Origin of the sequence: Granulicella tundricola MP5ACTX9, assembly GCF_000178975.2 — a bacterium.
Taxonomy (GTDB): domain Bacteria; phylum Acidobacteriota; class Terriglobia; order Terriglobales; family Acidobacteriaceae; genus Edaphobacter; species Edaphobacter tundricola.
The window spans coordinates 173,014-230,684 of the sequence record NC_015065.1; the positions used below are offsets into that span (position 1 = coordinate 173,014).

43 protein-coding genes and 1 pseudogene (2 of these 44 only partly in view) are annotated in these 57,671 nt (G+C 59.9%); 27 read left to right on the forward strand and 17 right to left on the reverse strand.

Features of this window, described 5'->3' with window-relative positions; all coding sequences use genetic code 11:
- Positions 1-63, reverse strand: the beginning of a protein-coding gene (locus tag ACIX9_RS20965; RefSeq protein ID WP_041598094.1) for a hypothetical protein. The gene continues 411 nt to the left of window position 1, outside the view; only the first 63 of its 474 coding nucleotides appear in the window; its start codon is at positions 61-63; its stop codon lies beyond the left edge, outside the window.
- Positions 64-151: 88 nt separating this feature from the next.
- The gene (locus ACIX9_RS20970) at positions 152-2,389 is read right to left on the reverse strand and encodes a beta-glucosidase family protein (RefSeq protein ID WP_013582195.1); all 2,238 of its coding nucleotides are present in this window, start codon (positions 2,387-2,389) and stop codon (positions 152-154) included.
- Positions 2,390-2,559: 170 nt separating this feature from the next.
- Between ACIX9_RS20970 and ACIX9_RS20975 the strand changes: the two genes are divergently transcribed.
- From ACIX9_RS20975 to ACIX9_RS20990, 4 genes are all read left to right on the forward strand, one after another.
- On the forward strand, positions 2,560-3,318 hold the full coding sequence (locus tag ACIX9_RS20975; protein WP_041598095.1) for a hypothetical protein: 759 nt from the start codon (positions 2,560-2,562) through the stop codon (positions 3,316-3,318).
- A 44-nt stretch (positions 3,319-3,362) separates the two neighbouring features.
- A complete protein-coding gene (locus tag ACIX9_RS20980) occupies positions 3,363-3,830 on the forward strand; it encodes a hypothetical protein (protein WP_041598096.1) in 468 nt (155 codons plus the stop codon).
- Between the two features lie 1,093 nt (positions 3,831-4,923).
- Positions 4,924-6,105 carry a trans-sulfuration enzyme family protein gene (locus ACIX9_RS20985; protein ID WP_013582196.1) on the forward strand — a complete coding sequence of 394 codons (1,182 nt, stop codon included), beginning with the start codon at positions 4,924-4,926 and terminating at the stop codon, positions 6,103-6,105.
- Positions 6,102-7,241, forward strand: coding sequence for a trans-sulfuration enzyme family protein (locus ACIX9_RS20990; RefSeq protein ID WP_013582197.1), 1,140 nt, complete (start codon positions 6,102-6,104; stop codon positions 7,239-7,241). Before ACIX9_RS20985 ends, ACIX9_RS20990 begins: the two co-directional genes overlap by 4 nt.
- Positions 7,242-7,260: 19 nt before the next feature.
- On the opposite strand, the gene ACIX9_RS20995 is transcribed toward ACIX9_RS20990, so the two are convergent.
- Positions 7,261-8,058, reverse strand: a complete 798-nt coding sequence (locus tag ACIX9_RS20995) for a hypothetical protein (RefSeq protein WP_013582198.1) — start codon at positions 8,056-8,058, stop codon at positions 7,261-7,263.
- A 199-nt stretch (positions 8,059-8,257) separates the two neighbouring features.
- Between ACIX9_RS20995 and ACIX9_RS21000 the strand changes: the two genes are divergently transcribed.
- The 10 genes from ACIX9_RS21000 (at position 8,258) to ACIX9_RS21045 (ending at position 23,587) form a co-directional block, all read left to right on the forward strand.
- A complete protein-coding gene (locus ACIX9_RS21000; RefSeq protein ID WP_013582199.1) occupies positions 8,258-8,611 on the forward strand; it encodes a DUF190 domain-containing protein in 354 nt (117 codons plus the stop codon).
- Entirely contained in the window at positions 8,611-9,963 is a 1,353-nt protein-coding gene (locus ACIX9_RS21005; RefSeq protein ID WP_013582200.1) for a TolC family protein, read from the forward strand. Before ACIX9_RS21000 ends, ACIX9_RS21005 begins: the two co-directional genes overlap by 1 nt.
- A 41-nt stretch (positions 9,964-10,004) precedes the next feature.
- Positions 10,005-11,207, forward strand: coding sequence for an efflux RND transporter periplasmic adaptor subunit (locus tag ACIX9_RS21010; protein ID WP_232298913.1), 1,203 nt, complete (start codon positions 10,005-10,007; stop codon positions 11,205-11,207).
- Positions 11,208-11,273: 66 nt separating this feature from the next.
- On the forward strand, positions 11,274-14,471 hold the full coding sequence (locus tag ACIX9_RS21015) for an efflux RND transporter permease subunit (protein ID WP_013582202.1): 3,198 nt from the start codon (positions 11,274-11,276) through the stop codon (positions 14,469-14,471).
- A gap of 169 nt (positions 14,472-14,640) precedes the next feature.
- A complete protein-coding gene (locus tag ACIX9_RS21020; protein WP_013582203.1) occupies positions 14,641-15,330 on the forward strand; it encodes a response regulator transcription factor in 690 nt (229 codons plus the stop codon).
- Positions 15,327-16,733 (forward strand): sensor histidine kinase, encoded by a 1,407-nt coding sequence (locus ACIX9_RS21025; protein ID WP_013582204.1) that lies wholly within the window; start codon positions 15,327-15,329, stop codon positions 16,731-16,733. Before ACIX9_RS21020 ends, ACIX9_RS21025 begins: the two co-directional genes overlap by 4 nt.
- Before the next feature lie 83 nt (positions 16,734-16,816).
- Positions 16,817-17,836, forward strand: a complete 1,020-nt coding sequence (locus tag ACIX9_RS21030; RefSeq protein ID WP_013582205.1) for a YncE family protein — start codon at positions 16,817-16,819, stop codon at positions 17,834-17,836.
- Between the two features lie 3 nt (positions 17,837-17,839).
- Positions 17,840-19,174 carry a TolC family protein gene (locus ACIX9_RS21035; RefSeq protein WP_013582206.1) on the forward strand — a complete coding sequence of 445 codons (1,335 nt, stop codon included), beginning with the start codon at positions 17,840-17,842 and terminating at the stop codon, positions 19,172-19,174.
- 4 nt (positions 19,175-19,178) lie between these two features.
- Positions 19,179-20,486 carry an efflux RND transporter periplasmic adaptor subunit gene (locus ACIX9_RS21040; protein ID WP_013582207.1) on the forward strand — a complete coding sequence of 436 codons (1,308 nt, stop codon included), beginning with the start codon at positions 19,179-19,181 and terminating at the stop codon, positions 20,484-20,486.
- Entirely contained in the window at positions 20,483-23,587 is a 3,105-nt protein-coding gene (locus ACIX9_RS21045; RefSeq protein ID WP_013582208.1) for an efflux RND transporter permease subunit, read from the forward strand. The genes ACIX9_RS21040 and ACIX9_RS21045 overlap by 4 nt, the downstream gene beginning before the upstream one ends.
- Positions 23,588-23,769: 182 nt before the next feature.
- On the opposite strand, the gene ACIX9_RS21050 is transcribed toward ACIX9_RS21045, so the two are convergent.
- The 4 genes and pseudogenes from ACIX9_RS21050 to ACIX9_RS25110 all read right to left on the reverse strand — a co-directional run.
- Positions 23,770-25,335: a tetratricopeptide repeat protein gene (locus ACIX9_RS21050; RefSeq protein ID WP_013582209.1), complete on the reverse strand. Its 1,566-nt coding sequence runs from the start codon at positions 25,333-25,335 to the stop codon at positions 23,770-23,772.
- Between the two features lie 30 nt (positions 25,336-25,365).
- On the reverse strand, positions 25,366-25,617 hold the full coding sequence (locus ACIX9_RS26095; protein WP_157478250.1) for a hypothetical protein: 252 nt from the start codon (positions 25,615-25,617) through the stop codon (positions 25,366-25,368).
- A gap of 87 nt (positions 25,618-25,704) precedes the next feature.
- Positions 25,705-26,346 (reverse strand): FMN-binding negative transcriptional regulator, encoded by a 642-nt coding sequence (locus ACIX9_RS21055; RefSeq protein WP_013582210.1) that lies wholly within the window; start codon positions 26,344-26,346, stop codon positions 25,705-25,707.
- A gap of 255 nt (positions 26,347-26,601) precedes the next feature.
- Positions 26,602-26,745, reverse strand: a pseudogene (locus ACIX9_RS25110) (dehydrogenase); the annotation flags it as partial.
- Positions 26,746-27,120: 375 nt separating this feature from the next.
- On the opposite strand from ACIX9_RS25110, the gene ACIX9_RS21060 reads away from it, so the two are divergent.
- From ACIX9_RS21060 to ACIX9_RS21070, 3 genes are all read left to right on the forward strand, one after another.
- Positions 27,121-27,516 carry a DoxX family protein gene (locus tag ACIX9_RS21060; RefSeq protein ID WP_013582212.1) on the forward strand — a complete coding sequence of 132 codons (396 nt, stop codon included), beginning with the start codon at positions 27,121-27,123 and terminating at the stop codon, positions 27,514-27,516.
- A gap of 186 nt (positions 27,517-27,702) precedes the next feature.
- Entirely contained in the window at positions 27,703-28,884 is a 1,182-nt protein-coding gene (gene alaC / locus ACIX9_RS21065; RefSeq protein WP_013582213.1) for an alanine transaminase, read from the forward strand.
- 140 nt (positions 28,885-29,024) lie between these two features.
- Complete coding sequence (locus ACIX9_RS21070) at positions 29,025-29,909, forward strand: helix-turn-helix domain-containing protein (RefSeq protein ID WP_013582214.1); 885 nt, start codon at positions 29,025-29,027, stop codon at positions 29,907-29,909.
- Here ACIX9_RS21070 and ACIX9_RS21075 read toward each other — a convergent pair.
- Together ACIX9_RS21075 and fdhF are read right to left on the reverse strand one after the other, a co-directional pair.
- A complete protein-coding gene (locus ACIX9_RS21075) occupies positions 29,906-30,352 on the reverse strand; it encodes a hypothetical protein (RefSeq protein WP_013582215.1) in 447 nt (148 codons plus the stop codon). The genes ACIX9_RS21070 and ACIX9_RS21075 overlap by 4 nt on opposite strands.
- A 22-nt stretch (positions 30,353-30,374) precedes the next feature.
- Positions 30,375-33,365, reverse strand: a complete 2,991-nt coding sequence (gene fdhF / locus ACIX9_RS21080) for a formate dehydrogenase subunit alpha (protein ID WP_049789476.1) — start codon at positions 33,363-33,365, stop codon at positions 30,375-30,377.
- Between the two features lie 315 nt (positions 33,366-33,680).
- Here fdhF and fdhD point away from each other — a divergent pair, with 315 nt between their 5' ends.
- Genes fdhD through ACIX9_RS21100 form a run of 4 tightly spaced genes read left to right on the forward strand, consistent with a single transcriptional unit; the run spans position 33,681 to position 37,736 of the window.
- Complete coding sequence (fdhD, locus tag ACIX9_RS21085; protein WP_013582217.1) at positions 33,681-34,616, forward strand: formate dehydrogenase accessory sulfurtransferase FdhD; 936 nt, start codon at positions 33,681-33,683, stop codon at positions 34,614-34,616.
- Positions 34,613-34,996, forward strand: coding sequence for a DUF7009 family protein (locus ACIX9_RS21090; protein WP_013582218.1), 384 nt, complete (start codon positions 34,613-34,615; stop codon positions 34,994-34,996). Before fdhD ends, ACIX9_RS21090 begins: the two co-directional genes overlap by 4 nt.
- Positions 34,997-35,025: 29 nt before the next feature.
- Positions 35,026-36,459: an alginate export family protein gene (locus ACIX9_RS21095; protein WP_232298951.1), complete on the forward strand. Its 1,434-nt coding sequence runs from the start codon at positions 35,026-35,028 to the stop codon at positions 36,457-36,459.
- Positions 36,460-36,485: 26 nt separating this feature from the next.
- A complete protein-coding gene (locus ACIX9_RS21100) occupies positions 36,486-37,736 on the forward strand; it encodes a cupin domain-containing protein (protein WP_013582220.1) in 1,251 nt (416 codons plus the stop codon).
- A gap of 59 nt (positions 37,737-37,795) precedes the next feature.
- Here the strand turns inward: ACIX9_RS21100 and ACIX9_RS21105 are convergent, their stop codons facing one another.
- Positions 37,796-38,941: a DNA topoisomerase IB gene (locus ACIX9_RS21105; protein ID WP_013582221.1), complete on the reverse strand. Its 1,146-nt coding sequence runs from the start codon at positions 38,939-38,941 to the stop codon at positions 37,796-37,798.
- A gap of 220 nt (positions 38,942-39,161) precedes the next feature.
- Between ACIX9_RS21105 and ACIX9_RS21110 the strand changes: the two genes are divergently transcribed.
- Positions 39,162-40,373 (forward strand): M28 family peptidase, encoded by a 1,212-nt coding sequence (locus ACIX9_RS21110; RefSeq protein WP_013582222.1) that lies wholly within the window; start codon positions 39,162-39,164, stop codon positions 40,371-40,373.
- A gap of 26 nt (positions 40,374-40,399) precedes the next feature.
- On the opposite strand, the gene xylB is transcribed toward ACIX9_RS21110, so the two are convergent.
- Positions 40,400-41,887, reverse strand: a complete 1,488-nt coding sequence (gene xylB, locus ACIX9_RS21115; protein WP_013582223.1) for a xylulokinase — start codon at positions 41,885-41,887, stop codon at positions 40,400-40,402.
- A 234-nt stretch (positions 41,888-42,121) separates the two neighbouring features.
- Between xylB and ACIX9_RS21120 the strand changes: the two genes are divergently transcribed.
- Positions 42,122-42,505 (forward strand): nuclear transport factor 2 family protein, encoded by a 384-nt coding sequence (locus ACIX9_RS21120; RefSeq protein ID WP_041598142.1) that lies wholly within the window; start codon positions 42,122-42,124, stop codon positions 42,503-42,505.
- Between the two features lie 63 nt (positions 42,506-42,568).
- On the opposite strand, the gene ACIX9_RS21125 is transcribed toward ACIX9_RS21120, so the two are convergent.
- From ACIX9_RS21125 to ACIX9_RS21145, 5 genes are all read right to left on the reverse strand, one after another.
- Entirely contained in the window at positions 42,569-42,901 is a 333-nt protein-coding gene (locus tag ACIX9_RS21125; RefSeq protein ID WP_013582225.1) for a hypothetical protein, read from the reverse strand.
- 121 nt (positions 42,902-43,022) lie between these two features.
- Positions 43,023-43,409, reverse strand: a complete 387-nt coding sequence (locus ACIX9_RS21130) for a DUF1634 domain-containing protein (protein ID WP_013582226.1) — start codon at positions 43,407-43,409, stop codon at positions 43,023-43,025.
- Positions 43,406-44,242 (reverse strand): sulfite exporter TauE/SafE family protein, encoded by an 837-nt coding sequence (locus tag ACIX9_RS21135; protein ID WP_013582227.1) that lies wholly within the window; start codon positions 44,240-44,242, stop codon positions 43,406-43,408. Before ACIX9_RS21135 ends, ACIX9_RS21130 begins: the two co-directional genes overlap by 4 nt.
- A gap of 46 nt (positions 44,243-44,288) precedes the next feature.
- Positions 44,289-45,551: a cupin domain-containing protein gene (locus ACIX9_RS21140; RefSeq protein WP_013582228.1), complete on the reverse strand. Its 1,263-nt coding sequence runs from the start codon at positions 45,549-45,551 to the stop codon at positions 44,289-44,291.
- 123 nt (positions 45,552-45,674) lie between these two features.
- Positions 45,675-46,568, reverse strand: coding sequence for a LysR family transcriptional regulator (locus ACIX9_RS21145; protein ID WP_013582229.1), 894 nt, complete (start codon positions 46,566-46,568; stop codon positions 45,675-45,677).
- Positions 46,569-46,695: 127 nt separating this feature from the next.
- On the opposite strand from ACIX9_RS21145, the gene ACIX9_RS21150 reads away from it, so the two are divergent.
- Positions 46,696-47,946, forward strand: a complete 1,251-nt coding sequence (locus tag ACIX9_RS21150) for an ROK family protein (protein WP_232298953.1) — start codon at positions 46,696-46,698, stop codon at positions 47,944-47,946.
- Between the two features lie 112 nt (positions 47,947-48,058).
- The gene (locus ACIX9_RS21155; RefSeq protein ID WP_013582231.1) at positions 48,059-50,737 is read left to right on the forward strand and encodes a glycoside hydrolase family 3 C-terminal domain-containing protein; all 2,679 of its coding nucleotides are present in this window, start codon (positions 48,059-48,061) and stop codon (positions 50,735-50,737) included.
- A 138-nt stretch (positions 50,738-50,875) separates the two neighbouring features.
- Here the strand turns inward: ACIX9_RS21155 and xylA are convergent, their stop codons facing one another.
- Positions 50,876-52,198, reverse strand: coding sequence for a xylose isomerase (gene xylA / locus ACIX9_RS21160; protein ID WP_049789477.1), 1,323 nt, complete (start codon positions 52,196-52,198; stop codon positions 50,876-50,878).
- A gap of 256 nt (positions 52,199-52,454) precedes the next feature.
- Here xylA and ACIX9_RS21165 point away from each other — a divergent pair, with 256 nt between their 5' ends.
- Together ACIX9_RS21165 and ACIX9_RS21170 are read left to right on the forward strand one after the other, a co-directional pair.
- On the forward strand, positions 52,455-55,847 hold the full coding sequence (locus ACIX9_RS21165; protein ID WP_013582233.1) for a TonB-dependent receptor: 3,393 nt from the start codon (positions 52,455-52,457) through the stop codon (positions 55,845-55,847).
- Between the two features lie 725 nt (positions 55,848-56,572).
- Positions 56,573-57,671 carry the beginning of a M14 family metallopeptidase gene (locus ACIX9_RS21170; protein ID WP_013582234.1) on the forward strand. It continues 1,499 nt past the right edge of the window, so 1,099 of the gene's 2,598 nt are visible here — the first part of the coding sequence; the start codon lies at positions 56,573-56,575; its stop codon lies beyond the right edge, outside the window.

Consider the following 57,671-nt stretch of genomic DNA (forward strand, 5'->3'; position numbering starts at 1 on the left):
AAGGGAAAGCAGGGGCTTGAGGCCACGGCGTGCGTGGTCTCCATTCGGTGCAACAGGGTACATGGTTCGTTCTTCTTTCTTTGCCGGCCGGGGTGCCGGCGGAAAAGCCCAGGCAGGCGAACACCGTTGTGTGCTCACCTGCCCGGGCAAGTTATTTCAGTGAGATCTCCTGTTTCAAGCCAAGATCGCGCGAAGAGGCGCCGACCAGGAGTTGATACGAGCCGGGGAGGAGGCTGAAGGCGTTCTGCTTCTCGTCGAAGATAGACAGCATGCGGCGGTCGACGGTGATCGTGGCCAGCTTGCTTTCACCCGGCGCAAGTGCGAGACGGGACCAGCCGACGAGACGGTGCGGCGGCTCACCGGCTGAGGCGGGAAGAGCCGCGTAAACCTGGGCGATCTCGTCCCCGGCGCGCTTACCGGTATTCTGCACGGTGAAGTGAATCGTCAGGCCAGTTGCGGTGCGTTCGACCGACAGACCGGAGTATGCGTATGTGGTGTATGAGAGGCCGTGGCCGAAGGGGAAGAGGACGTTGGTATGCTCAGCGTCGTACCACTTGTAGCCGACCTTCAACTTTTCGTCGTAGACCATGGGGAAGGTGGGCAGACCGTCGCCCAGCTCCTTCATGACGTCGTGGAGGGTATCGCCCTTGTTGATATGCGGCTCGGACGCTGCGGGTGGGGTGTTGAGCTTCGGGTGCGGCAGGTCTGCCTCAGTGAGAGGGAAGCTGACGGGGAGTTTAGCCGATGGGTTGACCGCGCCGGAGAGGATGCTGGCCAAGGCCTCTGCGCCGCGGATGCCGGGGAACCAGGCTTCAACGATGCCGCCGACCTGGTCATGCCAAGGCATGACGATGGGGCCGCCCGACTCGACGATGGCGATGGTGCGCGGGTTAGCCTTGCCCACCGCGGCGATCAGGGCGTCCTGGTCCGGGCCGAGGTCCAGGGTCTTGAGGTCCAGGGATTCGGCTGACCATTGTGAGCCGAAGACCAGAGCCACGTCCGCGCTATGCGCCAGCGAGGCCGCGGCGGCGATGTCGTCCCCGGAGGCATAGACGACGTGGGCCTTGGGGAACTCGGCCTGGATCGCCTTGAGGGGTGAATCGCGGAACCAGGCTGGGCGGATGAGAGCGTCGAAGACACCGTTGCCCGGAGGCGGCGGAGGCACGGGCGAGCCGCCCGGAGGGTCCACCTGCGCGGAGCCACCGCCGCCAATGATGGCCACATCGGCATGGCTGCCGATGACGGCGATCGTCATTGGCTTTGAGGCGTCCAGTGGGAGGATGCTGTGATCGTTCTTGAGCAGGACGATGCTCTTCTCAGCCAGTGTCTGGGCGACGTTGTTTCCATGATCGGCGTCGACCACTCCCTTTTGCGGTGGATCATCCACAACGCCGCTGGCGAACTCCGCACGGAGGATACGCAGAACGTGGTCGTCCAGCTCCGCCATGGGGACCGTGCCGGCCTGGACCTGCTTCTTCATCTCAGCGCCGTAGAAGAAGTCCTCTGGCTGCTCCATGTCGAGCCCGGCGTGCGAGGCCTTGGCGGTGCTGTGCGTGCCGCCCCAATCAGAGATGACGAAGCCGTCAAAGTGGAAATCACCCTTCAGCACGTCGTGCAGTAAGTAATCGTTTTCACAAGAATAAACGCTGTTGACACGGTTGTACGAACACATCACCGCGCTGGGGTGAGCGATCTCAAGCGCGATCTGGAAGGCGAGCAGGTCGCTCTCGCGCATGGAGCGCTTGTCGATCTCTGCGTTGACGGCGAAGCGGCCGTCCTCCTGGTCGTTGATGGCGTAGTGTTTGATATCGCCGAGGACGTGCTGGTCCTGCTCGCCGCGCATGAGGTTGCCGTCCATGGTGCCGGCCAGGAGCGGGTCCTCCCCGGCATACTCAAAGGTGCGGCCGTCGCGCGGTTCGCGGGTGAGATTCACACCGCCGCCCAGGGTCATGTTGTAGCCCTGTTGGCGAAGTTCAGTGCCGATGAGTGCACCGTAGGCGTAAGCCGACTTGGGTTCCCAACTGCTCGTCGCGGCCAGTACGCTGGGCAGCGCGGTGGCATAACGTCCGTTCGGTGCGCTGCGGGTGACGCCATAGGCTGCATCGGCCATCTCAATGCGCGGGATGCCGAGACGCGGCACTCCCACGTTGCCGCCGGCTCCGCCGTTGCTCAGGGCATCGGCACCGGGCTCAATCGGCATGCCGTAGCCGTGGATGAACGCAATCTTTTCGTCGAGCGTCATCTGCTTGAGCACCAGCGCGGCGCGCTCGCCGGAGCTGAGAGCTTTCTGGTCCCACGCGTGCTGCGGGGCTGCCTGCGCCACTGCAGCAATGGGGAGTGCGAGCGAGATCAGCGCCAATCCCTTGCGTCCGAAGTACTTCAATTTCATACCTGCACCTTTTCATTCCTACAAACGGTATAAGCATGTGCCAACATGGAACCCTTTGCTAGGCAGTATACGGTAGAGGCTCTGTAGCAATTGGTAAGTAGCTTGCAATAAGCCACTTAGGCCGTACGTATAAAATCGTTTGTTACGATAAGAGTGAAAGGGAGGGTCGCATGTGGCCGACGGATGAAGCCGCCCTCGCCTCATCCCTGAGCGATCTTCAGCGCGAAGAGGTGCTGGCGGAGCTCAACAACCTGCTTGCCAGTCCGCTCTTCCGGCAGAGCAAACGCTATCCGGCGTTCCTGCGCTACGTCGTTGAATCGACGCTGCGTGGCGGCGAGGAAGAGCTGAAAGAACGGACGATCGGCACCGAGGTCTTCGGCCGCGTTCCGCACTACGACACCAATCTGGACCCTACCGTCAGGCTGACGGCCGCCGAAGTCCGCAAGCGCCTGGCACAGTATTACCAGCAGCCCGAGCACGCAGCGGAGGTTCACATCCACTTGCGCCCAGGCTCCTACATCCCGGCCTTCACCTGGCCGGCCAAGAACACTGCGGAGATCGTCGCACTGCCCGCGACGCATCCCGCTCCTTTCAATGTGGTCGCTATGCCGTCAATGTTGCCGGCGCAGGAATCCCTGCAGGCACGCCGGAAGTTCGGCCAGCCTTTGCTCTGGTGCATGGCTGCTGTGGCCGTCTCGCTGGCTCTCCTGGGCGGGGTGATGTTCTACAACTACCGCCGCGCGGCGGCCACGGCAAATACCCACGATCTGTGGGCTCCGCTGCTTACAGATGGCAACCGCGTTGCGCTGGTGATTCCAGACCTTTCCAAAGCCGACCTGCTCCCCATGACGAAGAGACTGCGCGCACCACGGTCATCTCGCATCTGCGCGACAATCGTCTGGTTGACTTCACGGACACCGTCACGCTGACTCGTCTGGTTAGTCTGCTGGAGCAGCGGAATAAGCGATACAGCGTGCTGCTGTCCTCGGACGCTAGCTTTCAAGATCTGCAGAGCGGGCCAACCATCCTCATTGGCGCAGTCGACAACCCCTGGACGATGCGCCTACTGCAGCAACTGCCGTATGGAGTCGTTCGCAAGGGTGAGACGATGACCTTCGAAATAGCAGGAAAGCCGCGCACAAATGACACTGGATGGTCGATCGACCTGAATCAGCCGTTTGCTCAGGTGCAGCAGGACTTCGGCATTGTAGCTCGTCAGACGGATACGATGACCGGGCGTCCAGTCATGATCGTTGCGGGGCTGGGCCAGAATGGGACTGCGGCTGGGATACGACTGCTCGCTGATCCCGCGCTGGCAGGTCAGATTACGGCAGCGGCGCCACGATCCTGGTCCGGCCGCAATCTCGAGGTGGTCTTCCGCACGCAGATTATCAACGATCAGTTCGGCCCCCCGGTGGTTGTGGCGGCGGACTACTGGTAGCTCAGTTTTTCCGGCTGTCGTCGAAGCGATGCACATTGACAACCACCCATAGCCACAGAAGATTAGCTTGCTCGAGCGTCTCCATCCCCAAAATCCGTAATTCGGTCGCGGCGGTTCCTCTAGGGACATTTCACGGAGGCCAGGAGCTAACGCGGTCTAAGCTGAGACTTGTCGCCCAAAAAGTGAAATGGGACATACCTGACACATGAGTTAAGACCTCCGCTCCCCTCGCAAGTTCAAGAGATCACTTTCGTCCCGACGTTTTTATGAATCTCAACCCGAGCCAAGTATCTCCGGAAGCAGCGCACTTCCTTGGGCATGCCATATTTCGCCGACTCACTCGCAACCTTCTTTGCTTACTTTTAATCTCTCCTCGGCAACCATCCTGGAGACCGGCTACGCAGGACTCGGCAAACACCTTCACCGCTACCTATGTCTATGGCTCCGCTCCCGCGAGCGCAGTCGCCAGCATCGATAGCGCTGGATTCATTCAGTAGCATGGAGACGATACCGCAACCTCAACCCTCGACCTCAACGTCGGAACCAGAACCAGCAATCTACTGCAGTTCGGTGTCACCGCTCCCTCAACGTACACCGCACTCGACACCGATACAGGGCATTTCACTCTCAATGGAACGACCGTTGTCTACGCCATCAACCACAACAAGTACGTCCTGGTGGATGAAAATCCGTTGACAACCCCCTTCGATGACGATGCACCGACAACAATAAAGAAGAGGACCGTCATGACGTGACCGTACCCCGCAATTGGACTGCTGTCTCGTCCCCTCTTCGTGCCAACGCCTTCAGGAATCAACCGGTCATAAGGTCACAGATCGTACATCTCCGCGTCCCAATCAGCTTTGTTGCAGCGATAGACTGGAATCGGAGAGTATAGAGGCAGCAGCGTAAGACAAGGTGACGATGAACGTTCCACCCCGATTCGCACTAGACCTCATGGCTATGTGTGCCCCGGGCGGCGTAAGGCCAGATTAGAGCAAGATAACCTTTGTTCTCTGAGCAGCCGTCCGGGGCCAAAGCAACTGCCGAAGACGTGTGTCTATTGAAGCCCAGCACTCAGAAGGAGAATCCGGTGTCCGATCGTCCAGCATTTCAGCCCTCTACTCTTGTCATCCACTCCAACCGTGTTTACGAGAGCCAGTCCAACTCCATCCTCTTCCCGATCCACCAGACCGCAACGTACATCCATGAAAGTGTCGGCGTAACCAAAGGCTATGGCTACTCCAGAGGAGCCAACCCAACGGTCAATGCACTCGAGCAATCGATTGCAGCCATAGAAGGGTCGGAATCGGCTCTCTGTTTTCGCTCAGGCATGGCAGCCATCACGACTCTCTGCCTTGCCATGTTGAAGGCGGGCGACCACGTACTCCTGTCAGAGGTCATTTATGGGGGCACTACGAGGCTTTTCGAGCAGGTTCTCGGCAACTTCGCAATCGACTATACGTTTGTCGATACAGCGAATCTGAAAGCAGTAGAGCAGGCAATCAGACCGGAAACCCGACTCATCTTCGCTGAAACTCCAGCCAATCCAACCTTGAGATTATCGGATGTCCACGGACTCGCGGAGCTCGCGCACACGCGTCCAAATATAAAGCTCGCGGTCGACAACACCTTCCTTACACCGCTGCTTCAGAACTGCTTATCCTTGGGCGCAGACATCTCGATGCTTTCAACAACCAAGTATATTGACGGGCATAACGCGACCATCGGAGGATCCCTTGCGACCCATGATGTGGCCCTTACGGAACGTCTCAGGCTTGTTCGCAAAACGCTCGGTACGATCCAAGCGCCCTTCGATGCTTGGTTGACCATTCAAGGAATCAAGACGCTGCCTGCGCGTCTCGCAATGCATTGTGCTCATGCTGGTCAAGTGGCTCAGTGGCTGGAGCGGCATCCGAGAGTCTTGCGCGTGAATTATCCGGGCCTTGAATCGTTTCCACAAAGGGAACTCGCAAAAAAACAGCAGTCCGGCTTTGGCGGAATGTTGTCCTTTGAGCTCAAAGCAACCACGTCCGAGTCGCTGCATTTCATGAAAGCGTTGAAGCTGTGCACGTGTGCAGAAAGCCTCGGCAGCGTAGAAACGCTCATTACCAATCCTGCAACAGCATCGCACTGTGACCTCACTGTCGAGTTGAGAGCGCGGCTTGGAATCTCAGATCAATTGATTCGCTTGTCAGTGGGACTTGAAGCTCCACAGGATTTGATCGCTGATTTTGAGCAGGCATTTGAAGCCATCTTTGGCGGTGCTGAATGAAGTTTGCTACGAAACTCGTTCACTATGACGTGTCTCCTGGAGACCCGTTTCACCCCATGGCGACGCCCATCTATCAAACGGCCACTTTCGAGCAGGATTTCGGCGATAGTTTCGGCCCGTACGACTACTCACGTAGCGGCAATCCAACCAGAAGAGTCCTGGAAGACCAGTTAGCTCGTCTTGAAAATGGTATACGTGCCTTTTGTTTTTCGAGTGGCATGGCCGCCATCGCGACGGTAACGCGTCTTCTGAAGCCGGGGGATGAGATCCTGGCTGATTGGGACCTCTATGGAGGCGCAACACGTTTATTCCAACAACTCAAAGACCATTCCGGCGTTGCCGTTCGGTATGTCGACGCTTCCAATCCGGAGATCCTTGCGAGCCAGATATCCCCCGCAACGCGGCTCGTCTATGTGGAATCGCCGACGAATCCCCTTCTGCGTGTCATCGATCTGCAAGCATCGGCCAGAATCGCGCATGAAAACGGTCTTCATCTGTGTGTGGACAACAGCACGATGTCACCGTACCTACAAAATCCTCTGGAACTCGGGGCTGACATTGTCATCCATTCAGCAACCAAGTTTCTCGGCGGGCACAGTGATGTGACCGGAGGGGCCGTTGTTGTAAAAGATGAAGCACTCGCGGCACAGATTTACTCAGTCCAGAATGCTGAAGGGACCGCCCTCGGTCCCTTCGACTGCTTCCTGCTCCTGCGTGGTCTCAAGACCCTCAAACTCCGTATGGATGCTCAGCAAAGCAGCGCAGGCCAGATCGCTGCGCAGCTGTCTGAGCACCCAAAGGTCAGCCGGGTCTACTATCCCGGGCTGCCGGATCATCCAAGTTCAGCCACACAAAAGCTCCAAGCTCGAGGGGCGGGTTCTGTGATCAGCTTTCAGGCAGGTTCTCCTCAAGCAGCAAAAGCAATTGCGGAGAACCTGCGCCTGTTTGCCATCGCTGTCAGCTTTGGAAGTGTCAATTCCACGATCGGTATCCCCATCAAGATGTCCCATGCAAGCACACCGGTAGACCTGCAATCTTCCAGAGCGATTCCATCCGATCTTATTCGCATGTCGATTGGCATTGAGGATTGCGGTGAACTGATGCAGGACCTTGACGATGTCTTGAAGTTAATCTAGTTCCCGAAATACTCACAAATTACTGGCCATGCAACGAGTCGTTTGACAGCCTGTCAGGAAGAACCTCGAGCAACGCTGTAGTATTCTTCGATATCACAGCAGCGTTTCGGCGAGCCGACAGAGTTACCGTGGACGCATCCTCCGAGCGTCCGCTGCTGACAAGGTTTGTCCCACTGAAGCCGTAAAGCCCGCAGGCATTGGCAGAAAAGATTGCCACCGGTTGCTCCGTTGTGCCGCTGCCACATCCACTGGGGGAATTACCTTGAGATGCAATAAGGTGGGCGACAATATTGCCGTGGCGACTATAGCCAACGACATCCTCGTCCGTATTGATGACCTCGCCTTGATGGGGTTTGAATAACTCCCCTCCTACCTGGGTCAGGGTTCCGTCTTCATCTTCATCACTGGGTTTGGGCTTGCGAGCATCCCATGAGTTGATCGGATCGGCCATCGCCCGTACATAGACATTCAGCGGATACGAAGTTGATGCCGTGCTGATCAAATCGAAGTGAACCGCCAAAGTAGATGCCGTCTGAATCGCGTATGGGGTGCGATTGAAAGCGAAGGCATTTGCGGCAGTTACATGCCCGGTCACCTTTGCACCGGCCGGGATGATCTCGCCATTCGCCCTTTGGATTGGCTGCATGGTTCTCGCCAGAACAATATCCCCCACATGAGCCTTGTTTGCATCGACAGTCTTGCTGAAGGCAATGGGAATGGTGGAAGAGGGGCTAAATGGTCCCTCCGGATACGCTTGCGCAAAAGCCACTGAAGCAGTGGCTACACCTATTCCAAGTACAACGTTAGCAATCCGCATGGTTAGTCTCCCGTTTCTCAACGTATTCAGTTGAGCATTTGGAAGACGGTCGAAATCTTACGTTTTCCTGACATCGTCATGGTTAGTCAGCCACTGAACTGCGGAGTCCTCGCCCAAGCCGACATGTCAGAAAGATGTAAGGTGGCTCACCTCAGTTTCTCGCTAGTGTTGATCTACCGGCTTGATTCAGAGAGGACAGATGCTCAAACCAGGACCAGCACTCAAAGTCTCCGTACACCTGAATGAAGATATCGATTCGCCCGGCGGCTTTCTTCATGATGCCGTCCTGAGTCTTCTTCAGGACCATTTCATCGCGGGTGCAACCGTCTACCGTCCTTACGCGGGTTTCGGATCTCACGGAAGGCTGCACGTCTACGGTGCTGGCTCAGTACGAGGAGAACACCTTCCCGTACTGATCCTTTTCGTAGACGAGGAAGAGCGCGTGCGTGCATTACTGCCACAACTCCTGGAGCTCGTCACGGACGGAATGGTCGAGATGCACTATACGGAAGTCCTGAAGGCGGCCGCCACTCCGGCAAAGGTGGTCTATTGATGTTCGGAACTAGAGCCCGCACCCTCGTCATACAGGTAAGCCTGATGTTCTTCAATGTGTTTCTTCTGTGGGGCCAAGCTCCGGTCCGCTTGCAAGCGAGCCCCCTGGCTCAGGCTACGCTTACCCCCTCCGATGTGGTGCTCACTCTCGCACAGGTAGAAGATCAAGCGATCAAGAACCAGCCGAGAATCCAAGCTGCCCAACTGAGAGCGAAAGCCTACCAGGAACGCATTCGTGAAAGTAGAGCGGGACTTCTACCAGTCCTCGCTTTCAACGCGACAGGTGTTCTTGTCGCAGATACCGGCACCTCGACCGCGGCGGGAAACATCACGACATCCGCCATCTCAAACCGTTTTGCTTATGGTGGCAATCTTACGCAGCTTGTGACTGACTTCGGAAGAACAAGTGCGCTGGTCAGCAGTGCGAAGCGGACTGCGGAAGCTCAGGGCGAGTTCGCCACTCTCACCCGCGCACAAATCCGCCTCAACGTAAGAGATGCCTACTATCAGGTGCTTGGAGCGGAGGCTGTCTTGAAGGCCGCGCATGAGGCCCAGGGCAACCGGGCTCTCATCTCCAGACAGGTTGGCGCACTCGCCCAAAGCCAGCTCCGCTCCACGCTCGATGTGAACTTTGCAGGTGTTCTTGAAAGCGAAGCTGAACTCGCAGTCGTTCAGGCGGAGAGCATCGTCCATCAGCGGCGCGATCAACTAACAACCGCAATGGGCGATCAGCATTCAGTCATCGCAGCACTCGCCGAAGAGCCGCTGCCAGCCGCCCTTCCCCCTGATCCGGAAGGGCTACTAGGCCAGGCACAACAGGATCGCGCTGACCTCAACACTCTTCGGCTCGAACAGAAGGCGGCAGATCAGTTCGCTAAGGCTGAACGGAAACTGAGCTATCCATCCTTGAATGTTCTCGGATCGGCCGGTGAGCTGCCTTTTCACGATCACACGCTGCATGACAGCTACGCCGCTGCAGGATTCAACCTGAACATTCCCATCCTGAATGGCGGTCTCTTCTCGGCCAGGCGAAGTGAGGCGCAGCTCGAAGCCTCTGCGCGAAGCCGTGACGTCGAAGAGACAAAACTTGAAGTAACACAGCAGGTGCGAGACGCCTGGTACCAGGCGAATGAATCATTTCGAAGCCTCGCAGTGACCTCCCGGCTCGTCTCTCAAAGCAGGGAGGCTCTCCATCTCGCGCAGGCACGTTACGACAGTGGTCTGGGCAGCATCGTTGAACTGAATGAGGCGCAGTTGAATGAGTTCTCAGCGGAGATCTCCGCTGCCGGTGCGAAGTATACCTACCTCAGTCGGCGTGCCACGCTCGACTTCGCGACTGGACTGCTCAATTGAATCATCGAAGGGAATATCCTGCCATGCGCCTATCCTCGTATATGCTCGCCGCCTGCTCCTTGGTCGGCTCCGGGCTGCTGTGCTCCTGCCACAGTGCTCCGCCACCGCCGACCGCGACTGACAACCCGGTGGTTCCGGTTGCAGCCGTCAAGACGGAGAACCTGTCCAATGAGATGGTTCTTACCGCGGAGTTCATACCCTATCAAGATGTCGATGTGATGGCCAAGGTCTCCGGATACGTCCGAAGCATCAGGGTGGACATCGGTGATCACGTCAAGCAGGGAGATCTCCTCGCGACCCTCGAGGTACCTGAACTCCAGGATGAGCAAGGAAAAGCAGCAGCCGGTGTATCGGCCGCGCAAGCCAATATCCTTACAGCCCAGGCTGCGGAGCGGCGCGCAAAGGCACAGGCCGATATCGCTCACCTCTCTTATCAGCGAATTCTGGATGTATCGAAGAAAGAGGTCGGACTTGTACCACGGCAGGAAATCGACGTAGCTCAATCGAGAGATTTAGAAGCAGCAGCCCAACTCGCTAGTGCCCAGTCCGCCATTCAAGCCGCCCAGGAGAATCAGACCGTTGCCACCTCGGAGCGTTCCCGGGCCGGCGCGATGCTGCAATACGCCACCATCAGAGCTCCTTTTTCCGGCGTCATCACCAAACGTTATGCAAACACCGGCTCAATGATCCAGGCAGGCATATCGTCTCAGACGCAAGCCATGCCCGTCGTGAGACTCGCACAGAATAGTGTTCTACGCCTCATGTTGCCCGTACCTGTGTCTGCCGTTTCGTTGATCCACAACGGACAGGCAGTTGACGTCAACGTCACCACCCTCGGGAGGAAGTTCCCAGGTACCGTCACTCGGTATGCCGATTCGCTCCAAACCTCCACGCGCACCATGGAGACTGAAGTCGACGTGAAAAATACGGATAACACCTTGGTCCCCGGCATGTATGCCGAAGTTCACCTTCATCTTGCGGACCGTCCAAACGCTCTAAGCGTACCGCTTGATGCGGTCGACGGATTGGGAACCGGGGCACAGCAGGTTTGGATTGTGCGGGATGGTCAGCTTCATCAAGTGAAGGTGACTACTGGTATTCAGACCGCCACCCGCGTAGAGATCGTATCCGGTCTTCAGCTTGGTCAGCAGGTTGTTGTGGGCCGCCACAGCGGTCTAACTGAAGGCGAAAAAGTCGAGCCCCACGTCGCCGCATACGACCAGGAAAGCATCAGCCACAGCTAGGCACCCGCCTAAGCAAAGCGTTGTTCTTGATTCAGATTTACCCACAAACATCGAGGAACACCTGCCATGTCGGGATTTGCGATCCGAAATCCGTATCTGATCATCGTCGTCTGCCTGCTCATCGCCATCCTCGGCACGGTCAGCACGGCAAGCATGCCGGTTGATATGTTTCCCCCCATCGATCTTCCCGTGGTTGCCGTCGCAACGTTCTACTCAGGTATGCCCCCTCAGCAGATCGAGACCAACATCACTTACCATCTCGAGCGGCAATTTACGCTGGCGGGCGGCATCGATCACATGGAATCTCGGTCTCTGCCCGGCGTCAGTCTCATCAAGATCTACTTCCACACCGGTGTAAATCCTGACGCTGCCGCAGCCACCATTTCAACACTCGCCATGGCGGACCTCCATGACATGCCTCCCGGGACATACCCACCGATCGTACTCAAGCAGGATGCATCGAGCATGCCGGTCGCGCTCGTGACGCTTGGCGGTGAAGGGCTAAGCGAAAGCCAGTTGAAAGACACAGCACAAAACTTCGTCAGAAACCAACTGGCGAGCGTCCAGGGTGCTTCTGTCCCACAGCCGTTCGGAGGCAAGTGGCGCCAGATCATGCTGTATGCCGACCCGTACAAGTTGGAGGCGAATCAGCTCAGCCCTATGGATGTCGTCCGCGCGGTCAACGAAGCAAACGTCGTCTTACCTGCGGGTGACGCTGAGATCGGGCGCTTCGATTACAACATCTACACCAATTCCATACTCAAGGGGATGGATGACATCGCCAACGTTCCCCTCAAGATGGAAGGTCAGAATCCCGTACGCATTGGGGACGTAGCAGAGCCAAAGGATTCCTTCAGCAGGCAATACAACGTAGTCCACGTCGATGGAAAACGCGCCGTCTATCTTCCCATCTTCAAGCAGGGCGGCGATTCAAACACAATCTCCATCGTTAATGGTGTCCGCGCGACCCTCAAGAAACTGTACGACGTCCCCGCCTCGTTGAAGACCGCCGTTGTATTTGACCAGTCGAGATTTGTCCGCACCGCCATCGAAACCCTCGTGCACGAAGGTGGCATCGGTCTTTTCCTCACCTGCCTTATGATCCTCGTCTTCCTCGGAAGTGTGCGAGCCACCCTCGCCGTCTTCTTCTCCATCCCCCTTTCTATTCTGGCTACGTTCTTCGTCCTGCATCTCGCTGGCAACTCCCTCAACAGCATGATGCTGGGCGGCCTTGCACTCGCCCTCTCGCGACTGATCGACAACTCGGTCGTCGTACTTGAGAACATCTTCCGTCACCTTGAGGGCGGCGAATCACCCACCGTAGCCGCTCGGAACGGAGGCAGTGAAGTAGCCCTTCCGGTCCTAGCCGGCACCTTGACGACCGTAGTCGTCTTCTTCCCTGTAACCTTGCTCTTCGGCGTCAGCAAGTTCCTCTTTACCGCCTTGGCCTCAGCCGTTGTCGTGTCTCTCTTAGCCTCTTACTTCGTAGCGCTCACCGTCGTCCCTCTCTTTTGTGCCAATTTCATCAAGAGCCCTCATGGAGACGTCCCCGTGGCTCTGGGAGCAGGAGTTGGCAGCCAGCATCCCGTTACCCCGGCGCCTTCATCACATTCCAAAACAGGTCTGGGCGCAAGATTCACCGCTGGCTTCAATAGGGGCTTTGAAGGCCTGCTCGTCCGTTACGAAAGTCTCATGCAGCGTGTATTGGAATGGCCGCGCGCGACTCTTCTCTGGTGCGGTCTCGGCTGCCTTCTCAGCCTGCTGCTATTCCCTCTCATGGGCCTTTCATTCTTCCCCAGGACGGACGCAGGGCAGTTCGTGATCAACTTCAAGGCGCCCTCCGGCACAAATATCAATGCAACGGAGCAGGAGACCAGCCATCTCGAATCGATCATTCGCACCATTGTGCCGAAGCATGACCTCGGCATGATCGTCTCCAATATCGGCGTGGACCCCGGCTTCTCAGCGCTCTTCTCCTCAAATTCAGCGGCGCATACCGCGTTTCTCCAAGTCGCACTCCAGCCCGACCACGCCACCAGCAGCTTCACTTACATCGATCGAGTTAAAGCAGAGATGAAGAAGCAGATGCCGGAGCTGCAGGCATTCTTCTCTTCCGGAAGTCTCGTTGACGGCGTCTTGAACATGGGCTCACCGGCCCCCATCGACGTGCGTGTCACTGGGTCTGACATGACTCAGGACGTAGACATCGCACAAGGCATTGCCAACAAGGTCCGCGAGATCCACGGCGTCGCCGATGTCTACATCCCACAGGATGTCGATTATCCCTCGCTTCGCCTCACGATCGACCGCACGCGTGCAAGCGAGTTGGGCCTCACAGAAAAAGAGGTTGTAAGCAATATCATCACCGCCCTCACCTCAAACACTATGATCGCTCCCAGCATTTGGATCGATCCAAAGAGCGGCAATAACTACTTCCTCACCGTCATGTACAAGGAAGGCCAGGTGAAGTCACTTGATGACCTCCGTGCCATCCCCCTCCATGGAGAGCACATCACGCAGCCCACACGCCTGGACATGGTGGCGAACATTCAACAATTCAACGCTCCCACGGAACTCGATCACACCCAGATTCGTCGAGCAGTGGACGTCTACGTTCGACCTCAGGAAGAAGATCTCAGCCGCATCACGAAGCAAATTGAAAAGATACTCTCGGATTCAAAATTACCCCACGGAGTCGAGGCAAAACTGTCAGGAAGTGTGGAATCGATGAACGCCTCCTTCCGCAGCTTTGCGATTGGCCTGACGCTGTCCGTGCTGCTGCTTTATCTGATCCTCGTTGCCCAGTTCCGCTCATTCCTTGACCCGTTCATCATCCTTCTTGCACTTCCCCCCGGCATCACAGGAGTCATCGTAGCGTTGCTCCTCTGGGGATCCACTCTGAACGTCATGTCCTTAATGGGTGTTGTCATGCTCGCCGGCATCGCACTCTCAAACAGCATCTTGATCGTCGAGTTCGCACACCACCTTCTGAGCGAAGGCATGCAAGTCCGCGAAGCCATCGTCACCTCCTGCCGCGTGCGGCTTCGCCCCATCCTCATGACCTCTCTCGCAACCCTCATCGGACTCCTGCCCATGGCCCTGAAACTCGGAGAGGGCAGCGAGTCGTACGCGCCCCTGGCCCAGGCACTGATCGGTGGCCTAACCTTGTCCGTCGCGTTCACAGTATTCCTGGTGCCGGCCGGCTTCTACCTCGCCTACAAGGATCGCGTAGTCAGTTCGCCCGTCGAGTTTGTTTCTGTGTGAAGATCCGTCGCTTACTTACCGACTTCGATTTGCTCGCCCACATCACGAAGCGTATCGACGAGACCGTCCCGCACGCCGGGCTCCGTCCCTCCAGATCCCTCCTTGGACGACCCGCACTGAGTCGGATTTTCTTCAGCCAGCCTTAAGCAACTTCTGTTTCAATCGACTCATGCGTGTGCTCATCGTTGAGGACGAACTCCGGCTCGCGGAAAACGTCGCTGAAGCCCTGCGCCAGGGTCCTGGCTTCGCAGTCGATCACGCCGAAGATGGCGAAGCCGCAATCCATCTCGCCGCCAACGCCTGTTACGACCTCATCATCCTTGATCTCAACCTCCCCAAAATGGATGGTCCCGCAGTGCTCCATCGCCTTCGCGCCACCGGCGATAAAACCCCCACCCTAATCCTCACCGCGCGCGCAGAGCGCGAGTCCATTGTCGCTCTCCTCAACGCCGGCGCGGACGACTACCTCACCAAGCCCTTTGACCTCGGCGAACTTATCGCCCGCGCCAAAGCCCTCATCCGCCGCTCCACCGGCGTCGCCGCCCCATCCATCCGCCTCGGCGAGCTTGAAGTCGACACCCTCCAGCAGACCGTCTCACGCGCCGGCACCCTCATCCCCCTCTCGCCCATGGAGTACCGCATCCTTGAGTACCTCATCCACCGCCCGCGCATCATCGTCTCCAAACGCCAACTCCTTGAGCACATGTACGACTTCAACTGGGAGCACCATTCCAACGTCATCGAGGCCCATCTCTCCAACCTCCGCCGCAAACTTGACCCTAGCGGCAGCGAGCCCGTCATCGAAACCCTCCGCGGCAGAGGCTACCGCCTCCTCGCAGGCCCACAGGGCATCCGGTGAAAGCCTACTCCCTCACCCGCCGTCTCATCACCGCCATCCTCCTCGTCGAGCTATGTTCCACCCTCATCCTCGTCACAAGCGCCGGTATCTATGAGGGCATCTCCCGCTTCCGAGCCTTCGACATCATGCTCCGTGGCCGCGCGGACTCAATGCTCGGTGCAGTCCAGGATGCAGAAGATCCCCAGGACAACGTCATGCTGGACGGCACCCAGTCCTTCGCTCCGCAGCGCGATATCTACGCCGTCCGCGACGAACTCGGCCGTCTGCTCGGTCACTCTCATAACTGGCCGGACGCAGAGTCTGCCTTCAACTCCTCGCACTCTGGCTTCTCCTCGCTCAAAATTGCCGGCAGGTCCTACCGAGTCATCCGCGTCGAAGGCCTCAGAATGGTGGACCCCGGCGACAAGGGCGGCGGCATCCCCCGCCACGTCGTCATACTCTACGGCGCACGTACTCACCCTCTCTGGGAGAGCATCGAGCACACCATCGCCTTCTATGCCCTGCTCAGCCTGATCCTCCTAGCCACCAGCGGCCTCATCATGCTGCGCCTTCTCCGCCGGGGTCTCTCGCCTCTCACAGACCTCGCCGCCCATGCCGCCCAAGTCTCCGTAGACTCCTGGCACTTCCACCCCTCGGACACCGTCCGAGCCGTCCAGGAGTTAGCCCCCCTGGCCAACGCCCTCGAAACCGTACTCGCCCGGCTCGAACGCTCCTTCGAGCAGCAGCGACACTTCGTTAGCGACGCTGCCCACGAGCTCAAAACCTCCGTCGCCGTGATCAAATCCACCCTCCAGCTCCTCGTGATGAAAAACCGTACCGCAGAGGAATACCGTGAAGGCCTCAAGAGAGCCGAAGCTGACTCCGAGCGCATGGAGCAACTCGTCGCCGCCATGCTCACCCTCGCCGGCCTAGAAGCCACCAACACCCTGAGTACCTCCAGAAGCCACGCAGACCTCACCGAGATCCTCGCGGAGGTAACCCAGCACTTCCAATCCATATCGGAAGCCTCCGGCATCACCATCACCCTCCACGCGCCCACACACGTCACGGTCATCGGAGACCGAGAAAAAATTCGCCTCCTGTGCTCCAATCTCATCCACAATGCCCTCCAGCACAGCCCCCCAGGCGCAGAGATCCGCGCCATCGTCACATCCGCCCCTCAAGCGACCCAGCTCCGCATAGAAGACGACGGAGAAGGCATAGCCTCGGAAGCTCTCCCTCACGTCTTCGAGCGCTTCTACCGCGGCGACGTCTCCCGCAGCCGCAAGACCGGAGGAACCGGCCTGGGACTCGCCATCTCCAAAGCCATCGTCCAGGAACTACACGGCGCAATCGCCATCGAAAGTACGATCGCACAAGGTACCCGCGTTATCGTCGATCTCCCCCACTCCCTCACCGTATAAATCACCTTCAGCTTCAGTTAAGGTGTATCCCTGCAAAATAGCCTCAGCCGGTGGAGGACTCCGCCAGGCAGGAGAACTCTGAAATGAACACCCGTTTCCTCACCCTCTGCGCCTGCGCCGCCACCCTCACCTCGTTTGTGTCATCCCCCGCCCATGCGCAGAAACCCTTCCACATCACGGACCGCTGGGTCGTCGGCGGAGAAGGTGGCTGGGATTACCTCACAGCCGACCCCGCATCTCATCGCCTCTACATCACCCACACCAACCGCGTTGAGGTCCTTGACACTACCACCGGCAAATCCATCGGCGCAGTCACCGGCCTCACCCGCACCCATGGAGTCGTCATCATGCCGGACGGTAAGACCGGCTTCGTCAGTGATGGCGGTGCCAACCAGGTCGTAGCTTTCGACACCAAGACCTTCGCCGCAATCACAAAGATCCCCGCTGGCACCAATCCCGACGGCATCGCCTACGAGCCCACCACTAATACCATCTGGGCCTTCAACGGTCGCAGCAAGGATGCCACCGTCATTGACGTCGCCCAGAAGAAATCCATCGCCACAATCCCCCTTCCCGGCAAGCCCGAGTTCCCCCAGGCCGACGGCAAAGGCACAGTCTTCGTCAACATCGAAGACAAGAACTCCATCGTCCGCCTCGACGCCAAATCCATGAAGGCCACCGCTACCTGGCCCCTCACCGGCTGTGACTCGCCTTCCGGCATGGCCATTGACGCCTCCGGCTCCCGCCTCTTCTCCGTCTGCGACGGCAACAAGATGGCCGTCACCGACGCCACCACCGGCAAATCCCTCGCCACCCCCAAGATCGGCGCAGACCCTGACGCCGCCGGCTACGACCCCAAGTCCAAGCTCGCCTTCTCCTCCAACGGCGAGGGCTCCCTCACCATCGTCGACGCCTCCAAGCCCGGCTACCCCGTCCTCCAGACCCTCACCACGGAAAAAGGCGCACGCACCATGTCATTCGATTCCGGTAACGGCAAGGTCTACCTCGTCACCTCAAAGTTCGCCCCGGCCGATCCCGCAAACCCAAAGGCCCGCCCCGCTCCGCTCTCCGGCACCTTCACTGTCCTGGTAGTCGGACGATAGCCTATGAAGAAGCACTCCTTCATCCTCTGCACGGGGTTGGCCCTGGCCCCAATGGCCAGCCGGCCCCTGCCAGCCCAGCAGGCTCCCGCCGCACTCCCGGTCATCACCCTGGACGAGGCCCTCGCCCGTGCTAGCAACAGCGAGCCCGCCTACGCCGCTGCCCAGGCCGCCAGCAAAACCGCCGCGCTGGACCGCTCCATCGCCAGATCAGCCCTGCTCCCCTCCATCACCTATCACAACGCATACCAGTTCACCCAGGCCAATGGCTCCACCAATCAGGCCGGCCCATCAGGTTCGCAGTCCTCACCCAAGTTCATCGCCAACAATGCCGTCCACGAGTACTCCAGCCAGGGCGTCGTCAACGAGACCCTCGGCCTCGGCCAGCTCAACGCAGTCGCCCGAGCCTCCGCCGCCGCAGCCGTCGCCAACGCTGAACTTGAAATCAGCCGCCGCGGCCTCACCGCTACCGTCGTCACCCTCTTCTACTCCGCCACCACCGCCCGCAACAAGGTCCAGGTAGAGCAGCGCGCAGCCGATGAAGCCACCAGCTTCGTCAACCTCACCACCAACCGCGAAGCGGCCCGCGAGTCCGCACACGCCGACGTCCTCAAGGCCCAGCTCACGCAGCAGCAGCGCCAGCGCGACCTCGCCGACGCCTCCCTCGCCGCAGAAAAAGCCCGCCTCGATCTCGCCGTCCTCCTCTTCCCGGACCCCCGCACCCCATACGACCTGGCCATCCCCCCGGCCAAGCCCCTCCCTACTCAGCCCGAGATCGAAGTGGCCGCCAAGACCGGCAACCCGGAGCTCCAAAGCGCCCTCGCCTCCCTCCGCGCCGCCAACCTCGATATCAAAGCCGCCCAGTCCGCCTACCTCCCAGACCTAGCCCTCAACTACACCTACGGCATTGACGCTGAGCAGTTCGCCGTCAACGGCCCCGGCGGCGTTCGCAACCTCGGTTATTCTGCCTCGGCCACGCTCGACATCCCCATCTGGGACTGGTTCTCCACCCAACACAAGATCAAACAAACCCAGATTCTGCGAGACTCCGCCAAGGTCGCCCTCACCTCGACTCAGCGAACCCTCATCGCTCAGTTGGAAGAGTTCTACAACGAAGCCTCCTTGTCTGAGCGCCAGCTCACCTCCCTCCAACTCACCGTGGACACCGCCCGCGAAAGCCTTCGCCTCACCCGCCTCCGCTACACCGCCGGCGAGTCCACCGTCCTTGAAGTCGTTGACGCCCAAGGCACTCTCACCTCAGCCGAGCTCGCCCTCGCAGACGGAAACGTCCGCTATCAGCAAGCCCTTGCCAACCTCCAACTCCTCACCGGAACCATCTAAACCCATGACCCCAAACCAGGCATCCGGCTCTCGCGCTCTCATTCTCGTCGCCCTGCTTCTCACCGCCGGCGGCTGCAAAAAAACCGCCCCCGCAGACGATGCGGATAAACCCGTTATTACTGTTCAGGCCGTCCACCCCACAGAGGGCCCCATCACAGAGGACATTCTCGCCGATGCCATCCTGGCCCCCCAGGCTCAAGCCGCGCTCCAGGCCCGCATCACCGCACCCGTCAAGGCCTTCTACGTCCAGCGCGGAGCTAAGGTAAAGGCCGGTCAGGTCCTCGCCACCCTTGAAAATCAGGACCTCGCCGCCGCCGCTCTGGATAATAAGGGCACCTACACCGCCGCCCAGGGGACCTATACCACCGCCACCCGCCAGCAGGTCCCGCAGGAGGAGACCCAGGCCCGCCTCGATCTCGAGCAGGCCCGCTCCACCCTCGCCCTCGACCAGTCCATCCTCGACGCCCGCACCCAGCTCTTCACCCAGGGCGCAATTCCCGGCCGTGACGTCGACACCGCCCGCTCCACCGTCATCCAGGCCAAAGCCGCCTTCGACATCGCCCAGCAGAAGTTTGAATCCATCAAGAGTGTAGGCAAAACGGCGTCGCTCGAGACCGCCGAAGGCCAGCTCACCTCCGCCAAGGGCAAATACCTTGGAGCCGAAGCCCAGCTTAGCTACACCAGCATCCGCACGCCCATCTCCGGCATCGTCACGGAGCGCCCTCTCTTCGCCGGTGAGACCGCCGCAGCCGGAACCGCCATCATCACCGTCATGGACACCTCTGTCCTCCTCGCCAAGCTTCACCTGGCCCAGCGTCAGGCCCAGCAACTCGCCCTCGGTGCGGAAGCCGAGATCGCCATTCCTGGCCAGGACGAACCCGTCAAAGCCAAGGTCTCCCTCATCAGCCCCGCACTCGACCCCGGCAGCACAACAGTAGAAGTCTGGCTCAAAGTTGCAAACTCCGACGGTAAGCTCAAGGCCGGAACCGCCGTCCACGCCACCATCCAGGGACGCACTATTCCCAAGGCCCTCACCATCCCCGCAGACGCAGTCCAGCGCTCCGCAGAAACCGGTGGCAAGATGGTCATGATCATCGCCACCGACGGCACCGCCCACAAGCGCAATGTCACCGTAGGCATCGCCACCGCGGAAACCGCCCAGATCACCTCCGGACTCACCCCCTCAGACACCGTCATCACCACCGGAGGGTACGGCCTGGACGACGGTACCAAGGTCAAGGTCGGTCCGGCAGAGGATAAGGACAAGGCAGACGCAGCCGATGCCAAGCCCGCAGCGGGGGAAAAGGAATGACCAACTCCCCTGCACCGAAAGAATCCTTCTGGCTCACCACCGCCGCCAAGCCCATCTTCTTCTTCCTCGCCGTCCTCACCCTCGCAGGCGTCTACGCAGCCTTCCAGGTCCCCATCTCCGTCTTCCCGGACACCAACTTCCCCCGCGTCGTCATCGGCGTAGACAACGGCGTCATGCCGGTCGAGCAGATGCAGGTCACCATCACCAAGCCCATTGAAGACGCAGTCAACAGCGTCCCAGGCCTGCAGACCGTACGCAGCACCACCAGCCGAGGCTCCGCCGAAGTAAGTCTCTTCTTCGACTGGAACGTAGACATGTTCCAGACCCTCCAGCTCACAGACGCAGCCCTCTCCAAGATCCAGTCAGAGCTCCCCGCCACCGCGAAGATCACCACAAATCGCCTCACCTTCGCCACATTTCCCATAGTCGCCTACGCCCTCACCGCAGACGATCGTGGTCCCGACACCATCTCCCGGACGGCTCTCTGGCAGATCGCCACCTATCAGCTCAAGCCGCCCCTCAACCGTGTCCTCGGCGTCAGTACCGTCGTCGTCCAGGGCGGCCAAGTCCCAGAGTTCCACATCGTCCCCGACCCCGCCAGGCTCCAGGCCGCCGGCGTCACCGTCCTCGACATCGTCAATGCCGTCCAGGCCTCCAACATCATCGACTCCCCCGGTCTCTACGAAGCCGACCACCAGCTCATCCTTGGCCTCGTCGGAGCCCAGGCTCACGACGCCGAAACCCTCGGCCATCTCATCGTTAAAACCTCCGCCTCCGGCAATCCCATCCGCATCTCTGACATCGCCACCCTCGGCCCCGCCACCCTCCCCGTCTACACCCGCGTCGCCGCCGACTCGCACCCCGCCGTCCTCCTCAATATCACCCGCCAGCCCTCCAGCAACACCGTAGCCGTAGCCACCGCGGTCGCCGCGCAGGTCGCAGCCCTCAGCAAGACCCTCCCGCCCGGTGTCCACCTCACCCCCTTCTACGACCAGTCAGAGCTCGTCCATGAAAGCATCGCCAGCGTTCGAGACGCCATCCTCATCGGCCTCGTTCTCGCCTGCGTCATCCTCTTCCTCTTCCTTCGTGATTGGTCCTCGTCCCTCGTCGCCGGCCTCGTCATCCCCGTTACCGTCGCCATCACCATCCTCTTCCTCTGGATCATCGGGCAGAGCTTCAACCTCATGACCCTCGGCGGCCTCGCCGCGGCCATCGGCCTCGTCATCGACGACGCAATCGTCGTCGTTGAAAACATAGTCGTCCACCGGGACTCAGGCCAATCCCGCACGGAGGCCGTCCGCCTCGCACTCCGCGAGATCACCATCCCCCTTATCGGCTCCACCATTACCCCCGTGGTCGTCTTCCTCCCGCTCATCGGCGTCACAGGCGTCACAGGCAGCTTCTTCCGCGCACTCGCCGTCACCATGACCGTCGCCCTCCTGACGTCGCTCATGCTAGCCCTCAGCTTCACCCCCGCCCTATCCCTTTCCCTGCTCCGTCAAGCAGAGCCTGGCACCGGAGCCAAGCCCCACGCAGAAGAACACGGCCCCTTCATGCGCCGCGTCCTCGCCCTCCACGGCACCGCCCTCAACTGGACCATCCAGCGTTCCTGGGCCCTCATCCTCATCGCCGCTGTCCTTCTTGTCTCCGGCTATCTCGCCTACGGCCACCTCGGCTCCAACCTCCTTCCCGCCATGGAAGAAGGCGCATTCGTCGTCGACTACATCATGCCCGCCGGCTCCTCCCTCGCCGCCACCACCGCCGTCCTCGACCAGGTCGACCACATCCTCCACGCCGACCCCGACGTCCTCATCACCACCCGCCGCACCGGCCTCCAGCTAGGCCTCGCCGCCGTCACCGAAGCCAACACCGGCGATATCTCCGTCCGCCTCAAACCCGGTCACACCCGCGGCTTTGACGAGATCACCGCCGACCTCCGCGCCAAAATCAAGGAACAGGCCCCACAGCTCGACGTCGAATTCGTCCAGGTCCTCGAAGACATGATCGGCGATCTTTCCAACTCACCCGAGCCCATCCAGATCAAGCTCTTCTCCACCGACACCGCCCTCCTCCACGACCTCGCCCCCAAAGTCCAGGCCGCCATCGCCGCCATCCCCGGCGTTGTCGACACCCAGAACGGCATCGACAACACCCTCAGCGGCCCCGCCACTAACTTCCAGGTCGATCCCTCCGTCGCCGCCCGCCTCGGCTTCACCCCCCAGGAGATCGCGGAAGACGCCACCTCCCTGCTTGACGGCCTCCCCACCAACGAGCCCATGATCATCGCCGGCCGCCCTTACACCATCCGCGTCCGCATGGCAGACGAGCATCGTGCCTCCCTCGACGCCATCCAGAACACAGTCTTCAACTCCTCCACCGGCCACACCGCCACCCTCGGCTCCATGGCCCAGATCACAGAGCTCCCCCCGCAGAACGAGATCCGTCGTGAAAACCTCGTTCAGGTCGATCTCGTCAGCGGCCGCCTGGAGGGCTCAGACCTCGGCGGTGCCATGGTCAAGGTCAAAGCCGCCGTCGCCGCCCTCAACCTCCCCGCCACCGTCCGTGTCGAGTTCGGCGGAACCTACCAGGAGCAGCAGAAGTCCTTCTCCGACCTCGCCCGCGTCCTCCTGCTCGCGCTCGCCCTCGTCTTCGGTGTCCTCCTCGCCGAGTTCCGCAACCTCTCCGCCCCCTTCGCCATCCTTACCAGCTCTGTCCTCTCCATCGCCGGCGTTCTCTTAGCTCTGCTCATCACTCACACGGACTTCAACGTAGCCAGCTTCATGGGTCTCATCATGGTGATCGGAATCGTCGCCAAAAACGGCATCCTGCTCCTCGACGCAGACGAGCGCGCCCGCGCTGAAGGTGCCTCCGCTCGCGACGCGATGGTCCACGCCGCCCAGCGCCGCCTCCGCCCCATCGTCATGACCGCTGTAGCCGCCATGTGTGGCATGTTGCCCCTTGCATTAGCCTTAGGCTCCGGCTCCCAGATGCTTCAACCCCTCGCCATCGCCGTCATCGGAGGCCTGCTTCTGTCCGTCCTCCTAAGCCTCATCGTCACCCCGGCTCTCTACTACCAACTCACCCGCCATCACGGCGAATAGGACCTCTTACCGTCATCCAAACGGATGCCCAAACAGGCACAGCACCCAGATCGCCAGCAGGGTAAAGCGTAAGCAGCGCCTGCACCGCTGCCCACCGACACCTCTCCTCTTCAGCCCAATCATTTTGTCGGATTTCGATAAGTCTGCTGGCGCTCATTCGATATGTCGCAAGAATCTACCCCTCACCCAAGAAGCACCCGCAGCGCCTCCGCAACCTCCGCCACCACCGACCCCCAATCCCCCCGCCGCGTCTGCCGAAACACCCGCATCCCCGGATACCAGACACTCCCGCTCCCCTCAGCCCCCCATCGCCAATCCGGCCCAAACGGCAGCAGCAGCCATACCGGCACCCCCAGCGCCCCCGCCAGATGCGCCGTAGTGTTATCGATCGTCACGACCAGATCCATAGCCGCCACCTGCGCCGCAAACCCATCAAGATCCACTATCTGATCCACCCCATCATCCATCACCAGCTCAACCCCCGCCGCCACAGCCTCCGCCACCAACTCCTCGACCTCTCCATACTGCAAACAGACCCACCGCACCCGAGCCTGTTCAAACAAACCCGCCAGCACCTCCAACTCAATCGACCGCCCCACCCCCGTATGAACATTGATCGAGCGCCAAGCCACCCCCACCACACGCCGCTCATCTCCGTACCTCTCCCGCAGCACCCGCCGCCTCTCAGGATCAGCCACCAGATACCCACCCCGCACCCCCTCAAACGCCCCAGCACTCGCCCGAAACAACCCAGGCAGGCTCCCGATCGGCAGTTGCGCTCCAATCCCCTCAGGCACCCCCACCCCATCCGCCACCACCTCAACCTCCGGAAACGACCTCTCCATCAACCCCTGTAGCCGCGCATCGCAAGCCAGCACAACCTGATTCCCCGTCTCCACAGCATCCCGCAGCATCCCTGCAAACATGATCTCGTCCCCCACCCCCTGCTCAGGCCAAAGCAGCACCTTCCCCGACTCCAACCGTTCTCCGCACCACACCGGCCACGCATACTCCCGCATCGGAGTCCCATGATCCAGCGACTCCCACCGCCCCTCGTACTTAGCCCACCCCACCCCAAATTGCCTCATCAGCAGCAACACCATAGCCTCACCAAAACCCGCCCGTGGATGCTTCGGCTCAATCGCCTGCGCCGCTCTGAAGCATCGCAGCGCCCCCTCAAGATCCCCCAACTCCCGCAGCACCTTACCAGCCCAATGCCAGGCATCCGCACTCCCCGGCTCCAGCCTCAGCGACCGTTCATATGCCTCCAGTGCTTCCTCCAGCCGTCCCAGCCGCCGCAGCGCATCCCCCATGCAACGTTCGGCCCCAGCCATCGCCGGATTTAGGGTCAGCCCGCTCCTGTACCAGGTCACTGCCTGCTCCAGTTGCTCCGCCTCCAGAAACACATTCCCCAAATTGACATGGACCTCAGCCAGGTCCGACCGAATCCTCAGCGCCTGTAGGTAGCTCTCTGCCGCCTCCCGTACCAGCCCCTGCCTCTGCAGCACATTTCCCAGGTTCGCGTAGTACGAAGCAGCACCAGGATTAAGCACAATCGCCCGCCGAATCATCTCAGCAGACTCACCCAGCCGCCCTGCTTCAAGCGAGATCATCCCCAGCAGATGCAGGCTGTCCGCATGATTCGCATCCGTCTCCAGCGCCAGCCGGTACAGCTTCTCAGCCTCATCCAGCCGCCCTGCTCGGTGATGGTTCAGACCCTCTTCGAACAACTCCCCCGGCGCACTCATCTGGCCCGTCCCCCGCTCCCACCGAGCCCCTTACTTATCCCGCGTCTGATGCTTCTCCCACTCCGCATCGGACTGCCGCCGTCCCCGTTCCACGCCTTGCGGCAAACGCCCGGATCGCCGAGCCGGAAATGAAAACTGGCACACATGATCCTCTTCCTCCCGTACCAGCGCAGCCTCAGTCGTCTGCGATGAGATCGTCCCCAGGCACGCCAGGCAGATCGAATCGATCGTCCCGTCCGCCTTCTTCCGGTGTGAAAATCTCGCCGAACCTTCCTCTGCCATAAAGTCCCCCAGTTAAGGCCAAGCTTACCGCCACTGTCAACACCACGCCATACGACTTACGTAGATGATCCTCAACCGCCTACAGCTTCACACCAGCGGACGCCGCGCCTCCACCAACTCCCGCATCACCTTCGCCTCCGCCGTCCCCAACCCATCCAGCCCCTCCATCACTCCAGCCGCATCCCGCTCATTCCGGTTCTGGCTCACCTTCCACTTCCCTTCCACGCGCACCACCTGCATCTCCAGCCCCACAATCCCGCCGCACAGCTTCGCAATGAACTCTGTCGGCGCATCCGCGACCTTCCACGGCACCGCCGCAATCACCTCATTCTCATCTGTCAGTGTCCGCAGATGCTCCAGCAGCCAGGCCGGATCTTCAACCGCACGCAGCGGCCCATAAGCATGAACCGCCACGTAGTTCCACGTCGGAACCTCCCGCCCATGCGTCAGTTTCTCCGGATACCAGGAAGCCGAGATGTAGTGTTGCGGTCCCGTAAAGATCCCCAACGCCTCCTCACCCGCCGCAAACTCCTTCCACTGCGGATTCGCCCGAGCCACATGTCCACGCAGCACTCCAAACCCGCCTGCCTCCTCATGCAGCACCATCGGAATATGTGAGGCCACCATCCCCTTCGCACCTCCCGTCACCAGCGCACAAAGCGGGTTATCCCGCACAAACTTCCGCAACGTAGGCAAATCCTCTTCAGCGTTCGTCTTCGGCGTATACATCCAGACCCACCTGCTCCGCAGCGATTTTAAGAAACCACCTTCATCATCCCGGATTCACACCCCACCCGCAACCCACCCAGATCAACCCATCCCTCTCTTTTTCCTCTATGCCCTCTGTGATTCGCTTTCGCTAAAGCACCCAATCACCAAGACAAAAACAGGACAAGAGAAGATGCCCAAGCATCCCCTCCTATCCCGCCGTGATCCGTCTTTTCCTCGTTACACCTTGTTCTTACCCGCACCGAGCCCCACCGCTCACCAGGGAATCGCCGCATTCTCCCAACGAGTAAACGTCCCCGTAGGACCATCCGGCCCCAGCAGCACAACCCGCACCACCTCACGCGACCCATCCTCCACAGACTCCGTACCCGCATATCCGCTCAGGTTCGTCTTCGTAAACGTCCTTTGGCTGCGCCGCCTCATGGACTTCTTCGGGCCAAAGTGCGGTCTTGGCGCGGCGCTCTACTCAGGCGACCCCCGCTTACGCTCGTGCCATGGTGGATCTCCTGGTAGACCGACTGTGCTGCGGAGCAAGAAGCAGACAACGCGTCCCTGACTCCACACAGCCAGCGATCCCCCATACTCCTGCGGCTATGTCCCGCGAAATCGCTATTGAAAACGCCTCTCTCGTCATATACGTTCGTCATAGATCGAACCATCCGTAATGGAGCATCCAGGCTTTCGTGCAGACCAGGAAGCTGCATATAAGGGGCGCAACTTTGCTGGCAGAGGTTTCTCGGGCAATCTCGACCGAATACTGATGGAGGATATGAAATGAAGACTTCGAAGCGCCTGACCGTTGCGTTCTGGATCGTCACTGTACTCTTTTGCCTGGAGATGAGTTTTACCGCTTACTACGAGCTTCTCGTTCTTCCGCAGGCCGCGCATGCGTTCACCCGTCTCGGTTTCCCGACCGACTCCTTCCGGGTGGAGCTCTCATGGGCAAAAATTGTGGGCGTCCTGGCCCTGCTGATCCCCGCCGCGCCACCGCGTCTCAAAGAGTGGGCCTACGCCGGCTTTGCAATCAACCTCATCTCGGCGCTGATTGCACACATCTCAATCCACGATCGCACCGCCGCCTTCATACCTTCCAGCATCACTGCTGTGCTATGGACGTTCTCTTACATCTCCTGGAGGCGGTTGGAGACAGAGCGGGGCTCAACTCGCTGATTCAACGCGAATGTCTCAACCGCGAAGGCCATGAAGCCGGCTTCGTATCCTCGAGATCCGTCTCCCGGGCCCTTCGTTCTAAACCTTGCGCGGTCGGTTTCAGACAGAAGTGCTCAAGGCGCATCCCACCATGCACTCCCTCCGTCCCGTCCCTCCCACCCATGCCATGTAATCATAAGAACCAGCATGAGAGACGATTTCCCCAGAATCCAGCGCCTCCCGCCCTACGTCTTCAACATCACCGGCGAGCTCAAAGCCGCCGCCCGTAAACGCGGGGAAGACATCATCGACTTCGGCATGGGCAATCCCGACGGAGCCACCCCCTCCCACATCGTCGAAAAGATGATTGAGGCCGCGCGCAAGCAGCAGACTCACCGCTACTCCCTCTCCAAGGGCATTCCCCGTCTCCGCAAGGCAATCTGCAACTGGTACAAGCAGCGCTTTGACGTAGACCTCGACCCCGCCACGGAAGCCATCATGACCATCGGCTCCAAGGAGGGCATTGCCCACCTTTGCCTCGCCGTGCTGGATAAAGGTGACACGGTCCTAGTCCCCAACCCCAGCTACCCCATCCACATCTACGGCCCCGTCATCGCCGGAGCGGACGTCCTCAGCGTCCCCATCACCACCTCCACCGAGGACTTCCTCAACCACATTCAGGACGTCATCCCCCGCATGACCCCTCGGCCCAAGGTCCTCATCGTCAACTTCCCCGCCAACCCCACCGCCCAGTGCGTCGACCTCCCCTTCTTTGAAAAGCTCGTCGCCATCTGCAGGGAGTACGGCATCTGGCTCGTCCATGACCTCGCCTACGCGGACATCGCCTTCGACGGCTACAAACCGCCCAGCGTCATGCAGGTCCCCGGCGCCAAGGACATCGCCGTCGAGTTCTTCACCCTCTCCAAGAGCTACAACATGCCCGGCTGGCGTGTCGGCTTCATGGTCGGCAACCCCGAGCTCGTCGGAGCCCTCTCCCGCATCAAGAGCTATTTCGACTACGGCACCTTCACCCCCATCCAGGTCGCCTCCATTCTCGCCCTTGAGGGCCCCCAGGACTGCGTCAAGCAGATCTGCGACAACTATCGCTCCCGCCGCGACGTCCTCGTTCACGGCCTCAACAAGCTCGGATGGCCCGTCGACATGCCCAAAGCCACCATGTTCGCCTGGGCCAAAATTCCGGAGCAGTACAGTCACCTCAAGTCCCTCGAGTTCTCAAAGCTCGTATTGGAGCAGGCAAAAGTGGCCATCAGCCCCGGAATCGGCTTCGGAGAGTACGGCGATGACTTCGTCCGCTTCTCCCTCATCGAAAACGAGGCCCGCACCCGCCAGGCCCTCCGTGGTCTTAAAGACATGTTCACCCGAGACTGAAACATCGCTGCTTTCTGCCTGCTTCACCGGTAAGAGATACGTCTTGCGCACCAGAAATCATGTATTCTCCGCTGGTTACATAGGTTTCACTGGCAAATTAAAACATGCAGTAGTTTTCGAAAAAAGACTACAATTTCATCGTGGAAACACATAACGAGCTCGGCGAGAAGCAGTTCCTCATCGGCCTGAACCCCGGTCCGCCGCCCGACTACGTCGCCCACGACTACTCCGATTACAGCGTCTACACCGCAGAACAGCACCGCTCTGTCTGGGAGCGCCACACCCACGACTGCACCCAGATCACCGTAGCCATGAGCCCCGCCCAGGTCCGCGGCGAGTGGCAAGGCGCCAACGGTCACATCGAACGCCGCGAAATGAACGGCGACATGGCCTGGATCGTCCCACCCAACATCCCCCACGTCATCCACTTCGACCGCCCCGCCACCCTCATCCACCTCTACCTCACCGAGTCGTTCTTCCACAAAATGGTCGAAAACGCCCCGGAATCCGTAGAATTATCACTGGTCCCCTCCATTCTCGTACGCGATAACTTCCTCGTCGAACTCGCCCACTCCCTCCACCGCGAAAGCCAGTACGGCAAGCTCTCTCCCCTCTTCACAGACTCCATCGCCACCCTCACGGCCACCCATCTGGTCCGCTCGTACAGCAACACCACTCGCAGCGTACCCGCCTTTCGCGGAGGCATGGGCCCCAGCCGCGAGCGCCGTGTCCTCTCCTACATCGCAGAGCATCTCAACGAATCCATCACCCTCGAAGAACTAGCCCGCGTAGCCGAGATTAGCCCCAACTACCTCATCGCTCTATTCCGTCAGTCAATGGGCATGACCCCCCACAAGTACGTCGTCCAGACCCGCGTAGAACACGCCCGCACCCTGCTCAAACAACGCGATCTCCCCCTCCTCGAGATCGCCCACCGCTGTGGCTTTCAGGACCAGAGCCAGTTCACCACCGTTTTTCGCCGATACTCCGGCCTCACCCCAGGCCAGTTCCGCCGCTCACTCTAAGCTTCGTCCTTCTTCTTCAAAGCTGCGCCAAACACGTTCAAGATCCCCCCGAAAACTCCCATCGCACGTCGCGCATCGGGAGAAAGCATCCGCTTCCCGATCTGAAAGAACGAAGGCGGCGTTCCCTGTGCCTCTTTCAGCACCCCATGCAACGCATCCGGATCGATATCCTTCACCAGATTCCCCGCCAGCAGCGAAAGCCGAAGAATATTAATCATCTCCTTCGAGCTCACCAGCCCAGCTACATGGTTGATGACGGTATCCTTCGCCCCCAGCAGCCCATTGATCGTGCTCAGCACATCCTTCTCATGCAGCTTTTCCAGCACCTCAAACGCCGCCAGCACTGCCTCCGCATGTTGCACCGGAGCCTCGCTCACCCGCTTTAAAAGGTCCTCGCGAGCATCAACCGGCGTATAAACCCGAAAATCCACTGCAACTGCCATCGTTCGTTCCTTTCTGCGTCCCTTAGTGAGCGGTCATCCCTTGTATCTGCACCAGCTTCGCCGAACCCGGCATCCGGTAGTCGGCACGCTTCCATTTCCGCTCCACTTCTACGCCCGTCTGCGGCGTAGGCTTGCCCGAATACCTAAAGTTGAGCGCCTTCAGAGGATTGCTTCCACGCTCTGGAAGCACCAGCATCTTCACCGCCGTCTCCTTGAACGCAGGCGTATCGGTCGCATCGTCGGTGTGCGAGCCGGTCAGCACATTTACCGGCCCCTCCTGTGAAAGCAGCGGCAAATAGACCTGTTTGCCCTGTACCCGAGCCGTCACCAGTACCTTGATCTTCAGCGACCCATACCGGCTCGTCACCCGCACCCACCGCCCGGACTCGATATCCCGCTCCTCGGCAAGCTCCGGCGAAACCTCCAGAAACCGTTCCGGCGTCTCCTCCTGAATGCCAGCCACGCGATGCGTCATGTTGCCTTCGTGGAAGTGTTCCAGCAAGCGCCCATTGTTGAGGAACAGGTCGAACTCCGCATCCGGGCTCTCCATCGGCGTGCGATACGTCAACGGGTGCAGCTTTGCCTTGCCATCCGGGAAGTTGAACCGCTCCAGATACAGGATCGGCTGATCCGTTCCATCCGGCGCCACCGGCCACTGCAGTGTCTTGTACCCTTCCAGCCGCTCATAGCTCACCCCCGCGTACAGCGGCGTCAAAGCAGCCATCTCCGCCATCATCTCGGAAGGATGCGTATAGCTCCATCCAGCTCCCATGCGATTCGCAATGTCCTGCGTGATCTTCCAGTCAGCCCGGCTCTCACCGAGCTCCGGCAGTGCCTGGTAGAGCCGCTGAATCCGCCGCTCCGTGCTGGTAAACGTCCCGTCTTTCTCAAGCGCCGGAGAAGCCGGCAGCACCACATCCGCATACCGGCAGGTCTCGGTGAAGAAGATGTCCTGCACCACGAAGAAGTCCAGCAGCTCGAACCCGCCCGCCACATGATTCGCATTGGAGTCGGCCGAGTTCATATCCTCGCCCGCAAGATACATCGCCTTCATCTTGCCCGAGTAGATCGCGTCCACCATCTGGTGGTTGTCCATGCCCTTCTCAGGCGGCAGCTTCGTCCCCCACGCGGCCTCGAACTTCTCCCGCACCGCAGCATCCGTCACCGGCTGGTACCCCGGATAGTTGTTCGGCATCGCACCGATATCGCCCGCGCCCTGCACGTTGTTATGCCCGCGCAGTGGATAAGCCCCACACCCCGGCCGCATGTAGTTCCCCGTCACCAGCAGCAGATTGCTGATCGCAGTCGACGAATCCGACCCCATCACATGCTGCGTAATCCCCATCGCCCAAAGCACGCACATCGTGTCTGCCTTCGCGATCTCCTCCGCCACCTCGATCAACGTAGCCATCGGCAGCTCACACGTAGCCGCCGCAAACTCCATCGTGAAAGGCTCCAGGCTCGCCCGGAACGCATCGATCCCATTCACCCACTGCGCCAGGAACGCCTTCTTCTCATAGCCCTGATCGAACATGTACTTGCTCATCGCGCACAGCCAGACCAAGTCCGTTCCCGGCTTTGGCCTGAAGTGAATATCCGCGCGCTCTGCAATCTCATGCTCTCGCGGATCGGCAACGACCAGCCTCTGCCCATGCAGCTTATGCGCCCGCTTCACCCGCGTCGCAAGCACCGGATGGCTCTCCGTCGTGTTGCTCCCGATCACCAGCACCAGCTTCGAAGCCGCAATATCCTCGATCGACCCCGAATCCCCGCCATACCCCACCGTCCGGAACAGCCCCATCGTCGCCGGGCTCTGGCAGTAACGCGAGCAGTTATCCACGTTATTGGTCCCGATCACCGCCCGTGCAAGCTTCTGCATCAGGTAGCCATCCTCGTTCGTAGCCTTCGACGAAACGATCACCCCAATCGAATCCGGCCCATGCTGCTCTTTCGCCTCGCCCAGCTTCTTCGCAACCAGCGTCAGCGCCTCCTCCCACGACGCCTCCCGGAACCCATTCCCCTCGCGGATAAGCGGCTTCTGCAGCCGATCCTTATGGTTCACATAGTCCCATCCAAACTTGCCCTTCACGCACGTCGAGATCGCATTCGCATCCCCATGCGCCGGCTCGATCTTCAGAATCTTCCGATCCTTCGTCCACACATCATAGGAGCACCCAACCCCGCAGTACGTGCACACCGTCTTCGTCTGCTTGATCCGTTCCTCGCGCATCTTGGCCTCGGTCTGCGAGACCTCCATCACCGCCCCATACCCCAGCTCCGGCTCGATCGCCTTGATCACATCGATCATCTTGTCCAGCGCCTTCGCCGGCAGCGACGTCAGATAACCCGCCTCGCCCAGCATCGACTTCTCCATCAGCGCATTGCACGGACAGACCGTAATGCAATGCCCGCAGGAAACGCAGCTCGACCCACCGATCTGCATCCCCCCATCCCAAAGCACGCGCGGTTGATCCAACTCCCACCCGATCGTCAGCGTCTCGTTCACCTGCACCGTCTGGCAAGCCTGCACGCACCGCCCGCAAAGAATGCACTGACTCGGGTCATACCGGTAGAACGGGTTCGACATATCGACGTCATATGGCTTCGGCTTGAACGGATGCTCCTGGTGCTCCACCTTCATCGCGACGGCCGTATTGTGTACCGTGCAGTTCTCGTTGTTGTTATCGCAGACCGTGCAGTACAGCATGTGATTGCCCAGAATCACATCGAACGCCTCAGCCCGCGCACTCGTCGCCCGCTTCGACTCCGTAACGATCGTCATCCCCGCCGCGACCTTGTGCCCGCAGGCCCGCACCAACTCCCCATTCACCTCGACCATGCAGGTGTCGCAGCTCTGAATCGGTCCCATCAACTCCGAGTGATAGCAGACATGCGGAATCTCTTTATCCCGCAGCACAGCCGTCAAAACCAGCTCGCCCACCCGAGCCTCAACCTCACGCCCATCCACAACAACCTTGACCTGTTCCGGGGAGTTCACTACAACGTGCGGCATTGCAACTTCAATTAGCGTTTCGTTCATCGTTCGAGCCTCACCAACGAATCGCGCCCGCACATCCGCCGGCAACGCTTCCTTGTTCATCTAACAGTGTCTCGGATCGGAGGCGCCTTTGGATGTTCGTTTCCTACACTCCTTTTCAAAAAAACCCGCTCGATTCCATTTTTGGGAAACATCACCCCCGCCCGCCCTTTCCTATCGTTATTCCCAGGGTGTACGTTGTCATTCCGTACAGAAAGTTTCTAATTACTCTCATACGTGTGCACCAACATGTAAAAATTAGGTTAATCTTCAGAACGACGGTGTCACATTTTGTCGAACAAACAGATCCCGGTTGAAGGCTTCAGATCGGTAGCATCAGTTTCTACCTATCGAGTCAACGCGTGGAGTGCGGAGCCCGCACCCGATGCGCTCGCGGTGGAAGAGCCACTCGAAATCCAGCTCACCTCAGGCCCATCCTCTGCTCGCGCCACAAAATCCATCACCGTCACCATGCGAACCCCGGGCCACGATCACGAGCTCGCCACCGGCTTCCTGCTCACGGAAGGCGTCATTGAAGACTCCGCTCAGATCCTCGCCATCACTACCGTTGCAGCGGACGCGCCAGACCCCAACTCTGGCAGCGCACTCCCAGCCTCCAGTCCCGGCAACATCGTACGCGTTGAGCTCGAACCGGACGTCATCGTCCGCACCGCAACCCTCGAGCGAAACTTCTACACCACCTCCAGCTGCGGCATCTGCGGCAAAGCCTCGCTTCTCGCCCTGCGCTCCGTCTGCCCCCCACGCCGTGCCAACACCTTCAGCATCGATGTCGACACGCTTTACACGCTGCCCGACACCCTCCACACCGCACAGCACATCTTTGAAGCTACCGGCGGCCTCCACGGAGCAGGCCTCTTCACCGCCCAGGGCGAACTCATCCTGACTCGTGAAGACGTAGGCCGCCACAACGCCGTAGACAAGCTCCTCGGCGCACAGCTCCTCGCAGACGCCGTTCCCGTCCGCGACAAACTCCTCATGCTCTCCGGACGCGCCAGCTTCGAGCTCCTGCAAAAAGCCGTGATGGCCGGCGTCCCCATGGTCGCCGCAGTCGGCGCACCCTCAAGCCTCGCCGTTCAGGTCGCACGCGACTTCGACATCACCCTCATCGGCTTCCTTCGCGATCGCCGCTTCAACGTCTACCATGGCATCGGCCACGTCGCCGGTCTCAACCCAGCCCCCAACTCAGTCCAGGAGGTCTGTGCATGAAACTCCGCATGAAAGAAAACTCCATCCGCCTGCGCCTCGTGCGTTCAGAGCTCGTCCGCCTTCAGTCTGGCGAGTCCATCCACGAAATCGTGCGCTTCGGCCTCGAACCGTCCCAGGCCCTGCACTACGCTCTCTCCGTCGCGGCTCAGCCGGAGCCTGTTTCCGTAGCCTTTCAGTCCTCGCAGATCTCCGTCACCCTCTCGCCCGATCAACTCCGCTCCTGGGCGGAAGAAAGCCAGGTCGGCATCTACGCTTCGCTCGCAATTGACCACACAACCACGCTCGAAGTCTCCATCGAAAAAGACTTTGCTTGCCTTGACCGTAGTGACGAAGACAACGCAGACACCTTCGCCAATCCACTCGCAGGGACGATCTGCTAACACATCGTCAGGAGGGCTCATCCTTGAAAGTGAACATCCGCTGTAGACGCACCATCCGCACCAACCTATTCGCCGCTCTGGCAGTCTCCACCCTTCTACCCGGCATCGTCTTTGCCCAAACCCCAGCCCCAAGCTCCGCTCCGGCGACAACCCCCGCGCAGGCGGGCCCGCTTTACGCGGATTACCCACAGAAACGCGGCAAGGTTCAACCCCTCCAATTCGAGACCCTACCCTCCTGGGCCACCCTCAACATGGAGCTCCGCGGTCGTACCGAGGGCCAGACCTCGATCAATTACACGGAGAACGGCGACCGCACCTACGAACTCACTCGTGTCTACGGAGGCCTGGAGGTGCGTCCCACAAAATACGTCACCGGCTACCTCCAGTTCATCGATACCCACGCCCTTGGCCTGCCGCTACACGTCGTTGCCGCCAACATGCGTGACGTCTTCGATCTCCGCCAGGGTTATGTCAACGTCCACCTCAAGCCCGGCAAGGTCCCCGTCGAACTCATCGCCGGCCGCCAGGAGCTCAAGTTCGACTCCGAACGCATCATCGGTATCAGCGACTGGACCAACAACAGCCGCTCCTGGGACGGTTTCGATGCACGCATCGGAGACAAGAACCGCATCGATCTCTTCTCGACCTCGGTCGTCGCTGTCCATGCCAGCTCGCTCGATAAGCACGGTGCAGGCCTCACCTTCCACGGGGCTTACGCCACGCTCGGCACCTGGGTCCCTCACGTCCGCCTCTCGCCCTATGTCCTCTTCCATGACGTCCGCGGAGTTACCAGCCAGCAGAACATAAAGGGCAACGAGGTCGAAACCACCTTCGGCGCAGAGGTCCAGGGCAATCTCCCCGCAAACTTCAGTTATGAGGCCAACGGCTCGCTCCAGCGCGGCAGCTACTCCAACGACTCCATCCACGCCGGCCAGAACTTCGATAAGCTTTGGTACACCGCCAAAACCCTCCCCTGGCAGCCTCGTCTCGGCGGCGAATTCGACTATGCCACCGGCAACGACCACAAGGATCTTACCCGTATCGGCACCTACGATCAGCAGTACCCCTCCAACCACAACGCCTTCGGCCTCGTCGATCTCTTCGGCTACCAGAATATCCGGCAGGAACGCATCAACCTGGACCTCGGCCCCACCAAAAATCTCTCGCTTCTCGTGCAAGGCGGCTTCCTCAACCTTGCAACAACAAAAGACAGTCTCTATTCCAGCAGCGGCTCAGTCACCATCAAAGCTCCCACCGCCGGCTTCAACAGCACGGACATCGGCAAGGAGTTTGACGCCTCCGCAAAATACGTCTTCCACGACTACATCGTCGCCAACGTCGGCGTAGGCCACCTCTTCCCCGGTCAGATGCTCATCGGCAACAACCACGGAGCAGCCGATACGATCGGATACTTTTCCCTTACCTACCGCTACCGGGTGGATAAGCACTCTCCAAAACCATAACCAGCACGACCTAAGAAAGGATTTCCATGTCTGACAATCAGAACAACCCACTCAGCCGCCGCAAATTCCTCGGCAACACTTCCGCGGCCCTCGCTGCCTTCGGTGCCCTTCAAGTGGCCTCCGGCCAGGAAGCTGTCCCCATCCGTTCCAAGGACCACCACCTCATCAACGAGACGGAGACCCAGCCCAAGAACAAGATGCTCGACGACCAGAACCCGTCGTCCAACTGGCCGCCTACAACCGATGCCGGTGGCCAGCAGCCCTTCAAGTACTCCTTTTCTCTCTCTCACAAGCGCATTGAAGGCGGCGGCTGGACCCGTCAGGTCACCGTCCGCGATCTACCGATCTCAAAGAAGATGGCCGGCGTTCAGATGCGCCTCATCAAGGGCGGCATCCGTGAACTCCACTGGCATGTCGGCGCGGAATGGGCCTTCATGATCGGCGGCAGCGCACGCATCACCGCGGTTGATCAGCAGGGCCGCGCCTTCGTCGACGACGTCAACGAAGGCGACCTCTGGGTCTTCCCCGGCGGCATCCCCCACTCCATTCAGGGCCTCGGCCCGGACGGCTGCGTCTTCCTCCTCGTCTTCGACGACGGTAACTTCAACGAGTTCGAGACCTTCCTCCTCACCGACTGGCTCCACCACACACCGCCTGAGGTCCTCGCCAAGAACTTCGACGTTCCCGCCTCCACCTTCGCCAATGTCCCGCCCAAGGAACTCTTCATCTTTGAGCGTGACCTCCCTCGTCCGCTTGCAGAGGAGAAGCACCAGGTAGAAGCCGTCACCGGCCCCGTACCTAACACCTTCGCCTTCTTCACCAGCAAGATGGCGCCCACCAAGGTGACGAAGGGCGGCTCGGTGAAGATCATCGATGCCAAGAACTTCCCCGCCTCCAACATCGCTGCAGCCATCGTCACCCTCAAGCCCGGCGGTCTGCGTGAACTCCACTGGCACCCCAACGAAGACGAGTGGCAGTACTACGTCAAGGGCTCAGGACGCATGTCGGTCTTCGCTGCCGGCGGCCGTGCCCGCACCATGGACTTCCAGGCCGGAGACGTAGGCTACATCGATAAGTCCACCCCCCACTTCGTCGAAAACACCGGCGACGAAGACCTCGTCTTCCTCGAAGTCTTCCCCACCCCTCACTACGAAGACATCTCTCTCGCAGAGTGGCTCGCCCATACCCCGTCGCGCCTCGTCAATGAGCACCTCGGCGTAGGCGAAGACTTCCTCAACAAGATCAGCAAAAAGGAAGCCGTAGTCGACCCCGAATAACCCACGAATACTCCGGGTACCCACGTCTCGATCCTGCGACGTGGGTTTTTTATTGCCCCTTACTTGCTCTTGGTGTGTCCGACGGCGGAGGGACTGCTTGCCACACTCTCCACCACAGCCCGCTCCCGCAGCAACTCCAGCAGCGTCCGCTCCTCCGTCCTCAGCGCCCGGACATGTTCTGTAATCTGCCGTTCCAGCTTCCGCTTCGCTCCCTCAGCCGAGATCGCACTACCCAGATAGGACTCTAGCACCGCCGGATGCACATAGCACTTCCGGCAGACCGAAGGCGTATTCCCCAGCCGCCCCGCCACCGCCGCAATCGCCTGCACGACATTCTTCTTCGCCTCGGATTCTGAACTGAACGGTTCAAACCCCCGCAACATCTCTGCAGCCAACACAGACCCCGCCCACGTCCTGAAGTCCTTCGCGGTAAAGTGTTCACCCGTAATCGCGTGCAGGTACTCGTTCACATCAGCCGAATCGATTGCATGATGATTCCCTTCCCGGTCGACATACTGAAACAACCGGTACCCCGGCAACTCCTCACACCGCCTCACAATGCTTGCCAGCCGGCGATCCTGAAGATCGATCGTGTGATGCACCCGGCTCTTGCCCTGAAAGCTGAACGTGATCTTTGACCCATCCACCTCGACATGTTTGTTCCGCATCGTCGTCAACCCGTACGATTTGTTCTCCCGCGCATATTCCGCATTGCCCACGCGAATCAACGTCGCCTCCATCAGGCTGATGATCGTCGCCAGCACCTTCTCCCTCGGCAGTCCTGGTAGCGCCAGATCATGTTCCACTCGCTTGCGAATCCCCGGCAGCGCTCCAGCAAACTGAATCATCCGCTCATACTTGGTCTCATCCCTCACCGTGCGCCAGTGCGGATGATATCGGCTCTGCTTCCGTCCCCTCACGTCCCGGCCGGTAGCCTGGAGATGTCCGTCCGCGCGCGCAGAGATCCACACGTCACTCCATGCCGGAGGGATCACCAACGACTTGATCCGCCCAAGCATCTTCGCGTCACGAACCGCCTTCCCCGCCGCGTCCACATACCGGAAACCCCCGGCAGTCTTCCGCCGATGAATCCCAGGCTCCGCATCCGTAACGTACCGCAGCCCCGCCGCCTCAGCCGAGGCCATCGGATCGCTCACCCCCACGTCTGCAGCCACCCGCTTGGAACGCCTGCTCACCGTTGACATCGAATCTCAGATGCCAGCCATCCAGGCGGCGTTACCGAGTGAAGTCGACCCATGTTCGTCGTGCCATAGCAAGCAGCCCTACAATTTTGCGATAACGAATATCGCAACCCGCAAAACAGTGTCCGCCAGTAGTGAAAGCTGATGTTACGATGAGCGAACGGAGCCTGATATTTGATATATGAGGCAACGATCCCATCTCCAGAACAACAGGACAACGCCCATGCCAGTGACCTTCTCTCGCTCTCTGATCCTGTGCCTTTGTGCATCCTTCGCGTGGTCCCAGCAGGCTCCCCTCGCCACAACTCCCGCGAAAGCCACGAACGATCAGGTTGCCGCCATGGTCGGACGCCTGGAGCTCGACCGCTATAAAGCCACCATCAAGGGCCTCACTCAGTTCGGCGACCGCCGCCAGGGCACGGACCGGAACCGCGCCGCAGTCGACTGGATCGAAGCTCAGTTGAAAAGCTACGGCTGCACCAACACGGAGCGGATCAAATACGACTACCAGCCACCCGCCCCCGGAGCCCCGCGCACCCCACGTCCCACCGATCCCACAGTCGGCCCCGGCGGCTCCCGCAAACGCGGCAACATCCAGCCCGACACCGTCAACAACGACCCCATGAAGCAGCCCGACGTGAAGCTCCGTCAGTTGAACACGCAGCCTTCCACCCCCGGTGAACGCGAGGAGGTCTACTGCACCAAGATAGGCTCCAAGCACCCGGACCAGATGTACATCCTCGGGGCACACATGGACGGCATCGGTTGGGGCGAGGCAGCCAACGACGACGGCTCCGGCACCGCCCTCGTCATGGAGCTTGCACGCATCCTCTCCATGCCCGACGTAAAAACCGATGTATCCATCCGCTTCGCCCTCTGGAACAACGAGGAAACCGGTCTCAACGGAGCCGCTGCTTACGTCGCCCAGCGCAAAGATCTACAAGGCATTGAATCCCCCGCAGGCTCCGGCAAGTACCCCGAACCCAAGTGGCTCGGCATGGTCCAGCACGACATGATGATGTTCGACCACGGCATGCCCCTGAAGGACGGCACCATGAGCAAACAGCAGCGCCCGGAAGCTGACGTCAACATCGAGTACCAAGTCACCAGCAAGTACGCCGACGAAGCCATGAAGATGGCCCAGAAGTTCCAGCTCGCCGACGATAAGTACGCCACCGACTACCCCGCCAATGTGGGCCCTCACATGACCAACACAGACTCCAGCCCTTTCATGGGACTGACGCCGTCACTCAGCCTGCGAGAGGTGGAGCGCGGCGCACAGATGGGAGCCGGCTGGGACCCCCAGCACCACCAACCCACCGACGTCTACTCCTTCTACAACGACGACGACTTCCGCCTGGGATTGAACTCCGCGCAAATCACTCTTGGAGCCATCGGCAATCTAAGCGGAGCCACCCTCACCGGAACCAGGTAACCTAACCAGCCACGCGTACCCGCACCTCACACCAGGTGCGGGTACGCGCTGTGCAGCCGCTCCGTGTAAAGCTGGCGCGCACGATCATAAGCCTCCCGAAGCTCGGGCCTGGGAGTTAGGGTCGCGTCCGCACTAATCTTCGCGCAGCGATCCGCAACCTCCACCAACGTGATCGCCCCCCCATATGCACGGCTGTAGGCGACCATCGCCTGCATAGCCGCGCCAAGACAGCCCGACTCTTCCTCCGCGGGAACGCGAACAGACGCGCCAGTCGCATCAGCTAGCAACTGCCTCCAGCCCTCGGACCGCGCACCTCCGCCGATCACCAGGATCACCTCAGGCCGCCTACCCTTCAGGATCAGGTTCAGCCCGCTCAGTATCCCAAAACTCACCCCCTCCACCGCCGCTCTGACCAAGTGCGACGCCGTATAGTTCATCGCGGAGATACCCACCAAAGACCCACGCGCCAAAGGCAGATCCGGCGTCCGTTCACCATTGAGGAACGGCAAAAAGGTCAGCCCGTCCGCACCAGGCTTGATCTCCGCTAGCGCCAGCTCAATCTCCTCCACAGTCTTGCCCAACAGGTTCAGTGTTCCCATCACAACATTGGTGGCGTTCATCGTGCAGACCAGCGGCAGCCATCCGCCGGAAGACGAGCAGAAAGGAGCAACCTCACCTGTCCGATCGTCGCTCGGATGATCCTGGTAGGAGTACACGGTCGAGGACGTCCCCAGGCTCATCGTCACGACGCCTTCCCGCACATTCCCTGTCCCTATCGCACCCATCATGTTGTCGCCACCACCACTAGAAACAATGCACCCGGGCGGGATACCCAACTCCCGCGCAACCTCTTCAAGCACCACACCAACCGTCTCTTCCGAACCCATCAGCGGAGGCAACGCACGGAACAATTGCCCCGTTCTACCATCGATCGCATCCAGCACCTCACGAGCCCACATGCGCGTACGCACGTCGAAGAATGCCGTCCCAGAGGCATCCCCGTACTCAGCCTTCATCTCTCCCGTAAGCCAGAAGTTCAAATACTCATGCGGCAACAAGATATGCCGGATTCGCTTAAAGTTCGCCGGTTCCACCTGCTTCATCCAGAGCAGCTTGCTGGCGGTATATCCAGTCAGCGGCAGGATGCCGAAGCGCCGCAGACATTCGTCCCTGCCACCCAGCAATTCGATCAACTCTGCGTTCTGCCCAGCGGTCTGCGTATCGTTCCAAAGCTTCGCCGGGCGGATCACCTCATACGCTTCATCGAGTACCACCAGCCCGTGCTGCTGACCGGAAACACCCAGCGCAGAAACCTCCGCAGAACCGGCCTGTCCCAGCGCTATCCGCACGGAGCTCTTCAGAGCCTCCACCCACCACTTCGGCTCCTGCTCCCGCGCACCGCTTTCACCTTCAATCAGCAGGTGTTTCGCATAGCCGCGACCAAGCGGGCTTCCATTCTCGTCCACCAGCAGAGCCTTGGTGCCCTGCGTTCCACAATCGATGCCTAAATACATAGCAACAGTCTACGTCTGAGCGGTGGGACGTCGTCAAAGCATCCACCCCTCAGAGGTAGCAGGCGTCCCCGGTTCAGCCTATGCCCGGAACGTCACTCGAACTGGCTCATTCACGCCGATCGCATCGCCAGGGCATTCGTCGCGCAGTCCCTGATCCAGACAGGGTTATCAATGGACTTGTCAGATCCCGATTGCCCGACGATCATCAAATGCAAGCTTCATCTGGAGGTCTCCATGCAAGAGGAACAAATTCGTGAAGCCCTGAACGCGCATTGGCACGCGTCGGCAATCGGCGATGCAGACTTGGAACACGATATCTACGATGACAACGCCATCTGCGATTATCCCCAGTCCGGTGAGCGGATCCTTGGACGAAAGAATCTGCAGGCCTTGCGGAGTCATCATCCCGGAAAGCCTTCCGGCTTCAACGTCAGACGCATGCTTGGAGAAGGTGATCTCTGGCTCACGGAGTACACCATCACCTACCAGGGTCGCCCCGCCTACACCGTGAGCATCATGGAGTTCCGTAACGGTAAGGTCATACACGAGACACAGTACTTCGCGGACCCTTTTGAGGCACCGGCCTGGCGGAGTCAATGGGTTCAGACCACCGCATAACGCCAGGTTTCTTTGGGCTTGCACATGCGGTCACAGCGCCGCCTTTATCGGAAGCCTGCAGAGCTACTGCATGAAGGTCCAGGCCTGGATTGCAAGCGACGTGTTCGGTGGCCCACCCGTTATCACGATGCTCATCTCTGGGCCGACGACATTGAAGCTATGGATGATGCCCGTGGTCGTCAGCGGGAACTGCAGCACCGTACCCCCCACGGTCTGACCGCTGAGTACACCCATGAAGACCTCCACCTGCATAACATGGCCGGCAATCGGTGTTCCCAAAAGCTCCAGGTTGATCTTGCTATAAGCCGCGACGTTCAGGATTCCTGCAATGCTGATCTCGCCCACAGCATTGAGCGTAAAGGTCTGGAAGTACTTGGTCAGAAGAGGCGTTGGCATGTTATTGCTCCGAAAGAGTTTTTGTGTCCCTGGCCCTTTCAGAGTCTATGTGCCGGGTTTGGCCCGCGCAACGGATTTCGCAAGTCACTCCAAATTTAGATCCCTTCGTCTTCCTCATCCCTCAACGCATAAACACGCTGAACCCGAGAGCCCCAAGAACAACTGCCGTAATCGCAGCAAACAGGATGTCTCGATCGCGCAGAAAGCTGATCAGCGATAGAACGACGCGCAAGATGGGCGTCGCCATGAGTACAAGGACGCCGATCTCGGCAATCCCTTGGCCGCGCTCCACTCCACCCCCTCCAGGGTGCATCATCATCCTAGCGATACACCGCAGGGATGAGTACGGAATCTGGCTTCCTTCAAAGCGATGGAAGGATGGATGCGTCATACCCGTCGCCGGCAGATAGAACAGATAGCCCAACACCCCGAAAGACACAGCCAGCAGAATGCCGGTTCTCAGGGTAATCGCAATTGCCGAAGATAATGCTTCATCATGCCTCTTCATAGTGTCCCCCGCACGCCCTTAACGATCATCTGGATTGCGATCATCCCGACAACAATCGCGAAGATTCTTCTCAGTGTCTTCACAGGCAAGCGTGGAAGCAGCCGAGCCCCCACCATGGAGCCGATGAGAACGCCGATCATCACAGGTACGGCCATCTGCGGAAGGATGTATCCGCGTTTGAAGTAGATCGTCGCACTCGCAACCGCAGTCACACCAATCATGAAGCTGCTCGTCGCAGTCGAGACCTTGAACGGCAGCCCCATCACACGGTCCATCGCAATCACCTTGAGCGCCCCTGAGCCGATGCCCAGCAGCCCTGAAAGCATACCCGCCACATACATCAGGCTTAGCCCCGTCCCCTCGCGCGAGACAACGTACTCCACTTCTTTTCCTTCGGCTCGATAAGTTCCCCCCAGACGCAAACGCCGTGAGAGACTTCCTTGATCTGCGACCACCCCGCCCTCAACGCGCGCCTGGCTCGCCTGCCAGGCAGAGTGGAGCAGCACCAACCCAAACAGAATTGCCAGGTAGGTCGTCGGAATCTTCCCCGAGATCAACGCGCCACTGATCGCCCCCAGTGTCGTAGCCACCTCCAGAAAGATACCGACACGAACGTTGCTGAGCCCGTCACGCACATACGCAGCGGCTGCACCGGATGACGTTGCGATAACAGAGATCAGGCTCGCACCAATCGCATACCCGATGTCGACGCCCAGCATAAGCGTCAACACCGGCGTCACAACAATGCCGCCTCCCAACCCCGTCAGCGCGCCAACCAGCCCGGCACCAATCGACGAGAGTAAGACGATACCGGTGAATACAAACAGAGTCATCCGACCCTCCTCAAAAATGCGGTTAGTGAGCAGTCCAACAGCTCCGCTAGCGGCCAATGACCTCTTGCTTCTCAGCAGGGATCTTGCGTATCGAGGCAGCGTCAAGATTGAGGTGCTCCCGCACCATCTGCGTCGGAAGCCGCCGGATCCAGTTGTTGAGTGAGACGTCCTGAAACTCGTCCGCCTTGAAGATCTCAAGGAACACCAGATCCGTGTCGCCCGTGTTCTCAATGTAATGACCGGCAACAGGCGGCACATACCCGACATCATTGGCATTGAAGTCCATCGTGCGTGCGCGAGACGTCGGCATAAACACAGTCATCCGCGCTTTTCCGGCAATATAAAACTGCCACTCCGACGCATTCGGGTGCCAGTGCATCTCGCGCAACCCACCGGGCTTTACCGTGACCAGCCCCGCGGCAATGCTCTTCGAAACAGCAAAGTTATGCGAGTCAACCACCCGCACCTCACCGCCCGCAGTCTTCTTAGTCGGAGCCATCGCCTTCAGCTTGAAAGTGTACTGCTGGGGCGCCTGCACGCGCGCACCGCCAACCTCCGCACGGTCCGCCGCGAGCGATCCCGGAAGCTCAGACGGAAAGATATACAGCTCGTCCTTCGGTAGCTTAGCCAGTTCACTCGGATCCAGACCAAGGTTCTTCGCCAGCACCTCATCCGGTGTATGCGCGATCCACTCAGAAAGCAAGAAGGTCCCATCCTCAGAGAACATGCCCTCATCGAACACCAGCAGAAACTCGCAGCCATCCGGCCCCAGCCCTTGAATCGAATGAGGAAATCCAGCCGGGAAGAACCATAGATCTCCCTCTTCCACATCGTCGATGAAAATCGTTCCATCCGGATTCAGCACCGTCACCCGAGCCTTACCCGTCAGCATATAAGCCCATTCATCAGCGGTATGCCAGTGCAGTTCGCGGAAGCTCCCTGCGGTGAGGCGCATATTCACACCCGCAATGTCCTTTGAGGAAGGCAGCTCGCGAGCCGTCACCTGATGCGTCCAGCCGCCCTCCTGCACCCGCTTATGGGCCAGGTCGAAGGAGTACCAGATCGGCCCTACATCTCCGTGGTCCGTATCAGGAGGCGTGTTGGAGTTGGGGTTCTGCTCTAGCAGCGTCTTATTCTCCTGCCCCGGATTGCTCGCCGAGTGATCACCTTCCGCCTTGTGAACTTGTGCACGCTCTTGCCCCTGTGCAACTGCAGCCAACGCCACCGTGGCAAGCGCAACGGAACCCCGCCCCAGGAAGTTCCTGCGGGACGTATCGATACCAGTCTCTTGATCCTTCGTAATGTTCATGCTTGAGGCTCCTTTGCGATGCACATCGTCTGACTGCATCGACTCCCTCATTAGAGGAGTTGGCCATCAATCCGTCCATTCGAATGAACCGTATGCAGTAATCAGATTTTCTGATTACTGCTTTCAGAGAATTTTAGGTCGCCGCGCAAGTGAAATGAAGTTGCCCACAAGCCGCGACTGCTGCCCTTCCTTCACGGCAATCGCAATCTCGGATCGCAAGGCTCCTGGCAGGTTCTTCACCACCACGCCACGTCCCTGTGCCAGCACAACCGACCTCGGCAGAATCGCCACACCCTGTCCCGCAGCAACCAGTGCAATGGCGGTGTACATCTCACCCGTCTCCTGCACGATGTTCGGCGTAAACCCTGCCGCGGAACACAGAGAAACAATCTGATCGAAGAAGCCCGGAGCCCACTTGCGCCCGTAAGCCACAAAGCGTTCCTCCCGTAGGTCGCCCAGTGAGAACTTGCTCTTCGTAGCGAGTCCGTGATGCACCGGCAGCACAACAACAAATGGCTCCTTATGAATCGGAAGGAAGTCCAACCCCTTATAGTTGACCGGCAGCCTGACGAATCCAACATCCAACCCATTCGCCGAGAGCTGTTCCAACTGGGTGCTACTCCGAAGATTGATCAGATCCAGCTCCACTAGCGGGTAGCGAGTCTGGAACGCAACCACGATCTTCGGCACAATCTCCAGCGCTGCGGACGAAACAAATCCAATCCGTAGCTGACCGATCTCACCTAGCGATGCCTTCCGCACCCGTTCAATCGCCTTGGCGGCACGCGCCAGCGTCTCACGCGCCTCGTCCACGAACACCACGCCGGCATCTGAGAGCCGCACACTCCGTTTGTTTCGGATAAACAACAAAAGCCCCAGCTCTTCTTCGAGCTGCTGAATCTGAGCCGTGAGCGCTGGCTGTGAAAGATGCAGCCGCTCAGATGCGCGCACAAAGCTCAGCGCCTCAGCCACGGCAAGAAACGATCGAAGATGACGAAGCTCCACGAAATACCTCATGCCTGAGCAAAATTGGTATTCGCTCTCAGTAAGCCGATACACCACTTCCGCATATCTTATTTCACGTCTCTCCAAGCGATATGATTGCATCACGAAATAAATCAACAAGGGGAGCCGCTTGAAAGCTGTGGGCCGCACACATGGTGTTCGCCGGATCGATCTCTCCTCCGTCCAGCTCGCCTCCAGCGAGGTCGCCCGGGAGATCAACCGCGATATCGTCCTTGAGCTCATCCGTCTCCGTCAACCCGTCTCCCGCGTCGATCTCACCAAGCTCTCCGGCCTCCAGCCCAGCACCATAGGAGCCATCGTCGAGCAGTTGATTGAAGAAGGCTGGGTCAGCCAAGGCGCAGTCGTCCAGGGCTCGCGCGGCCGCCCCTCCATCATGCTCGCCGTCAACGACGCCATCGTCACCTTCGCCCTGGACCTCCGGCCCGATAGAGCCATCCTCGCCGTCGTCGATCTCAGCGGCCGCTTTCTCTCCCGTGAAACCGTCATGACCGTCTCCGACGCTCAATCCACCGTGGACCGCATCGTCAGGAAGATCACCTTCCTCCGCACCCGCCACGCAGACAAGTCCTTTGAAGGCATCGGCGTCTGCGTGCCCGGCCGCGTAGACCCTGCGACCCAGCGCATCCTGCTTGCGCCCAACCTCCAGTGGCACGCCTTTGACCTCAGAGCCGCGCTTGAAAAAGCAGCCAAGCTGACCGTCGAGATGGATAACGACGCCAACGCCTGCCTGCTCTCAGAGTCCTGGAACGGCCACCTCGCAGGCGTGCGAGACGTTGTCCTCGTTGCCATCTCGGAGGGCATCGGCACGGCCATCCTCGCAGGCGGCCAGTTGCACTCCGGCTTCCAGGGTCTCGCCGGGGAGTTCGGTCACATCCCCATAGATCCCACCGGGCCCGTCTGCGGCTGCGGCCAGCGCGGCTGCTGGGAGATGCTCGCATCCTCCCGCGCCGCTCTCCATTACTACCGTGAGCTCTCCCCCCGCTCCCCCGTCATCGATATCTACCACTTGCTCCGCCTCACGGAAGAAGGAGATAAGCACGCCATCGCCGCCGTCACCCGCCAGGCCCAGGCGCTCGGCAAAGGTCTCCGCCTCATCACTGCGGCCCTCGCTCCGGAACTCATCCTCATCACGGGTGAGATCACCTCCTGCTGGCATCACTTCGGCCCCATCATCCAGGCGGAGCTTGAAGCCACCATGCTCGCCGGCCCGGCACCAAAACTTGCCACTGCGGGCGATGGAGAACTCGCCCGCCTCCAGGGCGCAGCCGCCGTGCTCCTGCAACGCCATGCCAGCTACCATCGCTCCACCCACTCCCCACGCGCAGAGCGCAAAGTCCCGTCGAACGCCCTAGTCCCGTCGCCCGTTTGAAGCCGTCTTTCCTTGACACACTCAAACGTGAAAAGATATTTTCGGGACGCGCAAGAAAACGACTCATCTACGTCTCAGCCTCACTCTCAGCATTAAGCAGGAGCTCTTCAGCATGCGATTCATCTCAGCCGCCCTCATCCTCTTGGCCGCGACCGCCGCCTCCGCGCAAAATGGCCCCCAGAATAGCCATCAGGACGCAAAGCCTCTGCCCTATATGGACCCTGCTCTCACCACCCAGCAGCGTGTCGACGATCTCGTCTCCCGTATGACCCTTGAAGAGAAGGTCTCTCAGACCATCAACTCCGCGCCCGCCATCTCGCGCCTCAACGTCCCTGAGTACGACTACTGGAGTGAAGGCCTCCACGGCATCGCACGCTCCGGCTACGCCACCATGTTCCCCCAGGCCATCGGCATGGCCGCCACTTGGGACGCGCCACTCCTTCAGCAGATTGGTGACGTCATCTCCATAGAAGCTCGCGCCAAGTTCAACGAAGCCATCCGCCACAATATCCACTCCATCTACTACGGTCTCACCATCTGGTCCCCCAACATCAACATCTTTCGCGATCCCCGCTGGGGCCGCGGCCAGGAGACCTACGGCGAAGACCCCTTCCTCACCGGCCGTCTTGGCGTAGCCTTCGTCAAAGGCATTCAGGGCCCGGACCCCAATTACTTCCGAGCCATCGCCACGCCAAAGCACTTCGCCGTCCACTCCGGCCCGGAGTCCACACGACACAGCGCCAACATCGAACCCACCCCGCACGACCTCCACGACACCTACCTCCCCGCCTTCCGCGCCACCATCACGGAAGCCCACGCAGACTCCATCATGTGCGCCTATAACGCCGTCGAAGGCTCCCCCGCCTGCGCCTCCAAGCTCCTCCTTCAGGACACCCTCCGCCGCGACTGGGGCTTCAAGGGCTTCGTCACTTCGGACTGCGGAGCCATTGACGACTTCTACGCCACTGATTACCCCAGCCACCACACCTCTCCGGACAAGGAGGCCGCTGCAGCCGCAGGCATCAAGGCCGGCACTGACAGCAACTGCGGCCAGACCTACCTCACCCTAGGCAGCGCAGTAAAGAAAGGCCTCGTCACAGAGGCCGAAATCGACACCGCCCTCAAGCACCTCTTCACCGCTCGCTTCCAGCTCGGCCTCTTCGATCCCGCAGCCAAGGTCGCCTTCAACGCCATCCCTTTCTCAGAGGTCAACAGCCCCGCCCATCAGGCCCTCGCTCTCAAAGCAGCGGAAGAGTCCATCGTCCTTCTAAAGAATGACGCCCACACCCTCCCCTTTAAGCCCAGCGTCCGCACCATCGCCGTCATCGGACCCAGCGCCGCCACCCTCAACAACCTTGAAGGCAACTACAACGCCATCCCTCTCCATCCCGTCCTCCCGCTCGATGGCATCCTCACCCAGTTCAAGTCCTCCAAGGTCCTCTACGCCCAGGGTTCATCCTTCGCAGACGGCGTAGCCATCGCAGTCCCCCGCACCGTCTTTCACTTGGACATGACATCACCCGAGCAAGGCCTCAAAGCCGAGTACTTCGCCACGGACTCCTTCGACGGCACCCCCGTAGCCACCCGTATCGACAAGCAGATCGACTTCGACTGGAACTCCGCCAGCCCCATTCCAGGCGCACCAGCGGAAGCCTTTGCCGTCCGCTGGTCCGGCACCATCGCCATGCAGGCCCCCGGCGCGTACGACTTCCAACTCCTCCTCACCCACTGCTACCCCTGCAACGATCACGAGCGCTTCGACGTCTACCTCGACGGCAAATCCGTAGGAGACTTCGCAGCCGCCAATAACGAGTACCGCCCCATCGGCAAGTTCACCCTCAACCTTCCCGATACCGCACGCCACGCCCTCCGGGTCGAGTACCGCCACAAGGCCCACCTCTTCGGCGCCGGCATCACCCTCGCCTGGGTCCCCAAACCCGGCGCTCTCCTGCCGGAGGCCGTAGCCGCAGCCAAAAAGGCAGATGTAGTCGTAGCCTTCCTCGGCCTATCGCCAGAGCTTGAAGGCGAAGAGATGCCCATTCACATCGAAGGCTTCGCCGGCGGAGACCGTACCGACATCAAGCTTCCCGCAGCCCAGCAGCAGATGCTGGAGGCCGTCGCGGCCACCGGCAAGCCACTCGTCGTCGTCCTCCTCAACGGCAGCGCGTTGGCCGTCAACTGGGCGAACGATCACGCCGCCGCCATACTGGAAGCCTGGTACCCTGGCCAGGCCGGAGGCACCGCCATCGCGGAGACCCTCGCAGGCAAAAACAACCCCGCCGGCCGCCTTCCCGTCACCTTTTACTCCAGCATCGACCAGATACCCGCCTTCGACGACTACAGCATGGCCAACCGAACCTACCGCTACTCCAAAGCCAAGCCTCTCTTCGAGTTCGGCTATGGCCTCAGCTACACCACCTTCACCTACTCCAACATCAAGCTCTCTACGCAAACCCTCCACGCAGGCGACCCCCTCACGGTCGAAGCCGACGTCAGGAACACTGGGCGTGTCGCAGGCGACGAAGTAGCGGAACTCTACCTCACCCCGCCCCACACCGCAGTCTCCCCCCAACGTGCCCTCAGCGCCTTCACCCGTGTCCACCTGGCACCCGGCGAACTTCGCCACGTCACCTTCACCCTGGACCCCCGCACCCTCTCTCAGGTCGACGAAAAGGGCGCTCGAGCTGTCACACCCGGAAACTACACCCTCTCCGTCTCCGGCACCCAACCAACCTCGCAAACGCCAGCTATCCCTTTCACCATCAATGGCATACAGCCTCTCCCACACTAAAGGACGCACTCATTGACGAGTGCGTCCCATGGTGAGCTCAAGTTGTCTGCAATGAAGACTTTGCAGGAGATGTCCAGACCTAAAGCATCTGTTTTGAAGACTTTGCGAGATTTGACGGGGGAGGGGGGGGTACCCTCCCTACAAACTCCGCATCAACAGATTCTCAATCTGCTCCTGCCGCCCCGACCTCGGCTTCGGATCGATCCCCTCAGCCTCCGCCTTGGCCGCAATCGCCTCCAGCGGCATACTCCCGTTCAGCATCGCCTGCGCCTCCGGCGTCTGCCATCCCGCATACCGCTTGGCGACCACCTGGTCATACTTCCCTGCCTCGATCAGACCCGCCGCCAGCAGGAACCCACGCGCGCATAGGTCCACCCCCCCCACATGCGCCGCCACCACATCCTCCCCCTCAAACGACTGCCGCCTTACCTTCGCGTCGAAGTTGCATCCGCCCTTACCCAACCCGCCAGCCTTGATGACGTGATACATCGACATCGTCATGCTCTGCAAGTCGTTTGGGAACTGGTCCGTATCCCACCCAAGCAAGGGATCGCCCCGGTTGATATCCAGAGACCCCAGTATCCCCAGGCTGGCCGCCGTGGCAATCTCATGCTCGAACGTATGTCCCGCCAGCAGAGCATGGTTCGCCTCCAGGTTCACCCGGACCTCGTTCTCCAGCCCGAACTGCTTCAGGAACCCATACACGGTAGCCGTGTCGAAGTCATACTGGTGCGCCGTCGGCTCCTTCGGCTTGGGCTCCACCAGGATCTGTCCTTCAAAGCCGATCTTGTGCTTGTACTCCACCACCAGCGTCAGGAACCGCCCCAGTTGCTGGATCTCCTGCTTCAGGTCCGTATTCAGCAGCGTCTCGTAACCCTCACGCCCACCCCAAAGCACATAGTTCGCCCCCCCCAGCGCCTTGGTCACATCCATGCAATGCTTGACGGTCGTCGCGCTATACGCAAAGATCTCCGGGTCAGGATTGGTAGCCGCCCCCGCCATAAAACGCGGATGCGAAAACAAATTCGCCGTGCACCAAAGCAGCTTCGCCTTGCTCCCTTCCATCTTCCGGCCCAGGTACTCCGCCATCTCATGAAAGTTCGCCAGCGACTCCTTCAGTGAGTCGCCCTCCGGCGCAATATCCCGATCGTGAAACGTATAGAACGGCAGGTCCAGCACTCGGAACAGATCGAACGCCGCATCCGCCTTCGCCTTCGCCGCGGCCATCGGATCGCCGCCCGCCATCCATGGCCGGTGGATCGTAGCCGCCCCAAACGGATCGCTTCCATTCATCGCCAGGCTATGCCAGTACGCCACCGCAAACCGCAGATGCTCGCTAAGAGGCTTGCCCGACACCACCCGGTCTGCGTCATACCAGCGATAAGCCAACTCATTCTCACTCGCCTCGCCCTCAAAGCGAACTGTTGGCAGATCCTCAAAAATAGTCTTCGTCACAAACATCCTCCTGGTGAAAGCTAGCTGCTAACCGCCGGGCGACCCCGCATCCCGGCCGATTGTCTCGAACAAGTCTACTGGAAAGCAAAACTTTATTCGGGACACGAGATAAATACCGCCCTGACCAATCTCAATCCAGCTTTCACCAGCGAATCGACGGACACGGCATGATTTGAGGATCGGCGTTGACAGTTAGGAGTCGCAGCTAATAGAGTTCCCGGCGAAACAATATTTCATTAGAAAACTGCATGAGGCTTCCCCCATGTCCCTCCGCGCCTCCAGACTCGCTCTCCTCCCCGTCTCATTCCTCACACTCGCCATGATCGCCGGGAGCGCACTGGGACAACTCTCCACCACCGCGACGATCAGCGGAACAGTCACCGACGCAACGGGTGCCGTAGTACCGGACGCGGACATCCTCATCACCTCCACCGACACGCGCGTGACGACCTCCCGCAAATCCACCAGCGATGGAACCTTCGTCGTCCCTGGCTTGACCGTGGGAACCTACAGCATCACAGTCACCAAGACCGGCTTCGGCAACTACACCGCCACCGGCATCATCCTGCATCCCGCCGTCACCTCCACCGTCAATGCAGGCCTCACCGTCGGTTCAACCAACACGTCCGTGGAGGTCTCAGCGGTCGCTTCCCTCGTCGAGACCTCCACCGCTGAGAACAGCAACTCGGTGGACGCCGCACAGGTCAATACGCTGCCCATCAACGGCCGTAACTACCAGGGCCTCGCAACCATGATGCCCGGCGCGCAGAACACCTCCGCCGGCACCGCCCTGACCACCGGTGGTCGATCCACCAACAACGTCCTCTCCGTCAACGGCATGCAGCAGAACAAGACCTTCTACGCGCTGGACGGTGTCTGGAACGAGAACACCGGCAATATGAACCAGACCTCAGTCGTGCCCAACCCGGACTCGCTCGGTGAGGTCCGCGTCCTCCAGAACAATTACAGTGCCCGTTACTCCCTCATGGGCTCGTCGGTCGTCCTGCTCTCCACCAAGAGCGGCACCCGGGACTTCCACGGCACCGCCTGGGAGTTCATCCGCAACGAAGACCTCAACGCCAAACCCTTTTTCTCCACCGCCATCCTGCCCTACAAACAAAACATCTTCGGCTATAACATCGGCGGCCCGGTCTTCATCCCGAAGGTCTACAACCGCGACCGCAACAAGACCTTCTTCTTCTTCTCCGAGCAGTTCGTCATTCTGCACCAGACCCCCACAGGCGCGATCACGGGCATCACCCCCACGGACAACCAGCGGGCAGGCATCTTCGGCACTCCAATTACAAACCCCGCCACCGGCAAGCTCTTCCCTCAAAACACCGCTGGCCAATACGTCATTCCAGCCGCCACCATCAACACCAACTCCACTGCCTTTGTTAACGCGCTCTATCCGCACGCAAACTATTCAAGCGGAAGTCTGAATTACATCAACACAGTCCCGCAGGTCACCAACCAGCGCGACGACGAGATCAAAATCGATCACGACTTCTCATCTAAATTCCACCTCCTCGCCGAATACCTGGACGAGTATCAGAAGTACCAGCAGAACAGCCTTTCCGGCGCACAATCCGGTGAAGTCTACAGCACCAACGGCGAGACCGACTTTACCCACAACAAACTCGCACAGGTCTCGCTCTCCCAAGTCCTCACCCCGAATCTGGTCAACACCACCAACGTCGCAATGAATATCTTCGATCTTGACCTGAACCTCACAGGCACAGCCCTCAACACTCAGGTGCCGGGCTTCAACCCCTCCCTGCCCTTCGCGGGTTACATCTCCAATCGCATCCCTCTTGTCACCTTCTCCGGCGGCATTGGACCCGAAGGCATTCCGGCCGCCCGCCCGTTGACCCATGCGGCTGACCTTGACGACACCGTCGGCGACGACGTCAGCTATCTGCATGGACGGCACTTCATCCAGGGCGGCGTCACCATCGTCTTCAACACCAAGCGCCAGAACGTCTCCTCTGCTACCAACGGCCAGTTCACCTTCACCGGCAGCACCACCACGCCCACCAAGGCAACCGATGCCACCACAACACAGAAGGCACAGGCCACGACTCTCGACGATGCCTTCGCCGACTTCCTGCTCGGTAGCGCCGCCACCTTTACCCAGACCAGCGGACAACCACGCGTGGCCGTCCATGGCATGGAGGTCTCTCCTTATCTTGAAGACCGCTTCAAGCTCACCAAAACCGTAACCGTAACCGCCGGCCTCCGCGGATACTACATGCCCCTTCCATACGGTCCACCCAAGTTCGAGACTAACTTCATTCCCACGTCCTACTCGCTGGCCGCGGCTCCAACCGTCGCCGCCAGCGGTGCGATTACCAATAGCGCAGCATCCTCCGCAAACCCACTCAATGGCCTCGTCACCAACGGACCCGGCACCGGAGTACCGCAGAACTTCTCCGGCGCACATACGTGGTACGCCGGTCCCGTCTTCGGCCTTGCATGGGACGTCTTCGGAGACGGAAAGACCTCCTTCAAGGGCGGTTATGGCATCACCTTCACCCGCGTCTTTACCAATCAGGACTGCTCCTTCGCCTGCGCGGTCAACCCTCCGGCCATCCAGTCCGTCAGCCTCGTCAATCCAACATTCCCGGCAGTCGTTGGCACCGGCGCCGTCAGGCCCGCTACCATTGCAGCGGTCTCCGCAGCGGACCAGAACATCCAGGCGACACAGGTGCAGTCTTACTCCGCCGGGGTACAGCATGAGTTTCCGCACAACTTCATCGCCTCCGCCACGGGAGCCTCTTCTCAGGTACGCCATCTGCTTGGCACCTGGAACTACAATCAGTCCCTGCACACCGGCGTCTACGACTTCGACCCAAGCATCAACAGCGGCAGTGTGAGCCCCTACTACTACCAGCCCGCAGGCTTTGCCACTCCGGCACAATTCAGCCCCTACCCCGGCTATGCGGCGATCACCACATACACCTCGCGCCAAAACCAGAACTGGAACGCGCTGGAGCTGAGCCTGAAGCATCCCGTCACCAAGGGTCTCTTCGCAACCGTCGCCTATACCTACTCGCATGACCTCTCCACCTTCACCAGCGGCACCTACAGTGTCGTCGATCCCTACAACCCATCCCGCTACTACGGCAACGCTGAAGGTCTCGACTGCCGCCACTCCATGGGCATCACCCTCATCTACGACCTGCCCATCTTCGAGAACTCCAGCGGCCTCTCCCACAAGCTTCTGGGTGGTTGGAAGTTCTCAGACATCACCACCCTCCGCAGCGGCACAGCTCTGACCCCCGGTCTAAGCGTAGCCACCCAAGGCAACGCCGTTCGCCCGGACAAAGTTGTAGGTACCAGCATCGTCGGTCCACACATCAAGGCACAGTGGTTCAACACCGCAGCTTACGTCAGGCCTGCCAATGGCTTCTACGGCAACGCCGCCACCGGCAGCGTACGCGGCCCGGGCCTCGTCGACTTCGACATGGCCCTCTACAAGGAATTTCACTACAACGAAACCACGTACTTCGAGTTCCGCGCCGAGTCCTTCAACACCTTCAACCACACCAACTTCACCACCATTAATACGACCTTCGGGGCCTCAGCCTTCGGCCAAGCCACCAACGCAGCCGACCCCCGTATCCTGGAGTTCGCAGGCCGCGTTCACTTCTAACGAAAGCTAGACAGCCAACAAACCACTTGAGCCTTCTGCACCGCCCTCATGGCGAGAGCGGTGCGGAAGCCAGGCTTGGCTCGGCATCCCTCACCCAGCCGACAACCCACCTGCTCGGTATCGCAGCGACCCCACACCTAAATTTGCACGGCTCTCTCTCATAGCCACGAACCTGCGTCCTCCGCTCGGCAAAAGCAGCCACCAGCAAACGGAGCTCATCAATATCTGATCGTCAGTAAGAAAATTGTTGTGCTTTTTCTAATATCTGATATGTTTCAGAATAATCTTCGACATTTGAGCGACTGCGGTCGACTCTAACTTCTCTTCGTGAATGCCTTTGAGCTTCAACCATCCGATGAAAACGAAGGAAGCTTGACGATTTTACGAGGCGCAATTATGGTCGGACACATGCACCTAAAGTTCACCGAGGCGTTATTGCAGCCCTTCTCCCTGAAGCTGGCTCTCTCTGCTTGTCGTTGTTGTAGCTGACCCTGGCGCGCCTGCTCGCTGACTGGCACTCTCGTCGTGGCGACCAGGAATATAAGTCGCAGATCGACACAGTTGCATCCGCTCCGGAGTGCTTCCTGCCTGGGTGGTCGAATCAAAGTAATCCATTCTGATAAGGGCTCTGGCTTCTCTCCGGGAAGACCGTAGCCCTGTCTCTCACGCCGTATTTCGCACTGATGAGCAATCATCACGCAAGATCGCAGGAGTGTATCGAACACATGGCAGATCAGAAAAAGATACCGGGCCGCACAGCCTTCCGATGGGGACTTCTTGGGCTGCTCAGCCTCGCCTCTTCCACCTCCGCCATCCGGGCGCAGCAGGTCACCACCCCTGAGCAAGCATTCGGATTCGCACCGGGCACAGACCGCAAACTTGCCGACTGGAAGGAACTGACGACGTACTACCAGACCCTGGCGAAGCAGTCCAAACGAATCAAGTATGAAGAGTTGGGCAAGACCACCGAAGGCCGGCCGTTCGTCGCGCTGACCATCTCATCCGCCGAGAATATGGCTCACCTGGAGGACTACCGCAAGATCCAGCTAGCCCTCGCCGACCCGCGCGTGACCACGGAAGCGCAGGCCAAGGCACTCATCGCCCAAGGCAAGACGGTCCTGGTCGTCACCTGCAACATCCACTCCACGGAGATCGCAAGCTCGCAGAGCGCCGCCGTCTTTGCCTATCGTTTGGCAACGGAGGACACTCCAGAGATCAAGGCGATCCTCGACAACGTCATCATTGTCATGGTGCCCTCCCAGAACCCCGACGGCGAACAACTCGTTGTCGACTGGTACAAGAAGTACCTCGGAACCCCCTACGAAGGCACCTCGCCCGTCGTCCTCTGGCACCACTACACCGGGCACGACGACAACCGCGACTGGTATGCGTTCACTCAGGTAGAAACGCAGCTCACCACTGACAAGGTGATCAACGCATGGCGGCCCCAAATCCTCTACGACATCCACCAGATGGGTGCGTACGGCCCCCGCATCTACCTGCCGCCCTGGGTCGATCCCATCGATCCAAACATCGATCCCCTCCTCGTCTCTTCCATGAACTCGCTGGGCACGGAGACGGCGCTCGAGATCTCGGAGACCGGCAAGCAGGGCGTGCTCATCGACGGCGTATACGATATGTGGTCGCCCGCCCGCCACTACATGGCCTATCACGGTGCACTCCGCGTACTCACGGAATCCGCCAGTGTCAACATCGCCAGTCCCATTGACATCCCGTTTGAGAAGCTCGACCGCGGCATCGGCTATGACGCAAAGGTAGCCGCCTGGAACTTTCCTGACCCGTGGAAGGGGGGAACATGGCGCC

Bases quoted from the DNA above. Each gene is read 5' to 3' on its own strand.
- ACIX9_RS20970 (WP_013582195.1), bottom strand. From the start codon at position 2,389: ATGAAATTGAAGTACTTCGGACGCAAGGGATTGGCGCTGATCTCGCTC.
- ACIX9_RS20975 (WP_041598095.1), top strand. From the start codon at position 2,560: ATGTGGCCGACGGATGAAGCCGCCCTCGCCTCATCCCTGAGCGATCTT.
- ACIX9_RS20990 (WP_013582197.1), top strand. From the start codon at position 6,102: ATGAAGTTTGCTACGAAACTCGTTCACTATGACGTGTCTCCTGGAGAC.
- ACIX9_RS20995 (WP_013582198.1), bottom strand. From the start codon at position 8,058: ATGCGGATTGCTAACGTTGTACTTGGAATAGGTGTAGCCACTGCTTCA.
- ACIX9_RS21000 (WP_013582199.1), top strand. From the start codon at position 8,258: ATGCTCAAACCAGGACCAGCACTCAAAGTCTCCGTACACCTGAATGAA.
- ACIX9_RS21005 (WP_013582200.1), top strand. From the start codon at position 8,611: ATGTTCGGAACTAGAGCCCGCACCCTCGTCATACAGGTAAGCCTGATG.
- ACIX9_RS21010 (WP_232298913.1), top strand. From the start codon at position 10,005: ATGCTCGCCGCCTGCTCCTTGGTCGGCTCCGGGCTGCTGTGCTCCTGC.
- ACIX9_RS21015 (WP_013582202.1), top strand. From the start codon at position 11,274: ATGTCGGGATTTGCGATCCGAAATCCGTATCTGATCATCGTCGTCTGC.
- ACIX9_RS21020 (WP_013582203.1), top strand. From the start codon at position 14,641: ATGCGTGTGCTCATCGTTGAGGACGAACTCCGGCTCGCGGAAAACGTC.
- ACIX9_RS21030 (WP_013582205.1), top strand. From the start codon at position 16,817: ATGAACACCCGTTTCCTCACCCTCTGCGCCTGCGCCGCCACCCTCACC.
- ACIX9_RS21035 (WP_013582206.1), top strand. From the start codon at position 17,840: ATGAAGAAGCACTCCTTCATCCTCTGCACGGGGTTGGCCCTGGCCCCA.
- ACIX9_RS21040 (WP_013582207.1), top strand. From the start codon at position 19,179: ATGACCCCAAACCAGGCATCCGGCTCTCGCGCTCTCATTCTCGTCGCC.
- ACIX9_RS21045 (WP_013582208.1), top strand. From the start codon at position 20,483: ATGACCAACTCCCCTGCACCGAAAGAATCCTTCTGGCTCACCACCGCC.
- ACIX9_RS21050 (WP_013582209.1), bottom strand. From the start codon at position 25,335: ATGAGTGCGCCGGGGGAGTTGTTCGAAGAGGGTCTGAACCATCACCGA.
- ACIX9_RS26095 (WP_157478250.1), bottom strand. From the start codon at position 25,617: ATGGCAGAGGAAGGTTCGGCGAGATTTTCACACCGGAAGAAGGCGGAC.
- ACIX9_RS21055 (WP_013582210.1), bottom strand. From the start codon at position 26,346: ATGTATACGCCGAAGACGAACGCTGAAGAGGATTTGCCTACGTTGCGG.
- ACIX9_RS21060 (WP_013582212.1), top strand. From the start codon at position 27,121: ATGAAGACTTCGAAGCGCCTGACCGTTGCGTTCTGGATCGTCACTGTA.
- alaC (WP_013582213.1), top strand. From the start codon at position 27,703: ATGAGAGACGATTTCCCCAGAATCCAGCGCCTCCCGCCCTACGTCTTC.
- ACIX9_RS21075 (WP_013582215.1), bottom strand. From the start codon at position 30,352: ATGGCAGTTGCAGTGGATTTTCGGGTTTATACGCCGGTTGATGCTCGC.
- fdhF (WP_049789476.1), bottom strand. From the start codon at position 33,365: ATGCCGCACGTTGTAGTGAACTCCCCGGAACAGGTCAAGGTTGTTGTG.
- ACIX9_RS21090 (WP_013582218.1), top strand. From the start codon at position 34,613: ATGAAACTCCGCATGAAAGAAAACTCCATCCGCCTGCGCCTCGTGCGT.
- ACIX9_RS21100 (WP_013582220.1), top strand. From the start codon at position 36,486: ATGTCTGACAATCAGAACAACCCACTCAGCCGCCGCAAATTCCTCGGC.
- ACIX9_RS21105 (WP_013582221.1), bottom strand. From the start codon at position 38,941: ATGTCAACGGTGAGCAGGCGTTCCAAGCGGGTGGCTGCAGACGTGGGG.
- ACIX9_RS21110 (WP_013582222.1), top strand. From the start codon at position 39,162: ATGCCAGTGACCTTCTCTCGCTCTCTGATCCTGTGCCTTTGTGCATCC.
- xylB (WP_013582223.1), bottom strand. From the start codon at position 41,887: ATGTATTTAGGCATCGATTGTGGAACGCAGGGCACCAAGGCTCTGCTG.
- ACIX9_RS21120 (WP_041598142.1), top strand. From the start codon at position 42,122: ATGCAAGAGGAACAAATTCGTGAAGCCCTGAACGCGCATTGGCACGCG.
- ACIX9_RS21125 (WP_013582225.1), bottom strand. From the start codon at position 42,901: ATGCCAACGCCTCTTCTGACCAAGTACTTCCAGACCTTTACGCTCAAT.
- ACIX9_RS21130 (WP_013582226.1), bottom strand. From the start codon at position 43,409: ATGAAGAGGCATGATGAAGCATTATCTTCGGCAATTGCGATTACCCTG.
- ACIX9_RS21135 (WP_013582227.1), bottom strand. From the start codon at position 44,242: ATGACTCTGTTTGTATTCACCGGTATCGTCTTACTCTCGTCGATTGGT.
- ACIX9_RS21140 (WP_013582228.1), bottom strand. From the start codon at position 45,551: ATGAACATTACGAAGGATCAAGAGACTGGTATCGATACGTCCCGCAGG.
- ACIX9_RS21145 (WP_013582229.1), bottom strand. From the start codon at position 46,568: ATGAGGTATTTCGTGGAGCTTCGTCATCTTCGATCGTTTCTTGCCGTG.
- ACIX9_RS21155 (WP_013582231.1), top strand. From the start codon at position 48,059: ATGCGATTCATCTCAGCCGCCCTCATCCTCTTGGCCGCGACCGCCGCC.
- xylA (WP_049789477.1), bottom strand. From the start codon at position 52,198: ATGTTTGTGACGAAGACTATTTTTGAGGATCTGCCAACAGTTCGCTTT.
- ACIX9_RS21165 (WP_013582233.1), top strand. From the start codon at position 52,455: ATGTCCCTCCGCGCCTCCAGACTCGCTCTCCTCCCCGTCTCATTCCTC.